Origin of the sequence: Stagnihabitans lacustris (genome assembly GCF_025950525.1) — a bacterium.
In the GTDB taxonomy this organism is placed as follows: domain Bacteria; phylum Pseudomonadota; class Alphaproteobacteria; order Rhodobacterales; family Rhodobacteraceae; genus Stagnihabitans.
In genome coordinates, this window is sequence record NZ_JAPDGS010000003.1 from 169,706 (window position 1) to 224,099 (window position 54,394).

Sequence of the window (54,394 nt, forward strand, 5' to 3'; positions counted from 1 at the left end):
TGGGCGTGCCTTTGGCCGCCTTTACCGCCACCGCAGACGCCGAAACCCGGGCCGAGATCGTCACGCGGCTGTTCGACGGCACGGCGCCCCGCACCTTTCTGCGCGGCTTTGACCGGCCCAACATCCGCCTGTGTTTCGCGGTCAAGGATGCGCCGCGCGAGCAGATCCTGTCCTATGTCAGGGTGCGCAAGGGCCAGTCCGGCATCGTCTATTGCGGCAGCCGGTCGAAATGTGAGGTGCTGGCCATGGCCCTGCGTGAGGCGGGCCATCCGGCGATCTATTACCACGCCGGCATGGACCCCGAAGAGCGCCGCCAGGCCGAGCTGCGCTTTCAGCAAGAGGACGGGCTGATCGTCGTGGCCACGGTCGCCTTCGGCATGGGGATCGACAAGCCCGATATCCGCTGGGTCGCCCATGCCGACCTGCCCAAGTCGATCGAGGGCTATTACCAGGAGATCGGCCGCGCCGGTCGCGATGGCAGCCCCGCCGACACGCTGACGCTGTATGGCCCCGAGGATATCCGCCTGCGCCGGTCCCAGATCGACGAGGGCGCCGCGCCGACCGAGCGCAAAGAGGCCGACCACGGCCGCCTGAACGCGCTTTTGGGTCTGGCCGAGGCGGTGGGCTGCCGCCGTCAGGTGCTGCTGGGCTATTTCGGCGAGGACTCCGGTCCTTGCAGCAATTGCGACCTGTGCGAGCGTCCGGCCAAGCTGTTTGACGCAACCGAGGCGGTGCGCAAGGCGCTGTCGGTCGTGCTGCGCACCGGGCAGATGTTCGGCGCGGGCTATCTGATCGACGTCCTGACCGGCAATGCCACGATGCGGGTCAAGGAAAAGGGCCATGACCAGCTTCCGACCTTTGCCGTCGGCCGTGACCTGTCCAAGGGCGCCTGGACCGCGGTTTTCCGTCAGATGATGGGCCGCGACCTCCTCCGTCCTGATCCGGAACAGAACGGCGGGCTTTACATGACCGAAGCCGCGCGCCCCGTGCTGCGCGGCGAAGTTCAGGTGACTTTGCGCGCCGATACGGTCGAAAAGGCCTCTGGTTACGTGACCAAAGCCGCGTCGCAGGTGGGCGAGGACGACTTGCCGCTTCTGTCGGCGCTAAAGGCGAAACGCCGCGCCCTGGCCGAGGCGCAGGGCGTGCCGGCCTATGTCATCTTTGCCGACCGCACCCTGATGGAACTGGCCGAGAAAAAGCCGCAGACCCTGGATGAGATGTTCGGCATCACCGGCATCGGCATGAAAAAGCTGGAAAGTTATGGCGAGGCGTTTTTGGCGGTGATCCTGGGGGGCGCGGCCGAGGCGCCCTCTCCGGCGCGGCGGAAACTGGTCGGGCGCGAGGCGGGGGCGATCTTTGACCGCCTGGCCGAGGCGCAGGTGGCGCTGTCGCGGGGCGAGGATGGGACGGGGAAATACCTGTCCTGCACGGATTCGACGCTGCGGCAAATTGCGGAACGGCGGCCGGGCAGCCTGGACGAGCTTTACCACGTGCAGGGCATGGGCGAGCAAAAGGTGGAACGGTTCGGCCCCGCCTTCCTGCAGGTCCTGCGCAACGCATGAGGCTCCGTGTCAAGCACGGAGCAGCTTTGCGCCCCGGATATGCTGCGCAGCATTAACCAAGCTCGCTGCGCAGCAAGACGTTGAAATTCATATAAAGCCGCCTTTGTCCCCCTCATCTGGTCATAAATATCCTTGGAGGGGTTCGGGGTGTCAGACGGCCCCCCTGACGCATCCAGCCGCGCCACGGCAATCGTTTTCCTTGAAACCCGATGCAAGGGGGGCTAGCTAATTGCGACAGCCAGGAGGAGCCCCCGATGTATCTTGCCAGCCCCGACCGTTACGACCAGATGCCCTATCGCCGCTGCGGGCGCTCGGGCCTTTTGCTGCCGGCGATCTCGCTGGGGCTGTGGCAGAATTTCGGCGGCACGGATGTTTTCGAGACCTACCGCGCCGTCCTGCGCCGCGCCTTTGACCGTGGCGTCACGCATTTCGACCTGGCGAACAACTACGGCCCGCCCTATGGGTCGGCCGAAGAGAATTTCGGCGTGATTTTCGCCAAGGATTTCAAGGCGCACCGCGACGAGCTGATCATTTCGTCCAAGGCGGGCTGGGACATGTGGCCGGGCCCCTATGGTCTGGGCGGGTCGCGCAAACATGTGCTGGCCTCGGCCGATCAAAGCCTGAAACGGATGGGGATCGACCACTTCGACATCTTTTATTCGCATCGGCCGACGCTGGACGTGCCCTTGGAGGAGACCATGTCGGCTCTGGTGCAGCTGCATCGGCAGGGCAAGGCGACCTATGTCGGCATCTCCTCCTATGGGCCGGAACGCACCAAGCAGGCCGAAGCGATCCTGCGCGCCGAGGGCGTGCCGCTGTTGATCCATCAGCCCAGCTATTCGCTGGTCAACCGCTGGATCGAATTCGGGCTGCTGGACACGTTGGAGTCCGTCGGCGCGGGCTGCATCGCCTTTTCGCCGCTGGGTCAGGGGATGCTGACGGGCAAATATCTGAACGGCGTGCCAGAGGATGCGCGGGCGGCGAAGGGCGGGTCCTTCAACATGAAACTTCTGACCGAGGAAAACCTCGGCCGCATCCGCGCGCTGAACGACATCGCGGCCAAGCGCGGGCAGTCTTTGGCGCAAATGGCGATCGCCTGGGTGCTGCGCGACCCGCGCGTGACCTCGGCGCTGGTGGGCGCGCGCAACGTGGCGCAGCTGGATGACTCGTTGAATTCGTTGAACAAACTTGACTTCACGGCCCAAGAACTGGCCGATATCAACCATCATGCCACCGAAGGCGGCATTGATCTGTGGCGGGGGCTCAGCGACTGATGCGTATCGTTTTCACCGGAGGCTCGGGCAAGGCCGGGCGCGACGTCATCCCCTATTTGCTGGCGCAGGGGCACCAGGTTCTGAATGTCGACCGGGTGGTGCTGAACCATCCCGGCGTCCATACTTTGCTGGCCGATCTGACCGATGGCGGCGAGACGATGAACGCGCTCTCTTGCCATTTCGGCTATGACGGTTACGCCGCGCCGGGCGGGCCTGCGCGCCCGGATGCGGTGGTGCATTTCGCCGCCGTGCCGCGCATCCTGATGCGGCCGGACAATGCGACCTTCATCGAAAACGTGACCTCGACCTATAATGTGATCGAGGCCGCGATGAAGCTGGGCATCCGCAAGGTCGTGATCGCCTCTTCGGAAACCACCTATGGGGTCTGCTTTGCCGAGGGCGACCGCGACTACAAGGAATTCCCGCTGACAGAGGACTATGACGTTGATCCGATGGACAGCTATGGCCTGTCCAAGGTCGTCGGCGAAAAGACCGCCCGCGCCTTTGCCGAACGATTTGGCGCCGATATCTACGCGCTGCGGATCGGCAATGTCCTGTCGGTCGAGGATTACGCGAACTTCCCCGAGTGGTTGGACAACCCCTTGATGCGAAAGCGCAACGCCTGGAGCCATATCGACGCCCGCGACCTGGGCCAGATCGTTGACCTTTGTGTCCGCAAGGACGGCCTGGGCTATCAGGTTTTCAACGCGGTGAATGACAACATCACCGCGCGAGAGCCCGCGCGGGAGTTTCTGGCCCGCGTGGCCCCGGGGACCCCGATCACCGGGGCTCTGGAAGGGTTTGACGCACCGCTGTCGAACGCCAAGATCCGCAAAGTCTTGGGATTCAAGCAAAACTACGACTGGCGCGACTTGGTCTGATCACTTGGCCAAACGCAGGGCTGCCGCCGCGATCCGCTCCAGCGGCAGTTCCTGTTCCACGGCCCCCAGCGCCATGGCCTCTTTCGGCATCCCATAAACGACGCAGCTGGTCTCGTTCTGCCCAATGGTCGAGGCGCCAAGGTCGCGCATTTCCTTCATGCCGCGCGCGCCATCGTCGCCCATGCCGGTCAGGATGATCCCCACGGCATTCGACCCGGCATAGCGCGCAACCGAGCGGAACATGACATCGACCGAGGGCCGGTGGCGCGAGACCATGGGGCCGTCGCGCACCTCAACATGATATTGCGCGCCGGATCTGGCCAGCAAAGTGTGACGGTTGCCCGGCGCAATCAGCGCATGGCCGCGCAAAAGCCGGTCGCCGTTGCGCGCCTCTGACACCGTGATCGCGCAGATCGAATCCAGCCGCTTTGCAAAGGCGGCGGTGAAGTTCTCTGGCATGTGCTGCACGATGATGATCGGCGGGCAATCCATCGGCATGCTTTCCAGCAGGACGCGCAAAGCCTCGGTCCCGCCGGTCGAGGCGCCGATGGCGATGATCTTCTCGGTCGTGCGCAGCATGGCCGAGCCCGACGCCTGGGCCTTGGGCGCCGCCAGCATCGCATCGGCCGAGAGTTTCGGTGCGACAAGGTTGGTCGAGTTGATCACCTTGACCTTCGCCCGGGCGGCGGCCAAGACGGCATCGCGGACCCGCTCTGCCGCCTCCTCCAGGAATTGCTTCACGCCCAGCTCTGGCTTGGCAATGATTTCCACCGCGCCAGAGGCGAGGGCCGCCAGCAGGGTTTCGGACTTTTCCGTGACCAGCGACGAGCAGATCACCACCGGAATCGGATGCTGCGCCATCAGTTTTTTCAGGAAGGTGACGCCGTCCATCCGGGGCATTTCGACGTCAAGGATGATGACATCGGGCCGGACCTGGCGCAGCTTTTCGGCCGCGGCAAAGGGGTCGCCGACCGCGGCGATGACTTCGAACCGCGGATCGGACGTCAGAATATCCGTCAGGGCGCGCCGCACCACAGCGCTGTCGTCGACGATGAAGACCCGGATGACGCGGGATTTCGGGTCAGAGGGTTGAAGTCGGCCAGGATGCTGGGACATGGCGCTAACCTTTACGGAAAATCGAGGGGCCACAGGCTGTCATTCCTGGTGGCAGGCCGTGATGGCTGTCAGAATGGCCCAGGATCAGATAGCCACCCTGGCGCAGACGGGCGGTGACATTGTTCAAACAGGCCTGGCGGTCATCGGGCGCGAAATAGATCAGGACGTTTCGCAAAAAAATGATGTCTGCCAGTGGGATATCGGGCAGTTCCTGCAGCAGGTTGCCTTGAGCAAAGCTTGCTCGGTTGCGCAGTTCGGGCGCGACGCGATACAGCCTTTGCCCATTGGCGATGGCCACACCGGGACGGGAGCGCAGGAAATACTGCCGCTTGCGCTCTTCATTGACGCCGGCGAGTTCGGTGGCGGTGAAAATCGCCCCCGCGGCCCGCCGCAAAACCCCGGCGGAGATATCAGAACCAACCATGCCCCAGCGCAGCCCGCCGGTGATCGTCTGCGAAAACCGATCCAGCACCATGCCGGCCGACCAAAGCTCTGGCCCGGTCGAACAAGCCGCGCTCCACACCGTCAGGGGATGCAAGCGGCCGGCGCCAGCCTCGTTCAAAGTGGGCAGGCCGGTCTTTTCCATCCAGTCGAAATGCGCGGGCTCACGGAAAAAGCTGGTCGTATGGGTGACCAGGCTTTCGACCAAGCGGGCGGTCTCGGCCTCGCCCGAGGGGCTTTCCAGAACCTCGAGATAGGCCTCATAGCTGTCAAGTCCCAGGGCTTGCAGGCGGCGATCCAGACGGAAAGTTAGGAACTGCTGGTTCTTGGGGTCGACGCGGATGCCGGCGACGGTCTTCAGCCGTTCGACGATGGCGGCGGCGACGCGTCGCGACATGCGGCCTTGCGGCGCGAAAGGATCGGGGGAAGGATGTGCGCCCATCATGTCAGTCGAAATCGAAGGGGCCTTTCAGACCCGACACATCCTTGGGAGCCATGCGCAACGCCTCGCGCAGGTCGATCAGGTAGACCAGGGCGCCATCCAGCCGCGTCACCCCCTTCATCGCGCCAGAATTCCAGCTGCCCGGAACCGACGGAACCGGGTCGATCACGCCAGCCGCAATCTCGACGACCGAGCGCACGCGGTCGGCTGCGATGGCCACGGTCGGCGCGGAATCGCCCGCGAAATCCAGCACGATCAGCCGCTCTTCGCTTTCGTCATGCGACAGGCGTTGCAGGCCAAGCGGCAGGCTCAGATCCATGACGGGAATACCCTGGCCACGGATGTCGATCATCCCGATCAGGTCGGACGAGGCATTGGGCAGGGCAGAGATGGCCTGGCTGTCCAGGATCTCGCGCACATTGGCGACATCAACGGCAAAAATCTGATCGCCCAGGTCAAAGGTGACAAAGGTCGAAGTGTCGGTCTCGACCTCTACCGTTGGGCCAAAGCGGCGGCGCAAACCGGGTCTTGTGCTGGGGGTTGTGTCAACTGCTGCCATGATATCCACCGGCTAAATTCTGGGTGGCGCGAGGCCCGCGCCACCCGAAAAGGGTTCAGAACCGCTCGAAGTCCGAGTCCTTCACGTCATCATCGGACAGGTCCAGCACCAGGCCGGTCGTCCCATCCATCACCTGGCGCTGCGCACCCTGACGCCATTGCGCCGCGGTGTTCGAGGCCGCAGGCCGAGAGGTCTTTTGCGGCGCACGACCCCGATCCCGGCTGCCATTCTCGTCCAGCTTGAAGAAGCTGATGATGCCATGCAGCTGTTCCGATTGCGCCGCCAGACCGTCGGAAACCGAGGCCGCTTCGGTCGAGGCCGAAGCATTGCGCTGGATCACCGTATCCAATTGGCGGATCGCCTGGTTGATCTGATCGGCGCCGGTGTTCTGCTCGCGCATCGCGGCGGAAATCTCTTGCACCAGATCCGCCGTGCGCTGGATCGAGGGCACGAGGGTCTGCAGCATCTCGCCGGCCTTGCGGCTGACATCGACGGTCCGGCCCGAGAGCTCATTGATTTCGCCCGCCGCCTGTTGGCTGCGTTCGGCCAGTTTGCGCACTTCCGAGGCGACCACGGCAAAGCCCTTGCCATGTTGCCCGGCCCGCGCCGCCTCGACCGCGGCGTTCAGCGCCAGAAGGTCGGTTTGCCGCGCGATTTCCTGGATGATGGTGATCTTGTCGGCAATCGTGCGCATTGCGGTCACGGCCTCGCCCACGGCCTCGCCGCTTTCCTTGGCCTGGGTCGCGGCATGGGTCGCGATCTTCTCGGTCTGCGCGGCATTGTCCGCCGACTGCCGGATGTTCGCCGACATCTCTTCCATCGCCGAAGAAGCCTGTTCCGCCGCCGCCGCCTGTTCGGTGGCGCCCGAGGACAGGTCCTCGGCCGTCGAGCTCATGGCATGGGCCGAGGTCGCCACGCTTTGCGACGAGATCGACATATTGCCCACGACATCGCGCAGCTTGGCCAGCATCCGTTCCAGGGCGATGCCCAGGGTGTCGGCCTCGGACCGGCGCTTGGTCGTCACCGTCAGATCGCCGCGCGAAATCGCCTCGGCGGTCGTGGTCATCACTTTCAACGACGAGGTCATGTCGCCCATCGCAATCATCAAATCGCCAAGCTCGTCCTTCGAGGTCGCATGGGTGTCGGCGTTCAGATCGCCTTCGGCCACTTTGCGGGCGGCCACCACGGCGCGGCCCAGGCCACGGGTGATCGACACAACCATCACCACGGCGCCAACAACGCCGATTGCGATGGCCAGAAGGGCAAAGGTCAGGATCAAGGAGCGGCTGGAGCTGTAGGCCGTTGCGGCCGCTTCGACCGTCTCTGCGGTTTCAGCCTTCACGTTCTTGATCACGTCGTCCAGCAAAACGGTGCGCCGATTCACCAGCTTGCCCAGTTCGCCGAACAGGATGGTTTGTGCCTTGTTCTCTGTATTGGCGACGACCAGCGCCAGAACCTGTTCGCCCGTCGACAACACAGATTTTGTCGCTTTTTCAAACGCTTCGTATTCCAGACGCACACGTCCGCCATTCATTTCGCCAAGGCGTTGCAGCGCGGCCTGGGTTTCTGCGATCTGCGCGCTCAGTTCAGTCGACAGCGTGGCAATCGTTTCGTCCTGCGTGTGGGAATCCAGGATCGACGTGTTCAGGTTGACCAGCAAGGCCAGGTCGCTGACCACGTCAATCTGGTTGATGAAAGGATCAACCCCCATCGCACCCGAGGCAACGATTGCGTCATTCAACGCAGACTCGCGGTTCCCGATCTCGTTGGCTTCTTTGGCCACATTCGCCACAATCAAAGCGGATGACGCGGCGCGGCTGCTTGCGCGCGACAGTTTCATCACTTCATCGCGCTGCGCAGCGATCAGGCCGCTGACCAGGGACAGTTCCTCCAGCGCCTTGGTGATTGACCCATCGTCCAGCTTGGTCAGTTCATCAATGTCTGCGTTTTGGGCCGTGCGAAGGTCCGTGATTTCTTCTTCGATTGCGGTCATGTCCTCTTCGGTGTTCGTCAGGATATGGCGCAGGGTCAAATAGTCCATCTTGGTCCAGTTTTGCCGCAGATTGCCAGCCAGTTCGACCTGACGGTTGTTGACCGTGGCCAGTCGGTCCGCCTGAGTGTTGACGCGTTCCAGCGCATCCAGTCCGATCCAGGAAATCGCCCCCAAAAGGACGAGGATCAGTCCGAAGATCGCGCCAAGCTTGGATTTTATGGTGAGTTTCATCGCTTACTCGTTCAGTGGAGGGGGGGCGAGCTGGGGTCCGGCTCGAACAGGGATTCGGTTTCGATAATCAGCACCAGGTCGCCATTGCGACGAACCGAGCCGCGGACATATTCGGCAGGCCAGGGCGCGCCGCGCAGGGGAAGGGCCTCGATCCGAGCGGGATCAATTTCCATCACCTCTTCGACGCCATCGGCCAAAAGCGCCAACCGGTGACTTTCATTGCCGCGCGGCAGGTCCAGGACGACGATCTGGCCGTCATCGCCGTCGTGCGGCGGCATACACAATCGTCGTCGCACATCAACCAGCGGCACCACAGCGCCGCGGACATTGATCAGCCAGGGGGCAAGCCCGCCGGCATTGGGCACCCGTGTGCGCGGGATTTCGTGAATGACTTCATGCACATGCCGAACCGGGATCGCGAAGGATTCGCCGTTCAGCCGGACGATCAGGGACATTTCAAGCCCCGTTTCGCCGTCGTCCAGATTTGAGTTTGATGACATCGGAACCTCAGGCGGCAAGGGCTTGCGTCTGGCCGTTCAACAGGCCGCGCAGCAGGGAAGTGATGTCCAGGATCAGCGCGACCGTGCCATCGCCCAGGATCGTCGATCCGGCGAAGTCGGACAGCGCGGCATGGAAGGGCGACATGGGTTTGATGACGGTCTGGTGTTGGCCAAGGATGTCATCGACGACCAGGCCCATCCGCTGCCCCTCAGCCCGGACAATGACGACGCGGCGGCGGGTCACGCCGTCGGTCGAGACGTTGAAGAGGTCGGCCAGATCGACGAAGGGCACCATTTCGTCCCGGATGGCCAGCATGGTCCGTCCGCTGTCGCGCCGCAGTTCGGTCAGGTCGAATTCGACACATTCATCGACGGCGATCAGCGGCATGACGAAGATATCGCCGCCCAGTTGCACCAAAAGCCCGTCGATGATGGCAAGCGTCAGCGGCAGGCGCAGCGAAATCAGCGTGCCTTCGCCCTTGCGCGACATGACCTCGACCGAGCCGCGCAGCGCGGTGATCGTGGTCATGACGGCATCCATCCCGACGCCGCGGCCCGACACGTTCGAGACCTTTTCCGCGGTCGAGAAACCGGGGGCAAAGATCAGCTCGGCCAGCTGGTTTTCGGTCGGCGTCGCGTCCGGTGACAGGATGCCACGTTCGATCGCCTTTTGCCGGATGCGTTCGTGGTCCAGGCCCTTGCCGTCATCCTCGATCGTGATGAGGATTTCGCCGGCATCCTGACAGGCCGAGAGCCGGACCAGTCCCTGCGCCGGCTTGCCCGCCGCGATGCGTTCGGCCTCGGACTCGATGCCGTGGTCGACGGAGTTGCGGATCATGTGGACCAGGGGTTCGGAGAGGCGATCGAGGACGTTCTTGTCGATCTCAGTCTCGCCACCTTCGGTTTCCAGGATCACGTCCTTGCCCAGTTCGACCGACAAGTCGCGGACAACGCGCCGGAATTTGCCAAAGACGGTTTCGATGGGAAGCATGCGGATGGCCAAGGTCGTGTCGCGAAGGCCGCCGATCAGACGCTGAAACTCTTCCACCAGACCATCCAGGGTCGAATCACCAAACCGGGCCGCGATTTGGTTCAGGCGGGCCTGGGCAATCACCAGCTCGCCCAATTGATCCAGGATCGCGTCAAGCTTTGGCGCCGGAACGCGGACGGTTTCGGGGCTGTTTTGCGGGGACTTGGCCGTTGGGCTGCGGGCCTGAGTCGGACCGGCCTGCTTTTCCTCGACCTCGGCTTCGGGCTCGATGACCTCTTCGATGGTCAGTTCGGCATCTTCGGCAAAGATGAAGACCGATTCGACCGCCGCGCGCCCCTGGGTCGTGTGCAGCGTCACATCCCAGCTCAGCAGGCTTTGTGTCGGGTCCAGGTCGGCGAGGCTTGGCAGCCCTTGGGCCTGGCAGTGGATCTCGACCGTCCCGAGGCTGGCCAATTCGTCCAGCAAGAGGTCGGGCCGCATGCCGTGCATCATCGCCTTGGCGGCGGGGCGGAAATGGATATGCCAGGTCCGATCCGTCGGAGGCGGTGGCATGGGCGAGGAATTGGCCGCAGCCGACAGATGCGCCAGGATCGACGCCGCCTCGGGCGACTTTGCCAGCGCGTCAGAGCGTTCGGGATCGCCCCCCGCCTCGAGCAGCGCGATGATGTGGTCGCGACCGGCGAGGGCCGCATCCAGAAGTGGCCGAGTCACCGCGATCTTGCCCATGCGGACCAGGTCGAAGGCGTCCTCGAAGTGATGCACAAAGGCCGACAATGCGGGAAAGCCGAACATGCCGCCGCCGCCCTTCAGCGTGTGCAGCGCGCGAAAAACGCTGTCCACCGATTCGGGCGTGGCGGACACTTCCAGGTCAAGAAGCATGGTCTCAAGCTGTGCGAGCAGGTCGCGGGCCTCGATCACATAGCTTTGGATGGCGGGGTTCACTTCCATCGGATCAACCTGCCAGCTTCCGGGTGACGGTAAGTAACATGTTGGCGTCGAAAGGTTTGTTCAGCCAACCGGTCGCCCCAAGCGCCTTGCCCTCGGCCTTGGCCTCGGGGCGGGATTCGGTGGTCAGCATCAGGATCGGGATGCCCGCGCCCTTGGCATCGGATCGCGCGTTCTTGATGAACTCGAACCCGTTCATCACCGGCATGTTCAAGTCGACAATCACCAAAGCCACGGGTTCCGAGCGCAGTTTCTGCAGGCCCTGAAGCCCATTCTCCGCCTCGATCACGCGGTAGCCGGCATTGCCCAGCGTAAAGGCGACCATGTCGCGGATCGCCTTGCTGTCGTCGATGGAAAGGACGGTTTTGGACATCTCACCTCACAGAAGTTTTTGGGCCGAAAGGAGGCGCCGCGCCTCCGGGCCATATTGGGGAGCAAGGCCGGCAGCGGTCAGTTGCGCGGCCGTGGCCAGGCACAATTGCAACGAGACCGCGGAAGGATGGGCGCAACCGTCGGATTCGGTGAATTCGATGGTGAAGGGGCGGGTTTCTGCGATCAGCCCCAGAAGCCGGGTGCGGTGGTCCTGCGCCTCGCCCACAGCCAAACGGGCCGGGATGTAAAGGGACTCGTCAGCAGACGCTTCAAGGGTCATTCGGGCGGCCTCCACACCAATTGCCGGGATAGCAGTAAGCACAGAAGGTGAACGGCTGCTTAATGCCCCACCTTCCGCGCAATTTTTTTTTCCCCCCGGAGCCATGCTGGGGTTAGGTTTCCGTTAGGGCTTTTCTGCCAGTCTCCGGCTCAAGATCAGGGAAGGACGGTTGGCATGGCGTGGGCGGCACGGGTTCGCGATATCAGGGCGGACATGATTGGTGGCATTGCGGCATTGTCCGATACCCTGGGCACGATGCAGCGGTCGATGGCCGATCTGGTGGTGCAGATGCGGCAGGTCATTGCCATTCAGGGGCTTCAGGGCGGCAAGATCGGCCGGTTCAACGTGCTTCTCAGCGAAATCGTCGCGGTGATGTCCGATTGGGAAAAGCGTCTGAATGACCCGTCGCGGCGGCTGTTGCTGGATGGAATCACGGGTGATCTGGCTGGGCTCAGCCGAATCCGGCTGTTTTTCCACTTCCTGGCCACGATCACCGCCATCCAGATCACGCGGGAAAAGTCCGTTGAACTTATGTCCTTCGTTGATGACCTGAAGTCGATGCCCGACAAGATCGAGGTCGAATTGGCCCGCGCCCAGTCCGGGGTCGAGAATTTCCGCAAGGCGCAGGAATCAATGGCTCGCGATGCCTCGTCCGGGGCGCAGGTTCTGGCGCGGGCGGAACAGAAACTGGCCTCGGTCGCCCAGTCGCTGGTCGAGGCGGAACGCTCTGCCGAAGTGGCCTCGGGCGGCGCCTCGCGCCTCGCGCAGCGCGCGATGGAAAGTGCGGAGGCGGCGGTGGTGCGGCTGGTCAAGGCCTTTCAATTCTCGGATTCCGCCGCGCAAAGGCTGGAACATGTCGAGGCGATCCTCGCGGCCGGCGCCCCGGGGTCTGCCCATGCCGCGTTGGGCGCCGCGCAGCTGCAGGCCCTGGCCGATGACCTGACCGATATCGTGCGCGAGTTGGACGACAGCCTGGGTGCGATCGGGCAGATCGGCCGCTCGGTTCTGGACGGTTTCGCACCCAGTCAGGAAGAGATGCGCAAGATGCTGGCTTCGCAGACCCAGATCCAGGGCCTGTTCACCGCAGCGACCGACACCGCCCGCCCCACGCTGGAGCGGATCAGCGCCCAATGCGAAAGCCTGGCCAGCGAGATCACCGAGGTTCTGGCCCGGCTGGAGGCTTTGGACGACATCGGCCAGGCGATCAGCCTTGCCGCGGTCAATGCGCGGGTCAAGGCGGCCCATGCGGCGCTGGCCAAGCAGGAATTGGGCTATATCGCCATGGCGGTGAATGAAAGCGCGGGTCAGGCGGTTTCGACCATCGCCGTCGCCGTAAAGGGGATGGAGCAGTTGCGCAGCCAACTGGATGCGCTGGATTATCCGGGCATGGCGGTCAAACTCTCCGAGTTGACCGAGGTCGTCGACGCGATCCAGACCACCCTTTCCGCCGCCGAATCGCGTGAGGCCGAGATGTCGGAGGTCGAGGTGCGGATCTCTGCCACGCTGGATGCGCTGGACGGGGTCACTGTCTCGGGCCAGCAGCGGCTGGCCGACCTGCCGCGCCTGGCCAAGGCCATGGCCGATGCTGCCGCCGAAATCCGGCGGGCGGGCATGGGCCGTGTCGATGCGGGGGCGCTCTCGGGTCTGATCCCGCTTTACACCATGGCGCGTGAACGCGAGGTCCATGCGATGTTCACGGGCCAACCGGTCGAGCAAGAGGCCTTGAACGAGGATCTCGATTCCATCCTCTTCTGACCTGTCGTGCCTAACCGTCCATTAACCTTGTTGCGTTTTGTTGTCGGCGGGCCCGGTCCGTGCTATCTGCCCGCCCATCACCGATTGAAGGAGAGACCGCATGGCTGCGGATTACATCGTCAAGGACATCGCTCTGGCCGGGTTCGGCCGCAAAGAGCTGGTCATCGCCGAGACTGAAATGCCCGGTCTCATGGCCTGCCGCGAAGAGTTTGGCGCCTCGCAACCCTTGAAGGGCGCACGCATCGCGGGCTCCTTGCACATGACGATCCAGACCGGCGTCCTGATCGAGACGCTGAAGGCGCTGGGCGCCGATGTGCGCTGGGCGTCCTGCAATATCTTCTCGACCCAGGATCACGCTGCCGCGGCCATTGCCGCCGCCGGCACCCCGGTTTTCGCCATCAAGGGCGAAACGCTGGAGGAATATTGGGAATATACCGACAAGATCTTCCAATTCGCCGAAGGCACCTGCAACATGATCCTCGACGACGGCGGGGATGCGACGCTGTATATCCTCTTGGGCGCGCGGGTCGAGGCCGGGGAAACCGACCTGATCGCCGTTCCGACCTCTGACGAGGAAGTCTGCCTGTTCAACCAGATCAAGAAGCGGCTGGCGGCAAGCCCCGGCTGGTTCACCGCCCAGCGCGCCGCGATCCAAGGCGTGTCCGAGGAAACCACCACCGGCGTCCATCGCCTGTATGAGCTGCACAAGAAGGGTCAACTGCCCTTCCCGACGATCAACGTGAACGATTCGGTCACCAAGTCGAAGTTCGACAACAAGTATGGCTGCAAGGAGTCGCTGGTCGACGGCATCCGCCGCGCCACCGACACGATGATGGCCGGCAAGGTCGCCGTCGTTTGCGGGTATGGCGACGTCGGCAAGGGCTCGGCCGCTTCGCTGCGTGGCGCGGGTGCCCGCGTCAAAGTCACCGAAGTCGACCCGATCTGCGCGCTGCAGGCCGCGATGGATGGCTATGAAGTGACGCTTCTGGAAGACGAGGTCGCCACCGCCGATATCTTCATCACCACGACCGGCAACAAGGACGTGATCCGGATCGAGCATATCCGCGCGATGAAGGACATGGCCATCGTCGGCAACATTGGCCACTTTGACAACGAAATCCAGGTGGCCGCGCTGCGCAACCACAAATGGACGAACATCAAGGAACAGGTCGACATGATCGAGATGCCCTCGGGCGCGCGCATCATCCTCCTGTCGGAAGGCCGGCTCTTGAACCTCGGCAATGCGACCGGCCACCCGTCCTTCGTGATGTCGGCCTCCTTCACCAACCAAGTGCTGGCCCAGATCGAGCTTTGGACCAAGGGCGCCGATTATGCGCCCGGCGTCTATATCCTGCCGAAAGCGCTGGATGAAAAGGTTGCCCGTCTGCATCTGAAGAAGATCGGCGTCAAACTGACCGAGCTGCGCAAAGACCAGGCCGATTATATCGGCGTCAAGGTCGAAGGCCCCTTCAAGGCCGAGCACTACCGTTACTAAGATCAAAAAGGCCCGCCCGGGGGACTCGGGCGGGCCTTTCCTGAACCCGAGACGGGTTCGTAAAAACAGCGATCAATCGTTCCTCACCATGGCGCCAGGTTATCCGCGGCAGCCCGGTCGCTCACGGGGAAAAATCCCTCAGAACTCCCCGGATTTCGCTTTCCCGCGCGCCGAGGTCTGCCTAAGTTATCCCCATGAAGCAGGAAGCCCATATCGCCCGCTATGCCGAGGCCCTGACCGCGGCCGGCATCGAGCCCGATTTCGACCTTCTCCACCGCGTCACCATGGCTTGCGGCCCGCTGATTTATGCGCCAGCGACCGAGGTCCTGACTCTGGCCGACCTGCCCGCCTTTCGCAAAAGCCTGATCCGCAAGTTCGGCCCGCTGCCCGCCTTTGACGAGGCGATCCAGGCCGCCTGGGAGACCTGCGCCGAACCCCGCTATCGGGCGGTGCTGTTCTACATCCTGACCCGGCATTTCGGCAAAGCCGCCAGCCTGGGCTGAAGGACCAAGTCGCCTCAAACTTTCGCTTCTTGCGCTTGGACAGGGGCCCGCTTTTCGGGTATTCCTTAGTCCAAGGGCATCATGTCCTGGACCTTTTATCAGACACGTGCGAGCTGGGAGCATGTGGGGTGGATGAGGGGTCCCTAGGGGTGGGGGCCCCTCATTTTATTTTGCCCCCCTTACAGGAACAGCGACAGGACCACGCCCATCAGCGTGCAGCCCGCAACGCTGTTGACCCCATCCAGCAGCGTCAGGCGAAACGGCCGCCCGGCAAAGGCGTAGTTCATCGCGACCCAGGGTGTGATCAAAAAGGCCCCGATGCCGAAGCCGCCCATCAGCCCCTCGGTCAGCGTATCCAGCCCGGACATCAGGAAGACATGCCGCATCATGCCGGCCACCAGCAGTTGCATCGCGCCGCCGATGACAAAGGCCAGCGGACTGCCGCCGCCTTGCGGTTTGCCCGCCACGATGGGAATCCCTGCCGCCTGCGCCCAGGGCAGGGACATCTTCGTATACCAGAAGGCCGCAAACCCATAGGCTGCGGCGGCTGCAAGCAGAACGGCTAGATATTGCATGAGACCCTCCCTTTGGGGGGAAGGTTAGCGCGCCCGTCCCGCTGCGCCAAGCGGTTCCCGCGCAGGCGGGACCCGCTGCGGCGCGGAAACCTCAGGCCTGAACCCCGCCCAGCGCGCACAGGATCTGCCACTCCGCGTCGCGCACCGGCTGCACCGACAGGCGCGAGTTGTTGATCAGCACCATCTGTTCCAGCCCCCGCGTGTGCTTGCATTCCTCCAGCCCGACGGGACGCAGGAACCGCGCCACGGGACGGAAATGGACGCAATCCCAGCGCGGATCATCGGTCCGCGAATCCGGCGCCGAGGGTCGCGTGACCTCGACGATGCCGACGATCTCTTTGCCGATGTTGGAGTGGTAGAAGAACCCGCGCTCGCCCACCTGCATCAGCCGCATGTTGTTGCGCGCCTGATAGTTGCGGATGCCGTGCCATTCCTCGTCGGCGGGCAGCTTGTCCCACAGGCTTTGGAACGAGATGACATTGGGTTCCGATTTGAACAGCCAAAAGCTCATCCGATCACCTTTTTCCATTCGCGGATGTCGACGCTGGCGAAAAGCCCGGCCTTGGCATAGGGGTCCGCCGCGGCCCAGGCCCGTGCCTCGTCCAGAGTTTCGACATTCAGCACCAGCATCGAGCCCACCATCGCCTCACCCTCCAAAAAGGGCCCGGCCAGTTCGACCGCAGCGGAGGCCTTCAGATAGTCGACATGGGCGGCGCGGTTGGCCAGGCGCAGGTCCAAAGACCCCGGTTTGTCGATGCAGATCAGGACGGCGCGCATTGTTCATTCCTCCTTCAGGGGGCGGGTCATCAAGAGGCGGATCGCCTCGGGCAAGTCCAAGTCGCGGGCGATCAGCCGCGCGACCATGGTGGAAATCGGCATTTCGACGCCGATCTGGGCGGAAAGCCGGGCGACGGCTTCGGCGGTGGAGGCGCCTTCGACCGTGACGGCGGGGTCAAAGACCTGACCGCGGCCAAGCGCCAGGCCAAAGCGCAGGTTGCGCGACCCGGTCGAATTGCAGGTCAGCACCAGGTCGCCCAGGCCCGACAGGCCCATCAGCGTCTCGGTCCGGGCGCCCAGGGCCTGCGCAAGCCTTTGCATCTCGGCGAAACCCCGCGTCACCAGCGCCGCCCGGGCGCTTTCGCCCAGGCCCGCGCCGATCACCACGCCCGCGGCAATGGCGATGACATTCTTCAGCGCGCCGCCCAGTTCTGCGCCCACCACATCCGTCGTCCGGTAAAGCCGCAGCGTTGGCGTCGACAAAAGCCGCTGCAAGTCGCCCTCGTCCGGACCTGCCAGCGTCAGCGCCGTTGGCAGGCCCGCTGCGATATCGGCGGCGAAACTTGGCCCGGTCAGGACATGGGCCCCCGGCCCGATCAGCGCCGAAGGGCCGCGCAGGGTCGCAAGGTCGATCCCCTTGCAGCAGGCGACCAACCTGCCGCCCAAGGGATGCACGGCCAGAAACCCCGCCAGAGCCTGCATCGGCAGGGCCAAAAGCACCGCCTCGGCCCCCGCCAGATCACCCAGATCGCCGGTCAGCCGCACGCCCTGGGGCAGGGCCACCCCCGGCAGGCGGCTTTGCGCCCCCGGATCGCGTGCCCACAGCGTCACACCGCGCGGGGCCAGCGCCACGGCCAGGGCGCGGCCAAAGGCGCCTGCTCCGACAATGCCGATCACGCTTTGGCCCCCTTCTTGCCCGACCCGATCATCGGAGCCGCCAGCGCGTCCAAAGGCCAGCGCGGCCGCGCGGTCAGGTCGGCCGGATCGACCAAGCCGGCCTGCAGCTTTTCGATCCCGGCCCAGGCGATCATCGCGGCGTTGTCGGTGCAAAGCCGCAGCGGCGGCGCGGTGAACCCCACCCCCGCCTTGTCACAGACCCCTTGCAGCGCGGTGCGGATCACCGTGTTGGCCGCGACCCCCCCCGCCACCGCCAGCACCGGAGCCCCGGACTCCGCCAGCGCCCGCCGGGTTTTCTCGGCCAGAACCGCCGCCACCGCCGCCTGAAAGCTGGCGCAAAGGTCGGCGCGGTCTTGGCGCCGCAACCCGCCATGTTCCGCGATCAGCGCATCCCGCATCCGCAGGACCGCCGTCTTCAGCCCGGAAAAGCTTAGGTCGCAGCCCGGGCGGTCCAGCAGGGGGCGCGGCAAGGGGAACCGCGGTTGACCGGTCAGGGCCTCGGCCTCTAGCGGAGGCCCCCCCGGCTGCGGCAGGGCCAGAAGCTTGGCCACCTTGTCAAAGGCCTCGCCCGGGGCATCGTCGATCGTGCCACCCAGACGGCGGAAACTTCCGGGACCCGACACCATCAGGAACTGGCAATGCCCGCCCGACACCAGCAGCATCAGATAGGGAAATTCCAACCCATCGGTCAGCCGCGGCGTCAGCGCGTGCCCCGCCAGGTGGTTCACCCCCACCAGCGGCAGCCCCGTCGCCGCCGCGATCCCCCGCGCCAGCATCACTCCGGACAGGACCCCGCCGATCAGCCCCGGCCCCGAGGTCACAGCCACCCCGTCCAGATCGCGCAGGCCAATCCCCGCCTCGGCCAGCGCACGTTCGACGCAGCCATCCAGCTTTTCCGCATGGGCGCGGGCGGCGATTTCCGGCACGACGCCGCCAAAGGGCGCATGAAGCGCCGCCTGCCCCTCGACCACCGAGGACAGGATGACCCGGTCCGACCGCACCACCGCGGCGGCGCTGTCATCGCAGCTGCTTTCGATGCCAAGAAGGGTCAGCGTCATCCGGCGTCCTTGTTTGAAACCCGCCCCCGGGGTAACACCGAAGCCATGAGCGCACAACCGCGACCCCTGATCCTTCTGACGCGGCCCGAGGCGCAGTCACAGCGGTTTGCCCGCGATCTGGGCCTTCCTTGCCTGATCTCTCCGCTGATTGCGCCGCGTTTTCTGCATCCGGAAATTCCGGCTCATCGGGCGCTGATCCTGACTTCGGAAACCGGGGCTTTGGCGGCGCGGGGCCTGCCGCCTTGCCGCGCCTATTGCGTCGGCGATCAGACGGCGGCCACGGCGCGGGCCTTGGGCTTTGACGCGGTGTCCGCCCAGGGCGACGCAAAGGCCTTGATTGCGCTGATCCTGACCGACCCCGTGGCGCCTCTGTTGCATCTGCGCGGCTGCGAGGCGCGGGGCGACATCGCGGCCCGCCTGACGGCTGCGGGCCTTCCCACGGCCGAGGCCCTGGCCTATGCGCAAGAGGAACGCCCCCTGACGGCCGAAGCCATCGCCGCCTTGCGGGGGACGGCCCCGGTGCTGGTGCCGCTGTTTTCGCCGCGCAGCGCCACGCTTTTGGCCGCCGAGCTTGCCCGCATCGGCGCAACCGCCCCCCTGCGCGTCGTCGCCATGTCGCAAGCCGTGGCCGAGGCCGCCCGCGCTTTGGACTCCCGCGCCTTGGACCCCGAACCTCGCATCGCCGCCCGCCCCGACGCGCTTTCCATGCGGGAAGCGACACGAAGCGCGCTGAACCTGCCGCCTTTGCCTTGAACCGTGCCCCCTTGGCGCATTACCTAAGGGGAATACAGGAGGACGACATGGCCGAATCCGAGACCCAAGACCCGCTGGTCATCGAGATCACGGAGACGCCCAAGCCCGAAACGCCCCAGCCTGAGACGCTCAAGGCCGAAGTCCCGCCTGCTCCGGTTCCGGCAAAGCCCGCGCGGCGTTCGGCTCTGTGGCCGGTGCTGGGCGGCGTGATCGCTGCGGGTCTGGGCTTTGGTCTGGCGCAGGTCGTGCCCCAGGGTTGGCCGACCCAAGCGACCCCCGATCCCGCGCAGGCTCAAGCCTTGGCCGATGCCGTGGCGCAGGTGGCGACGCTGACCGCCTCGGTCCAGGCCTTGCAGGCGCAATTGGCCGATGCCAGTGGCCTGGCCGACCGCATCGTCAAACTGGAAGCCGCGCCCGGGTTAGACACGCTGGAAACCCGGCTGACCGCGCTGGAGGCCAGGCCGACGGCCCAAGGCGCCTCCGCCGATCCCGCCGCACTGGCCGGCCTGCGTGCCGAGGTCGAGGCGATGAAGGCGCAAAGCGCTGGGGTCGTGTCCCCCGCCGTTCAGGCGCAACTGGATGCGCAGGTCAAGGCGACGGCGGACAAGCTGGCACAGATCGAGGCCCAGGCCCGCGAAACCGCCGCCGAGGGCATCCGTCAAGCCGCCCTGCGCCAGATTGCCGCCGCGCTGGATTCGGGCGCGCCCTATCTGCGCGCCGTGGTCGACCTGAACGACCTGCCCGCGGTGATCGCCGAACATGCGGCGACCGGGCTGCCCTCGCTGCCGTCGCTGCAGGCGGCTTTCCCCGATGCGGCCCGCGCGGCTTTGGAGGCCAGCCTCAAGGCCGATATGGGCGCCACCTGGTCGGACCGGGTCAAGAACTTCTTGCGCGCCACAACCGGGGCGCGGGCCTTGACGCCGCAAGAGGGCACCGACCCGGATGCCGTCCTGTCGCGGGCCGAGGCCGCCTTGGCCCGGGGCGACCTGACCGCCGCCCTGGCCGAGGTGTCGGCCCTGCCCGAGGCGGGTCAGGCGGCGATGGCCGATTGGCGGGCCCAGGCGCAACTTCGGCTGGATGCCGAAGCGGCGCTTGCCGCCCTGGGGGAGTAGGCCGATGCTCTGGTCGCTGTTGCGGATCGTCTTTTTCGTCCTGGCCGTCTTGGTCCTGGCCTTTGGCGCCGATTACCTGTTGCAAGCCGATGCGGTGATGCGGGTGTCCTTTGCGGGCTATGAAATCTCGTTGCGGCCCCTGCCTTTGGCCATCGCGGTGCTGCTGCTGACCCTGGCGGGCTGGCTGGTGATGAAGGCTCTGGGCCTGGCCGTCGCGGTGATCCGGTTTTTCTCGGGCGATGAGACCGCCATCAGCCGCTATCTGGACCGCGACCGCGAAAGGCGCGGGTTTCAGGCGCTGGGCGACGGGATGCTGGCCTTGGCCGCCGGTGAGGGTCGGCTTGCCCTGATCAAGGCGCAGCGCGCACAAAAATACCTGGACATGCCGGTGCTGACGCAGCTTTTGACCGCTCAGGCGGCGGAGGTTTCGGGCGACACCTCCCGCGCCGAGGCGGCTTACAAGGTGCTGTTGTCGGACCCGCGGACCCGTTTCGTCGGCATCCGCGGCCTGTTGAACCAGAAGCTGGCCGAGGGCGACAAGGACACCGCGCTGAAGCTGGCCGAAAAGGCCTTTGAACTGAAACCGCGGGATGCGAACCTGCAAGAGGTGCTGTTGAAGCTGCAATCCGGCGCTGCGGATTGGAAGGGCGCAAGGGCGACGCTTCAGGCTCAGGCCCGGGCGGGGGTGCTGCCGAAAGAGGTCTGGCGCCGGCGCGACGCGGTCATGGCCCTGCAAGAGGCCAAGGTGGTCGTCGACGAAACCGCCAGCATCGAGGCGCAAGAGGCGGCGATTGCGGCCAACAAGGCCTCGCCCGATCTGATCCCGGCGGCGGCGATGGCGGCGCGCAGCTATATCGCCAAGGGGGACAGGAAAAACGCCACGCGGGTGCTGAAAAAGGCCTGGGAGGCGCGGCCCCATCCTGACCTAGCCGCCGCCTTTGCCGAGATCGAGCCCGAGGAATCCCCCGAGGCGCGGGTGAAACGGTTCCGCGTCCTGACCGCGATCCAGCCGCAACACCCGGAAACGCAACAGCTTTTGGCCGAGCTTTCCATCGCGGCCGAAGATTTCCCCGCCGCACGCCGCGCGCTGGGCGATCTTGCGACCTCGCATCCGACCCAGCGGGCGCTGGCGATCATGGCCGCCATCGAACGCGGCGAGGGCGGCGACGAGGCCACGGTGCGCGCCTGGCTGTCGCGGGCCTTGACCGCGCCACGCGGCCCGCAATGGTGTTGCGACAAGTGCCAAGCCGTCCATTCCGCCTGGGGCCCGACCTGCGAGAATTGCGGCGGCTTTGACACCCTGTCCTGGCGCGAGCCGAACGAGACCCATGGCCCCTCGGCCACCGGGGCAGAGCTTTTGCCTGTCATCGTCAGCGGGCCCAAGTCCAGGGCCGATGTCCCATGACCGGGGGGCGGCGCACCGCGATTTACCTGCGGACCCACCTGTGGGACGAGGCGACCGACCTGTGCTATCGGCGGCTGTCGGCGGCGGCGGGGGGTGGGGTGACGGTCATGGCCGACATGACGCGGCCCTTCACCGTGCCCCCGGGCATCCAAGTGCTTGAACACCGCCTGTCCGATTTTCCTGCCCGCGGCCTGCCGCTGCGGCCCTCGCCGGAAAAGGCGTTGTGGCTGAACGGCGACTATGCCTTTTACCTGCTGGCCGAGGCCGATCCTGCCGACTTCTTCCTGATGCTGGACGGCGATTGCTGCGTAAATGGCCTGGACCTGGCCGGATTGATCGCCCGGCTGGAGGCTGAAAACGTCGATTTCTGCGCGCCTTATGTGTCGGAATGTGGTCCGGACGACTGGACCTATTGGGCGGGCCTGCAGCGCGCCTGGTTCGACGAAGAGCTTGGCCCCGGCCATGGCGCCAAGGTCGTCAAAAGCTTTTTCCCCATCGTTTTCATGTCACGTCGGGCGGTGTTGCACCTTTATGACCGCCGCCGCGAGATGGCGCGCGCCAAGGAAGCCGGGCTCAAGGCCCAGTGGCCGCAATGCGAATCCGTGGCCCCCTCTGAGGTGGCGCGGATGCCAAACCCCATCATCCGCAACCTTGGCGATCTGGCGGTGGGGCCGATGCACATGACCTACTACTATCCCTTGGGCGTCGAAGAGGCTTTGGAGTCGGACAAGCGGCTGATCCATCCGCTGTTGTCCGGCGCGCGGCTGGGCAAAAAGATCCTGGGCAGCGTGGCCGAGCGGCTGGCCAAGGATCGTCACGCCCAGGTGGCCGAACTGCGCAAGGCCCTGCTGCGCCCGCTGGAGGCCGATGCGCTGGATGTGCTTCAAGAGGGGCTTGAGGCGCTGATGGCCTAAGCCGTCTCGACCGAGGTTATGGTGGGCAGGTGGCGCGCCAGCTCTTCCCAGGTGTCGCCGGCGTCTTGTGACCCAAAGATCGAGCCCGAGTTGGTGCCGAAATAGATCCCGCCGTCGCGGTCGGTCGCCATGGCCTGCCGCAGCACGGTGAAAAAGCAGTTTTCCTGCGGCAGGCCGTTGGATTGCCGCGTCCAGGTGTCGCCGCCGTCGCGCGACGTCCAGACCGCCGCCGAGGCGCCGGGCGGAAAGCGGCCCGCGCTGTCGCCGTTCAAGGGCAGGGTCCAGATGCGCAAAGGGTCCTGGGGATGAACCGCGATGGGAAAGCCAAAGGTCGAGGGCAGGCCCGCGCTGATGTCCTGCCAGCTGCGCCCGCCGTCCTGGCTGCGAAAGACGCCGTGGTGGTTTTGCTGATACATCAGGTCCGGGGTCCCGGGCGCGCGGACCATGTTGTGAACGCAAGAGCCGATTTCCGACGGGTCATGGTCATGTCCATGATGGCTGGCGTTGGTGGCGCGGTTGCGCCGCTCCCAACTGGCGCCGCCGTCTTCGCTGGCAAAGACCCCTGCCGCCGAAATCCCGACCCACAGCTTTTCCGGCTTGGCGGGGTCGGCGACAATCGTGTGCAGCACCAACCCCGCCGCACCCGGAAACCAGTCCTCGCGGCCCTGAAACCCCGCCAAGGCCGGTTGCAGCGTCCAGCTTTCGCCATCGGTGCTTTCGAACAGGTTGGCCGGTTTCGCCCCGGCCAGCACCTTGCCGCCCACGAGGCCCAGCGACCAGAAACAGTCGATCTGCCCGGTGAAGGGCGCCTTGGGGGCCTCGGGGGCGAACCACTCATCCGCCTTGCCCGAGGCGAGTTTCGCCAGGCTCCAGCTTGTGCCGTCGTCGCTGTGCCAGATGCCGGCGCCGTGGAACTCTCCGCCGCCCGCCGCGTAAATCCGCCCGGTGGCGGGGTCGCCGATCACATGGTTGATCGGCCAGCCGTCGCAATGTGGGCCGCTGATTTTGCCGGCCTGCAAGATGAAGGCCCCTTTCGTCGTCCCGATCAGAATCCGTGTCATCGCGCCGCTCCCTTTGATATCAAGGTAACGGAGGCCTCGGTTTCAATCAAGCGTGTCCGACAGCCAATGTTGCATGATGAACTGGGCAATCGCCCCCTTGCGAGAGGGTTTGATCTTGGGATGGGTGCCAGCAAAGGCCGAAAGCAGGTCTTCGCGCGTGACCCACAGCGCCTCTTGCAGCTCGGCGGGGTCGATGGTGATCTCTTCGGTCAGCGCCTCGCCGCGGCAGCCCAGCATCAGGCTGGCGGGAAAGGGCCAGGGCTGCGAGGTCAGGTAATCGACCTTTCCCACCCGAACGCCGGATTCCTCAAACACCTCGCGGCGGACGGCGGCTTCGACCGTCTCGCCCGGTTCGATGAAACCGGCCAGCAGGGAATACATGCCTTCGGGCCAGTTTTCGTTGCGGCCCAGCAGAAGCCGGTTGTCGCGGGTGATCAGCATGATGACCACGGGATCGGTGCGCGGAAAGTGCTGCGCGCCGCAATCGGGGCAGGACCGCTGCCAACCGGCCAGGATCGCCACCGACTTCGCCCCGCAGCTGGCGCAGAACCCATGGATGCGGTGCCATTCGATCAGGGCGCGGGCGGTGGCGGCAAGCTCTGCCTCACGCGGGGTCAGGGCGGCCATGACGGCCCGCAGCTCGTGAAAGCCCCAATCAGCGGGCAAGGCGGGATGGGCCTGAACCTGGGTGTCCATGAAGCCGCCCGGCGCAATTTCGGCCTCGGGCACCCAGGACGAGATGTCTTGGGCGAAAACCGGCGTCTCGGGCTCGCCCAGAAAGATCGCGGTGGCCGCGGTCCCCGCCAGCGGGTGATCTGCGGCCAGCCGCACCAGCCGCCCGGCGCCGTCCAACAGCACGCGCCCCTTCCACAGCAGGATCACCCCGGCTTGCGGCCACAGGTCCCCCGCCGTTTCACGCAGATGCCCCGCCCGATCCAGCCCCGAACCGCCGAACGTCACCGTTTCGCCCAACCGCATCTGCACCTCCGTTTTCCCTGTCATGCCAGTTTTGCCCTTCCGGGGAAACCATGGAAATTGCGGCACTTTTGCCACCAGGGGTTGAAAAGTTGAATATTTGTTGTCCACACGGGTTGCGCGGGTAAAAGAGTTGGACTGTAACCGGCAGGCGGGGCCGCTTGGCAGCGGTGCCGTGGGACAGCGCGAAGGACATCAGCAGGACATGAACTACCGGAGGCGTTCTGGTGGGAGACTCTTGGTCGGAAGCTCAACCTATGGTTGTGTTTCATGATCCCGGACCCGAAGAACAGCGCAAATGTCGTGCTGCGCATCCTGGCCACGACGGATCTGCACGCCCATGTCATGCCATGGGATTACCACGCCAACCGGCCCAGCCCCTCGGCGGGATTGGCGCGAACCGCCAGCCTGATCCGCCGCGCGCGGGCAGAGCATCCGGGGGCGCTGCTGTTCGACAATGGCGACTTTTTGAACGGGTCGCCCATGGCCGAGGTGCCGCAGGGCGAAAACCCGGTGATCGCGGCGATGAACGCCCTGGGCTATGACGCGGCCACGCTGGGCAATCACGAATTCTCGCATGGGCTGCAGGCGCTGGGGCGGGCTTTGGCGGCGTGCCGCTTTCCGATCGTGTCGTCCAACATGCTGACCGCGCGGGGCGCCACTCCGGCCGAGGATCGCCACATCGCCGCCCCCCGGCTGATCCTGACGCGCCACCTGCCCGGCGCCCTGCATCCGATCCGCATCGGCCTGCTGGGCTTTGCTCCGCCCCAGGTCGTGCAATGGGACCGCGCGGCGCTTGGCGCGGCGATGGAGGTGCGCGACATCCTGGAGGCCGCGCGCCACCATGTCGCCTGCCTGCGCGCCGAGGGGGCCGATGTGGTGATCGCCCTGTCCCATTCCGGGATTGCGGGGTCAGAGCCTCTGCCGATGCTGGAGAATGCCACCGCCGCCCTGGCCCGCATCCCCGGCATCGACGCCCTGGTCGCAGGCCACACGCATCAGGCCTTTCCGGCGCCCGGCTATCCTGTGGCGCCGGGGATCGACCCGCAGGCCGGGACGGTCCATGGCAAGCCGGTGGTGATGCCGGGCTTTTTCGGCTCACATCTTGGGGTGATCGACCTGACCCTAAGGCATGAGGGCGGCTGGCAGGTCCAGGGCGCGACCGTGGCGCTGCGCCCCATCGCCCGGCGCGAGTCGGGGCTGCTGAAGGCGCTGACCCGGTCGGACCCGCAGATCCTGGCATTGGCCGCGCCGGCGCATCAGGCAACGCGGGATTGGGCGGCGCAAACCGTGGGGCGGACGCTGGCGCCGTTGCACTCGTATTTCGCCATGGTCGCGCCCTCGGCTTCGGTGCGGCTGATCGCGCAGGCCCAGGCCGATCATGTGCGCCACGCCCTGCAAGGCACCCCGCATGAGGGCTTGCCGGTCGTCTCGGTCGCGGCGCCTTTTCACGCCGGTGGTCGCGGCGGGCCCGAGAACTATGCCCATGTGCCCGCAGGTCGCCTGACGCGGCGCCATGTCTTTGACCTTTATCCCCATCCCAATGCCATCGCGGCGCTGTTGGTGACGGGCGCCGATCTGGCCGCCTGGCTGGAGCGGTCCTTCAGCCAGTTCAACCGGATAGACCCCGGCGCGCAGGATGCCTGGTTGGTCGATGCCGACTTCCCCAGCTTTAACTTCGACACGGTCGAGGGCCTGACCTGGGAGGTCGATCTTTCCGCCCCCGCCGCGCATGATGCCCGCGGCGGTGCGACGGGGCGCCCGCGGGGCCGCATCTGCGACCTGCGCTTCCAGGGCGCGCCGGTGGGCGCCGATCAGCGCTTTGTCCTGGCCACCAACACCTACCGGGCGACGGGCAGCGGTGGCTTTCCCGTGGGGGGTGCGGATCGCCTGGTGATCAAGGGGCCGACCGCCAGCCGCGACATCCTGACCGACCATATCGCACGGCTTGGGGTGCTGCCCCCTGCCACCCCGCCACCCTGGCGCTTTCGCGCCATGCCGGGAACCTCGGTGCTGTTTGACAGCGCGCCAGGGGCGGCGCGCTATCTGTCCGACCTCATGCCGCTGCACGCCGAGCCGCTGGAGATCACGCCCGAAGGCTTCCGCCGCTTTCGCCTGCATCTGGGATAAGGTAACAGGAGCCTGTAACCGGAGTATCCTGCCTGATGTCCGCCCTTTATGACGCCCTTCTGTTCGACCTTGACGGCACGCTGATCGACACCGAAAGCATCGCCATGGCCTCGGGGATGGCGGCATTTGCGGCCGTGGGCCATCCGGTCGAGATCGAGTTCCTGCACCAGTTGATCGGCCGCGATCAACCGAGTTCCGTGGGCATCATCCGGGGCCATCGTCCGGGCATCGACCTTGACGCGCTGAACCGCCTTTGGTCCGAGGGGTTCCAGGGCGGCATGGCCCAGGGCCTGACACTGAAGCCCGGGGTCTTCGAATTGCTTGAGGCCACGCCGGGCCATATCCACCGCGCCGTCGTGACCTCTTCGGGGCGCGAGGGCGCGCATCACAAGATCCGGCTTGCCGGTCTTGCGCCTGCCTTTGCCACCGTGGTGACGGTGGATGACGTGACCAAGGCCAAGCCCGACCCCGAACCCTATCTTCTGGCCGCCCGGATGTTGGGCGTCGATCCAGCGCGCTGTCTGGTCTTCGAGGACAGCGAAACCGGCGCCGAATCCGCCCATCGCGCGGGCTGCACCGTGGTGCAGGTCCCCGACATGCTGCCCTCGCAGCGCCGCTGGGCGCATCACGTCGCCGAAGATCTGGTCCTGGGCGCCCGGATGGCAGGCCTGCTGTAAGCTTGCCAAAAGGAGCGGCATACGCCGCAAGATTTTTTTCTCGCCTCTGAGCCTTTCGGCCCAACCGGCTCGGACTATGCCTCCGGCGGGGATATTTGGGAAAAGATGAAATCAAGGGGGCGGCCCGGCACATTGGCTGCACCTGTCTTTCACATTGATCCAAATACTCCCTTGCGACCTCTCCCCCTGCGCCGTTCAATTTGGCCCAAATATCCCCGCCGGAGGCTCTGACCGTTGCCCCCCGCGCCGTCTTGCGCAAGGTCCGCGCCCGCACTATATGACGAGTCGAGAGGTTGGCGCGGGCGAGTGCCTCGCCAACCCGGTCAGGTCCGGAAGGAAGCAGCCGTAACGAGCCCCACTTGGGTCGATGTCAGCCTCTCACCCCCCAACAAGGAGGATCACATGAGCGATGCAATCCTCCGGGCCGGGCGGGTCTGAGCCGGGTTTCACCTTGGCGCCGGGGTCCGGATGGGCTCTGATCTCTCACTGCAGGATCTGGGTTGGGATGAGGATTTCGCCGTCCAAGGCGGGTTGGGACGGCCTTTGCGCATCACCGCCGTCCACCGGGCGCGGATGCAGGCCCTGGGGCCTGAGGGCGCTGTAGAGCTGATCCCCCATTCCAGCCTGTCGACCGGGGATATCGCGGTCGGTGACTGGGTTCTGGCTGAAGGCGTTGTGGCTTTGACCGTGCTTGACCGGCGGTCGCTGGTCAGTCGCAAGGCCGCGGGCACTGGCATGGCGCGGCAGCTTATTGCGGCCAATCTGGATGTGGTCTTCGTCGTCTCGTCCTGCAATGCCGATTTCAACCCGGGGCGGATGGAGCGGTTTCTGGTCCTGGCCACTCAGGCCGGGGTTCTGCCGGTCGTGGTCCTGACCAAGGCTGACACCTGCGCAGAGCCCGAGGCGTTCCGGACCCAGGCCCAGGCGCTTGCCCGTGATCTGGCCGTCGTGGTGCTGGATGCCAAGCGCGGGGATGTGGGCGGGGCTTTGGCGCCCTGGATCGGGCTGGGGCGGACGGTTGCGCTTTTGGGCTCTTCGGGCGTCGGCAAGACGACGATTGCCAATGCTCTGACCGGAGGTGCTGCGGCGGTGCAGGAAATCCGCGACGATGACGCCAAGGGGCGGCATACGACGACGGGGCGTTACCTGGTGGCCATGAAGGACGGCGGTTGGCTGATCGACACGCCGGGGATGCGGGAAATCCAGCTGACCGATGCCGAAGAGGGCATCGCGGTGCTGTTTGGCGACCTCTCGGAACTGGCGACCAACTGCAAATTCTCGAACTGCCGGCATGCGACGGAGCCAGGCTGCGCGGTGCGGGCGGCTGTAGCGGGCGGAGAGGTCTCGGCTGACCGTGTGATGCGCTGGCAGAAGCTCTTGGAAGAAGAGCAGGCGAATTCGGTCAAGCTCGCCCGGTCGACAAAAATCGAACGGGCGAGACGCGCGCCGGGCAAGAAGCGTTAGACGCGTTCGACCGCGATGGCGATGCCTTGGCCGACGCCGATGCACATGGTGGCCACACCCTTTTCGCCGGGTTTCAGCTGCAGAGCGAGGGAGCCAGTGATCCGCGCGCCGGTCATGCCCAGAGGATGACCCAAGGCGATGGCGCCGCCGTTCGGGTTCACCCGCGGGTCATCATCCGCAATCCCCAGTTCCCGCAGCGTGGCAAGGCCCTGGGATGCGAAGGCCTCGTTCAACTCGATCACCGCAAGGTCGGCGACGGTCAGCCCCAGCCGCGCCAGCAGGCGGGCGGTTGCGGGGGCCGGGCCGATGCCCATCAGGCGCGGTTCGACGCCCGCCGTCGCGCCGCCCAGGATGCGGGCCAGCGGCCGCAGCCCGTGACGGCGTGCGCCCTCCTCTGACGCAATTACCAGCCCCGCCGCCCCGTCGTTCACGCCACTGGCATTGCCCGCCGTCACCGTGCCGCCCTTGCGGAAGGGGGTCGGCAGCCGCGCCAAAGCCTCGGCCGAGGTCGCGCGGGGGTGTTCGTCTTGCGCGACCACCAGCGGGTCGCCCTTGCGCTGGGGGATCGTGACCGGGGTGATCTCGGTCGCCAGCCGCCCGTTCGCCTGCGCCGCCAGGGCTTTTTCCTGCGAGCGAAGGGCGAAGGCGTCCTGATCGGCGCGGGTGACGCCATAGGCCTCGGCGACATTCTCGGCCGTCTCGGGCATGGAATCCGTGCCGTAAGCCTGCTGCATCAAGGGGTTGATGAACCGCCAGCCGATCGTCGTGTCATGGATCTCTGCCGCGCGCGAGAAGGCGCTTTCCGCCTTGGGCATGACGAAGGGGGCGCGGGACATGCTTTCCACGCCGCCCGCGATCAGCACATCGGCCTCACCCGCCGCGATCTGCCGTGCCGCGATCAGCACGGCATCCATGCCTGACCCACACAGCCGGTTGACCGTCGTCCCCGACACCGCCACCGGCAGGCCCGCCAGAAGCGCCGCCATGCGGGCCACGTTGCGGTTGTCCTCTCCGGCCTGGTTGGCGCAGCCCAGGATCACATCTTCTGCCGCCGCAATCCCCGGGTTGCGCGCCAGAAGCACCCGCAGCACATGGGCCGCCAGGTCATCGGGGCGGACTGGCGCCAGCAAGCCGCCGAAACGGCCAATCGGCGTGCGGATATAGTCGCAGATAAAGGCGTCCATGGCTTACCTCAGGATCGTGTGCAGGGCCTTGGCGAGGCGCGCGACGCCCGTGGCGGAGGTCATCACGCCGGGCGACAGGCGCAGGGTCTGGCTGCGGGCGTCCGTCGTGATGCCCTGGGCACGCAAGGAAGCGACCACGCCTTGCGCCGGATGGCTGTCGGGCAGGGCGACCATGACGGACCCGCCGCGCCGCGCCTCGTCCCGGGGGGTCACAAGCGGCAGGTGCAGCGTGTCGGCCAGGTCGATCAATTGCGCCGTCAGGGCGCGGTTGTGCGCCAGGATCGCCGCCTGGTCCTGTTCGGCGTGCCAGTCCAGCGCCGGCAAAGAGGCCAGCGCCGCCATGCAACCCGGCGTGCCATTGTCGAACCGCCGGATATCGGGGGCATAGCTGAAGCGCGAGATATCCCAGTTGAACGGGTTTTCCTGACTGAACCAACCGCGCAGTTCCGGTTGGCAATGGGGGATCAGGCGGGGCGAGAGATACAGAACCCCGGCCCCCGGCGTCCCGCACATCCATTTGAGCGAGGTCGAGACCGCGAAATCCACCTCGGGCGCGTTCACGTCAAAGGGCAAGAGGCCCGCGGCTTGGGTGATATCCACCCCCACAAGCGACCCCATCCGCCGGCCATGCGCCACCATGCGGGGAAGGTCGATCCGCGCCGAAGACGTCGACGACACCCAGGTCAAGAGCGCCAGCCCCACATCCGGGGTCCAGGCGTCCAGGAAGTCTTCTTCCTCGACATGGGCGGCGCCTTGGCGCAGGGCCACGGTCTTCAGCGTGAAGCCGTATTTCTCACCCATGCCCTGCAACAGGAAATGGTTCGACGGAAAGCAATCGGCGGCCACCAGCAGCTTTTTGCCGCGCAGATGGCCCGAGGGCAGGGCGATCAGCAGGGCGTGAAAGGCCTGGGTCACGCTTTCAAAGGTGGTCAGCGAGCCCGGGGCCGCGTTGATGATGGCGCTCCAGCGGTCGATGAAACGCTGCCTTTTGGGCAGGACCTCGGCCCATTGGCCATCATCGGCGGCGCCCCAACAGGTCGCAAACGCGCCCATGGCCGCGGCCAAATCGCGCGACTTGTTCGGATATTGGCCGATGGAATGATACAGGAAATAGGTCTCGCCGGTCATTTGGCACCTCCGGAGGATAGGGTTAGGGGGCTTGGGCGCAAGGTGCAAGCCTTGAGGTCTGCGCGGCCTTGCCCCATATCTAAAGCCGAAAGGGGAATCCCCATGCATGATCTGAATGACCTGACCGCCCGCCTTCTGGCCGAGGCCAAGAAGGCCGGGGCGCAATCGGCTGATGCCATCGCGGTCCATGGCCAAAGCCTGTCCATCGACATCCGCAAGGGGGCCCTGGAACAGGCCGAGCGCGCCGAGGGGATCGAGGTCGGGCTTCGCGTCCTGATCGGCGGGCGGCAGGCCTGTGTTTCGGCCTCGGATGTGTCGGGTGCGACCTTGGCGCGGCTGGCCGAACGTGCGGTCGCCATGGCGCGCGAGGCGCCCGAGGACCCGACCGCGGGTCTTGCCGATCCCGACCAACTGGCGCGCGACTGGGACGCCGCCGCTTTGGAGCTGTCGGACCCGGCCGAGGAACCCTCGGCGGCGGAACTGGAGGCGGGCGCGCGGGCGGTGGAGGCAGCCGCCATGGCGCCGGGCGTGGTGCAGGTCGAGGCCTCGGCCGGGTATTCGCGGCGTGCCATCCATCTGGCGATGTCGAACGGGTTTTCCGGCGGCTATGGGCGGACGTCCCATTCGCTGTCGGCGGTGGCTTTTGTCGGTGAAGGCACCGGGATGGAGCGCGATTGGGCCGCCGAGGGCCGCATCTTTGCCGCCGATATGCCCGGCGCCGAGGAGATCGGTGCAAGGGCTGCCGAACGCGCTTTGTCGCGGCTGGGGGCCAGCAAGCCGCCGACCGGGGCCTTTCCGGTGCTGTTCGATGAACGCGTCGCCTCGTCCTTGATCGGGCACCTGATCAATGCGGTGAATGGGTCGATGATCGTGCGCGGGACATCCTGGCTGCGCGACAAGCTGGGGGCACAGGTCCTGCCGCGCGGCATGTCGGTGATCGAGGACCCGCGGCGCGCGCGCATCCCGGGCTCTCGGCCCTTTGACGGTGAGGGGCTGGCGACCAAGCGGCGGCTGATCGTCGATGACGGGATGCTGACGGGCTGGACGCTGGACCTGGCCACCGGGCGCAAGCTGGGGATGGCATCGACTGGGAACGCCTCACGCGGGACGGGGGCGCCGCCCTCGCCTTCGACGACGAACATAGACCTGACGCCGGGGGCTTTCACGCGAGAAGACCTGTTGGCGCAGATGGGGACGGGGTTGCTTGTGACCTCGCTGATCGGGTCGACGATCAATCCGACGACGGGGGATTATTCCCGTGGCGCCAGTGGGTTCTGGGTGGAAAACGGCCAGATCATCCGTCCGGTCAACGAATGCACCATCGCGGGGAACCTGCATGAGATGCTGGCGGGGCTGATCGCTGCCAATGACGCCAAGGACCATCACGGCACGCGGGTGCCCTCGCTTTTGGTGCAGGGGCTGATGCTTGCCGGGGAGTGACCTGCCCCTGATCCTGGGTGCCGCCGAGGCCGCGGGGCAAATCGCCCTGCGCTTTTGGCGTGCCGCGCCCCAGGTCTGGGAAAAGCCCGACGGCCAAGGTCCTGTGACCGAGGCCGATCTTGCGGTGAACGCGCATCTGGAGCGCATCTTGCGTGCGGCGCGGCCCGACTACGGCTGGCTGTCGGAGGAAAGCACCGACAATGCCGACCGCCTGGGCAAGGATTCGGTCTTTGTGCTGGACCCGATCGACGGGACACGGTCTTTCATCGAAGGGGCCGAGAGCTTTTCGATCTCGCTGGCCGTCGTGACCCATGGCCGTCCGGTGGCGGCCGTGGTGCATCTGCCGGCGACGGGCGTGACCTATGCGGCCCATGCGGGCGGGCCTGCCACCCGGAACGGCGCGGTGATTGCGCCGCGTGTGACGCCTGACCTGCCGCAGGTGCTGACCAACCGGACGGCGCTGGATGCCGAGTTCTGGCCGGGCGGCGTGCCAGTGGTAAAGCGCAACTTCCGCGCCTCGCTGGCATGGCGGTTTTGTCTGGTGGCGGAGGGGGCTTTCGACGGCCTGATCTCGATGCGGCCGGCTTGGGAATGGGATACGGCGGCGGGGGCCTTGATCGCGGAGCGGGCGGGGGCAAGGGTGACAGACCCTTCGGGCGCGCCGCTGGTCTATAACGCAGCGCATCCGATGGCGCCGGGGTTGTTGGTGGCGCCGCCGGGGTTGCATGGGGAATGGATGGCGCGGCGGGCAGGGTGAACCCCGCCGCTTGGGGTCAATCGCGTTGCTTAGGGGTCAGCAGTTTGGCCGGGCGCAGGGCCTCGGCGGCTTTGAACAGGCCGAAGGTCTGGTTGACGTAATTCACCACCCCGCCGATCTGCTCCATGTATTTCGCCAGTTCCGGCGTGCGCTCGGCCTCGACGACCTGAACCGGCCGGTCCGGGCCCTCGGCCTCAAACTGGCAATAGAACAGCGGCTCGCCGCGTTTCAGGACGATGTCCTTTTCCGGCTCGTGCCATTCAAACGCCCACATCAAAGGGCGCGGCCAGGTGTTCAGCGGAAAGCGCCCGCCAAAGATCGTCCCCGGAAGCGGGCTGGGCCGATAATGCGCGAAAGTGCCGATCTGGCTGATATAAACCAGCTCGTCGGCGATAAAGCAGTAGGGCAGCGCCAGTTGCACCGTGGGGCGGTCGGGATAGCGCCACTCGGGCTCTGCCACCAGGGTCAACAGCTCGTTCAGTTTGTTGCCGCGGACCGGGCTGGCCGCGCCCAGACGGTTGATCAGATGCGGCTTGCCCTTGTCGTCGCGCCCAAAGCCGATGTGCAGGTCAAAGGGGCTTTTCACCACGAAATACCGGCTTTCCATCTGCACCACGGCTGGGCAGCGGCTGGCGGATTTCGCATGCGCCTTGTTGGTTTGGCGGAAGATCAACCGTTCGGGCGGGTCATACAGCACCGCCCCCTTGTCCGAGGTCAGGAACCAGCCCACCGTGACGGGACCGGACCGCGGCCCATCCTCGGGTCGGTCGAAGGTGACGGTGATGTCCATCGGGTTCTCCTTTTGCGCGAGATGACCGCCCCCGGCCTGCATTGTCAATTCCGGTCTACCAAGGCCTCTCCGGCGCGGCGGTCAAGGGTCAGGAAAAGCCCCGCCGACGATAGCGCCAAAACCGTTATCAATCCGAAAACGAAGGGGAAATTGCCAAGGTCGGTGGCGGCGGTGCCGTTCCACCAGCCCGCGGCCTCCAGCCCCATGGCGGCCAGCGTGATCCCAAGGCTGCCCGAAAGCTGCTGCAGCACCGAGGTGAAAGAGGTCGCCTGCGACAGCCTCTCTTTCGGGACATCGGCATAGGCGATGGCGTTCAGCGCGGTGAATTGGAGGCTGCGCGACAGGCCACCCATCAGCAGCAGCATCAGGATGACCAGGGTCGGCGTCAGGGGCGTGAACAGCGCGGGCGCCAGGCCCAGGGCGGCCGAGACGACGGCGTTGCCGATCAGCACCCCGCGAAAGCCGAACCGCCGCAGCAGGGGTTGGGCCGCAAACTTCATCGCCATGGCGCCAAGCCCCGAAGCAAAGGTCAGCGCGCCACTGGCAAAGGCCGTCAGGCCAAAGCCGAGCTGGAACATCAGCGGCAACAGAAAGGGCAGGGCGCCCATGCCCACCCGGAACAACGTCCCCGCCGTGACCGAGATGCGAAAGGTGGCCAAGCGCAACAGGCCAAGGTCGATCAGCGGATCGGGCGTGCGGCGGGCATGGGCGATGAAGGCGACCAAAAGCCCAAGGCCGCCGACCAGCAGCCCCGCCACCAAAGCCCCGGGCGCAAGGTTCAGGCCGGCCAAGGTCGCTCCGGTCAGGAAAAACGCCAGCCCCGGCCCGGCCATCAGGAACCCGGTCCAGTCAAAGCGGGTGCGGACCTCTTCGCGGATGTCGGGGATCAGCAGGGTGGCCAGCACCAGGCCCACCACGGACAGGGGAATGTTGATCCAGAAGATCCAGCGCCAGTTCCAATAGGTCGTGATCCAGCCGCCCAGAAGCGGACCGATCACCGGCCCCATCAGCGCGGGCACCGTCAGCCACGCCATCGCGCCCACAAGCCCCGCCTTGGGCACCGACCGCAGCACGATCAGCCGCCCCACCGGCACCATCATGGCGCCTCCGATGCCTTGCAGGGTGCGGGCCAGCACCAGCTCCCACAGGGTCGAGGACAAACCGCAAGCCACCGACCCCAGCGTAAAGACCACGATGGCCGCCCGGAACACATGGCGCGACCCGAACCGATCCGCCGCCCAGCCCGAGGCCGGGATAAAGACCGCCAGCGCCAGCAGATAGGACGTCAGCACCAGCTTCAGATGGATCGGATCGGTCGCAAGGTCCAAGGCCATGGCCGGCAAAGAGGTCGACAGGACAGAGCTGTCGATATTCTCCATCAACAGGGCCACCGCCACGATCAGCGGCACGACCCGTTTCATGGCACTGGGGCGCAGGGCGATTGTCATGGGCGGCAGTTTGGCCGAATGGGGCGCGGGGGCAAGGGGGCGCGTGATTTTCTGAAAGGGAACAGGCGGATACTGCGCAGACAGGGGCGCCGGCTTGCGCTAGCGTGTCGGAAAACGGGGGGGACCATGGACGCGGACGTGATCATCATAGGCTCTGGCATGGGCGGGGCGACTTTGGCGGCGGGGCTGGCGGCAACGGGCAAGCGTGTGCTGGTGCTGGAGCGCGGCGAGCGGCTGCCCGACAGTCCCGAAGCGCGCGACGCCGAGGCGATCTTTGGCCGCAGCCACTTCAAGTCGGACGAACATTGGTATGACCCCGAGGGCCGCAGCTTTCACCCCGGCAACTATTATATGGCCGGGGGGAACACCAAGTTCTACGGCGCGGTGGTGCTGCGCTATCGGGCCGAGGATTTCCGCCCGCTGAAGCATCTGGAGGGCACGACCCCCGGCTGGCCCTTTGGCTATGAAGAGCTGGAGCCGTGGTATGGTCGCGCCGAGGCCTTGTATGAGGTCCGCGGCGCGCTGCATCACGACCCGACCGAGCCGCCCCATTCAACGCCCTATCCCTTCCCGCCGGTGCCGGATGAGCCCTCGGTCTCGGATCTGGCGCGGCGGTTGCGGGCGCAGGGGCTGCGGGTCGGGCCGGTGCCTTTGGCCGTCGATATCGACAAATGGCTGGCCAGGGCGCCGACGACCTGGGACGCTTTCCCCGACACGACCGGGGCCAAGAAAGACGCCGAAGGCGTGCTGAACAAGGCGCTTCAGTCGCCGAATGTGACGCTGCGCACCGGGGCACGGGTGACGCGGCTTCTGGCCGAAAAGGGCCGGGTGACGGGGGTGGAACTGGGGTCGGAGGTCCTGCGGGCGCCCGTGGTCTGCCTGTGCGCCGGGGCGGTGCAATCGGCGGTTCTGCTGATGGAAAGCGGTCTTGCCAACTCCTCTGACCAGGTGGGTCGGAACTTCATGAACCACAATATCTCGGCCGTGATCGCCTATTCGCCGTTGCGCCGGAATACCTCCGTTTATGAAAAGACCATCGGCTTCAACGACTGGTATCTGACGGGCGGGCCGGGGGGCGCGCCTTTGGGGAATGTGCAGATGCTGGGCCGGATCACCGGGCCGATCATGGCGGCCGAAGCGGGTTTGCCGCGGTGGTTTGCCGGGCACTATGCCGATCACTCGATGCATATGATGACCATGTCCGAGGACCTGCCGATGGCCGAAAGCCGCGTCCTGTGGCAGAACGGGCGCATCGTGCTGCAGTGGAAGCGCAGCAACTTCAAGGCGCATCAGATCCTGACCGATCGTTTGAAAACCGTTTTGCGCAAGGCGGGCTGGCCGCTGGTTCTGTCGAAAACCTATGAGAAAAAGCTTCCGTCCCATCAGATGGGCACGGCCCGGATGGGACTGGATGCGCGGACCGCGGTCGTGACGCCTGACCTGAGGGCGCATGACCTGGAGAACCTCTATATCGTCGACGCCTCGGTCCTTCCGACCTCGGCGGCGGTGAACCCGTCCCTGACCATTGCGGCCCTGGCGTTGCGCGCCGCCGCCCATATCGGAGAGCTTTCATGATCCGCCACATCGTCCTGATCCGCTTTCGCGCGGATGTTACCGAAGATACGGTCGGAAACATCCTGCAAGCCCTGACCCCACTTTGCGCCCGACTGGGGGTCAGCTTTGTCGCGGGCCGGTCGGAAAGCCCCGAAAAGATCGAACGCGGCTTCCTGCATGGGTTCACCATCGACTTCCCGTCATGGGAGGCGCTGCAGACCTATGCCGACGACCCCGATCACAAGGCTTTCGGCGGTCAATTGGTCGCCCATGCCGAGGGCGGGATCGAGGGTATCCTGGTTTTCGACCTTCCGTTCTGAAATATGTGATCGAACATTCGGAAACCTGATGGTAGAGCCCGAAACCCTTCTCCGCGCGCTCTTTGCCCGCGCCGTTCAGGTGGCCGACCCGATGGCCTCGCTGGCCGCCCACCTGCCGCCGCGCCCTCCGGGGCGTGTGGTTGTGGTGGGCGCAGGCAAGGCCAGCGCAAGGATGGCCGAGGCGGTCGAGGCCGCCTGGGGCCCCTGCGAAGGCCTGGTCATCACGCGCTATGGCCATCAGCGCCCCTGCCAAGGCGTTGAAATCGTGCAGGCGGCGCATCCGGTGCCCGATGCAGCCGGGGTAAGGGCGACCGCGCGGATGCTGGACCTGGTCTCCAGCCTGACGCCGCAGGATTTCGTCCTGGCGCTGATCTCTGGCGGGGCCTCGGCGCTGCTGTGCGCGCCGGTGAGCATGACCCTGGCCGAGAAACAGGCGATTACCGCGGGGCTTCTGGCCAGCGGGGCGCCCATCGGTCAGATGAACATCGTCCGCAAACACCTGAGCCGCGTGAAGGGCGGCCAACTCGCTGCGGCCTGCAAAGCGCCGATGCTGGCGCTGATGATCTCGGATGTGCCGGGCAATGACATGGCGCTGATCGGATCGGGTCCGACGGTTGGCGATGCGACGACGGCCAAGGACGCCGCCGCGATCCTGACCCGCTGGGGCCTTGCGGTGCCCGAGGCGCTGTCGCGGTCGACCGTCATCCCCCCGGGCGATCCGCGCCTTTCCCGCGTGACGAACCGCATCTACGCCGCCCCCTCGCAATCACTTGCCGCAGCCAAGGCCCTGGCCGAGGCGCAGGGCATCCCCACCCGCATCCTCGGCGACGCGCTGGAGGGCGAGGCCCGCGACGTCGCCCGCCAGATGGCCGCCCTCGTGCGGCGGGAAACGGGCCCGCTCCTCCTCCTCTCCGGCGGAGAGCTGACCGTGACCAAGCGCGGCAACGGCATCGGCGGCCCCAATGCCGAATTCGCCCTGGCCCTGGCGATCCAGGGTCTGAACCTTCACGCCCTCGCCTGTGATACCGACGGCGTGGATGGCGCGGCCGAGGTGGCGGGCGCGGTCATCTCCCCCGTCACGCTGCCCCGCGCCCGCGCGCTTGGCCTGGACCCGCAAGCCTTCCTGGATCGCAACGACGCCCACAGCTTTTTCGCGGCCTTGGGCGATCAGGTGATCACCGGCCCGACCCTGACCAATGTGAACGACTTCCGCGCCATTCTGATCCCGGGGTGAGCGTGACACGGGCAGGAGCCTCCGGCGGGAGATATTTGGGTCAGTATGAAAGTGAGGGCCCTTTGTCCTTTCATACTGACCCAAATATCTCCGGGGGGTCTGGGGGGCTGGCCCCCCATGCGACATGTCAGCGAAAGCCGCCGTGGCAGAACCAGCCGCCCGGGATGTCACTGCCATGGGCGAAATACATCCAGAGCCTTTCGCCAGCGCCGACCTCGACGCGCCAATAATCGCGCGGGCCGGTGCGCCAATCGGGGTCGTCGAACCACCATTCCGGCGCGATGCGTTCGGGGCCGGCGGCCACCCGTGTCGCAAGGTCTCGGCGGCGCCAGCGGAACTGGGCGGGCGGGGTCGGGTCATCGGGAGCCCGGACCGGCTCGGGCGTCCAGAGCAGGATCGGGCGCGGGGCATGGCATTTCGGCCAAGGTTCGGGATGGGGCTCGGACCAGGCGGCGGCCAGGGTCTGGGCGGATTTCTCGGGGATATGGCTGTCGGAGGGATGCAGGCGGGTCACGGCCTCGGTTCCCAGCCTTGCGCCAAGCCGGCCGATCAGGTCGGCCAGCGCATGGGAGGGGGCGTTGCGGTCCTGGGCTGCCACATTGGCGGCCAGCTGTCCGCGGTGCTGAAGGGCGTGCAGGGGTTCGGTCTCCAGCGCCTCCAGTCGCAGGCAGTCGATGCCGAAGCCGGGGTCGATCTTGTCCAGCCGCAGCAGGATCAGTGGGCGGATCGCCTGGGCCTCGTCTGTCGGTCGTGCCAGGCCGATGTCCAGCCTTTCGACGCGGCCATCGGAGCGCCAGGCCTCCAGCCGCAGGCGGCGGGCGCCGCGGGCCTGGGCGCGGAGCTTCTCGCACAAAGGTGGCAGGATGCGGTCCAGGCCTTGGGTGATATCCTCGGTCAATCCGATCGGGTCGGGGAAGGTCAGGCGGGTGGCGAAATGCAAAGGCGCGCGGGCGGGGGCCACGGGTTCAGCCTCCAGCCCCAGGGCCTGATCCAGGCGGCGCAGGCTGTCGGCGCCGAATCTGCGGGCAAAGGCGGCGCGTGGCAGGTCCACCACGTCGCGCACCCGGCGCAGACCCAGGCGGTTGAGGCTTTCGACCACCTGCGGGGGCAATCGCAGCGCGGGCAAGGGCAGGTCGGCCAAGGCCCCGCGCATCTGGCCCGGGGGGGCGATGACGCCTTGCGCCACGGCGACCGCAGCGCCCTCGACCCGGCGTTTCGCCGCACGTGACCTTGTGGCGCGGGCTTCTTGGGCGATGGCGTCGCCGTTGCGATGGGGCCGCGCAAGTTCCCCGGCAAAGCGTGCCAGCGCCCAGGCCGCGCCCCGCGTATCGGCCACCGCCGCCCGCACCGTTAGCCCCAGGTCGGCGCAGTCTTGCTCGGCTTGGGCCAAAAGCGCGGCCTCTCCGCCGAACAGATGCGCGCAGCCGGTCAGGTCGATCACCAGCGCATCGGGCGCCTCTTCGGCGACCCAAGGGCTGAACTTGCCGGCCCAACGCCGCAGATGGGTCAGGAAATCGGCCTCGGCCAGGGGATCGGCCGCCCGCGTCAACAGCCCCGGCACCATGGCCGTCGCATCGCGCAGCGGCTGGCCTTGACGCAGGCCCGCGCCCTCGGCCAGGGCGCAAATCGACACCAGCACCTGCGCGCCGTTCTGATCGCCCACCACCGCAAAGGGCATCGGCAGCGTGGCGCGGCGCTGGCGCAAGACACGTTCAGCGGCCAGACGGGGAAACCAGAGGGAGAGGATTCGGCGGTGGGACATGGGCATATGTTCCCATTTTGTTCGCATCACTCCAAGCCCGAAGCGCCCAAACATGGCGCAATTCCTGTGGAAAACCCGAAATCCTGTGATGACAAACGCGTGAGTGCCCGGCTTTCAGACTAAAGTCCGTATCCACTGTCACGAAGGCCAAGCTACAGTGGTCCATCATTCTTCCAGGGAGCAAGACAATGAAATTTGCAGCCAAACTCATGGTGCTGGGCGCCATCATGGCCGGCGGGATCGCCTTTGCCGAAGGCGCCAACGACCCCGAAGTCAAAGCGCGCCAAGAGCTGATGGACAGCTTCGGTGGCGCCATGAAGACCCTGGGCGACATGGCCGGCGGCAAGGTCGCCTATGACGCCGCCGCTGCCGAAGCCGCCAAGAAGGCGCTGGTCGATGGCGCCGCTGGCATCGAAGCCGCCTTCAAGAACAATGCCACCGACCCGGCCGGCAAGGCCAAGCCGGAAGTTTGGACCGCCTGGGACGATTTCGTCGCCAAGGCTGGCGATCTGGGCACCGCTGCCGGGGCTCTTGATGTCTCCAGCACCGAGACCGTTGGCGCGGGCATGGGGGCCATCGGTGGCGCCTGCAAGGCTTGCCACACGGCCTACAAGGCTTCGTAAGCCGTTCTTAACAAGTGACAGGGCGCCCCGGGGAATTCCTGGGGCGTCTCTTTTTGCCCAAGCGGTGCCTCCGCGCCTTGACACACCTGTCGGGAAATCTGGCGCAAAGCGTCGGGAACGGCGTTGCTTTTCGCGGGCTTCTGCGGGATTTTGGCGCAAATCAATTGGAGGTCTTTCATGCGCACCCGTGCCGCCGTCGCCATCGCCGCCGGTCAACCCTTGCAGGTCATGGAGGTCAACCTTGACGACCCCAAGGAAGGCGAGGTCCTGATCGAGATCAAGGCCACCGGCATTTGCCACACCGACGAATTCACCCTGTCGGGCGCGGACCCGGAGGGGATTTTCCCCTCGATCCTGGGCCATGAGGGCGCGGGCGTGGTGATCAAATGCGGGCCGGGGGTGAAAAGCCTGAAGCCGGGCGACCATGTCATTCCGCTGTATACCCCGGAATGTCGCGAGTGCCCGTCCTGCCTGTCGCGCAAGACCAACCTTTGCACGGCGATCCGGGCGACCCAGGGTCAGGGCCTGATGCCGGACGGGACGACGCGGTTTTCGATGCTGGATGGCACGCCGATCTATCATTACATGGGCTGTTCGACCTTTGCGAACCACACGGTCCTGCCGGAAATCGCCCTGGCCAAGGTGCGTGAGGACGCGCCCTTCGACAAGATCTGCTATATCGGCTGCGGCGTGACCACCGGTGTGGGCGCCGTGCTGAACACTGCCAATGTCGAGCAGGGCGCCAAGGCCGTGGTCTTTGGCCTGGGCGGCATCGGGCTGAACGTCATTCAGGGGCTGAAGCTGGCCGGGGCCGACATGATCATCGGCGTCGACCTGAACGACGACAAGGAAGAATGGGGCCGCAAATTCGGCATGACCCATTTCGTGAACCCGAAGAAGCTTGAGGGTTCAGTGGTGCAAGCCATCGTCGACCTGACCAAGACGCCTTTCGACAAGATCGGCGGGGCGGATTACTCGTTTGACTGCACGGGGAATGTGAAGGTCATGCGCGACGCGCTGGAATGCACCCACCGCGGTTGGGGTCAGTCGATCATCATCGGCGTGGCGCCTGCGGGCGCGGTGATCGAAACGCGGCCCTTCCAGCTGGTCACGGGCCGGGTCTGGAAAGGCACCGCCTTTGGCGGCGCGCGCGGTCGGACCGATGTGCCCAAGATCGTCGATTGGTATATGGACGGCAAGATCGAGATCGACAGCATGATCACCCATATCCTGCCGCTGGAGCGCATCAACGAAGGGTTCGACCTGATGCACGCGGGGAAAAGCATCCGCGCGGTTGTGGTGTTCTGAGGAGGCCGGGGGGCTCATGCCACTTGTTTCTCGAACCAGTCGCGAAACAAATGGCATACCCCCGGACCCCCTACGCCAAAGGGACTCTTTGGAGGCCCCGTGGATTTTTGGGAACAGATGAACAGGAGGCCTCATGGCGGGGTTTGTCGAGGCCTATCGAAAGGCCGGTTACACTCTGGAAAACCGGATGAATTCCTGGTCTGCGGTCAAGGCCGATGACTCAGCGGTCGCATTGACGGTCTGGAAGGATGAGCTGCGTGGCAAGGACGGACAGCTTTACCTTGAACTCCGCGGCCATCCTCTTCTTTCGGATTGGCAGCCGCGACAGGGCAATCTTCGCCGTATCCGGCATGTCCAGCATGGCTTGGACAAATGCGGCGGCATCTTCGACATCATCCTTTGCGAGGCCGTCGATCTGAAGGCCTCGCCGCGCAAGGTCAGGGATGCTTGGCTGTGGAAAGGGATGAAGGGCCGCATCGACGCGGAGACTTTCGATCCCAACGACGGGACCTATTTGCTGACATTTTTCCGCGCGTGACTGTGGTGTGTCGCGTGGCTGATCTTGCTAGAGCGCAAGTTGGGGTAAGGAGGCGGGGTTGGCGTCAACCCAAGGTCTGAACATGCTGCAAACGGCGGGCGTGGCTTTCACGCTGCATCCCTACGACTACGACCCCAAGGCCGAGGCGGTGGGGTTGCAGGCGGCCGCCGCCCTCGGGATCGACCCCGGCCTGATGCTGAAAACCCTGATGGTCGAGGTCGATGGCAAGCCCTGCTGCTGTGTTATCCCCAGTGACCGGCAGTTATCCATGAAGAAGGTGGCAGCCGCCTTCAAGGGCAAGGCGGCCGAGATGATGGCCGTCCCCAAGGCCGAGAAACTGACGGGCTACAAGGTCGGCGGCATCTCTCCTTTTGGGCAAAAGCGGCCTGTTCCGACGGCTTTCGAGGTTTCGGCTTGCCAAGCGCCCCGGGTGTGGATCAATGCGGGTCAAAGGGGGCTTTTGCTGGGCATCGTGCCAGCCGATGCCCTGGGCGCGACCGGCGCCACGGCTTCGGCCCTCATCGCCTGAAGGAGAGACCCATGGCCGACCGCGCCCCCCGCCTTGCCCTGCTGATCGACGCCGACAACATCCCGGCGCGGCATATTGGCGCGATCCTCGAAGAGGTCGCGGCTTACGGCGAACCCACGGTGCGCCGCGTCTATGGCGATTGGTCCAGTCAGGCGCTGGGTCAGTGGAAGGAAAAGGCCCGCGATCTGGGCCTTGTGATGCATCAGCAATCGGCCAATACCAAGGGCAAGAATGCCTCCGACATCGGCCTGGTCATCGACGCCATGGACATCTTGCACCAGGGCAAGGTGGATGGGTTCGTGCTGGTGTCCTCGGACAGCGACTTTACCCGGCTGGCCAGTCGCATCCGCGAGGATGGGTTGCAGGTCATCGGCGTGGGGGAATCCAAGACACCGGATTCCTTGCGCAAAGTCTGCAACCGCTTCCTTTTGATCGAAAATTTCGAGGCCAACCAGCCCGCGGCCGACAAGGGCGAGGTCAAGGGCGAGGCCGCCCCCCGCACGGAGCGTCCCGAGAAACGCCCGGCGCTGGAGGCGCAGCCGCTGATCCTGGAGGCGATGCAAAAGATCGACCCGGATGGCGATTGGTATTCGCTGGGGGTGATCGGCAATTTCCTGAACCGGCTTTACCCCGACTTCGACCCGCGCAGCTTTGGCGCGCCCAAGCTGTCCGATCTTGTGCGGCGCCTGCCCCGGTTCGAGGTCGACACCCGCACGCCGGGCCATCTTTTCCTGCGCGACCGGTCTTGATTCTTGACGGGAAATAATCCGTGACCCCGGGGCTGGCCCGTGCCAAAAGTAAACATGGCCCTTGCTTGTCCAGATTTTGAAAAGCTATGCGAATTCGCGCTCGGGTTTCTGATGACGGGGCGCGGAGATGCGCGCCAACTTGCCGCCACTTTGGTGCAGGGCCATCCTGATCTTCCGGTGCTGGAGGTCGTCTTGGTCCTGTCGACCGCGGCTTCGGGGCTGGAAAGCAACTTTTCGAACCCCGATGCGCAGCACCAGGCGGTTGAGGCCTGGCGGATGGCGGCGCTTTTGGCGGTGGATGTGCATCTGGCGGGCGGGCCGGGGATGCGCTCACGCGAGATATTGGGGTTCTGGCAGGAAGAGGACGACTTCTTCTTGCGCGCGGGCTAGGGCGGCCGGTCACACCATCCGGATCACATCCTTACCCACTGACAGCGTATAGCCGCGCCGCGCCACGGTTTTCACCAGCAATTCCGCCACCAGTTGATTGCCCAAGGCATCGCGCAGCCGCTTGATCCGCGTGGCGCCCGCCGCCTCTTCGCAATCGGATTCGTGGCGGCCCGAGATCACCGCCTCGATCTGCGCGCCGGTCAGGACCTCGTCGTCAAGGCGCGCTTCGGCCAGGACGGCCAGGGTCTCTAGCGCCGCCTCGGTCAGTTGGTATTCGTGGTCGTTGATCGTGACCGCCCGGGCCTCGCGGTTGACGACCATCCGCGCCACCTGAATCCCCGACTTCTGGATCGCCGAAATCCGCCGGTTCAGCGTGACGATCGTGGCCAGAAACACCACCGAGGCCACCAGAAGCCCCGCCGAAAACGCCATCAGCACAAAGATTACAAAGCGGTAGGTCCGCAAGACTTCGGCAAACGTCGTGCCGGATTGGGCAAGGATCTCCAGCAGCTTGATTTCGCCGCCCGAGGTCAGGTCATTTTCGACGAACAGGCGCTCCACGCTTCGGTTAAAGGCCGTCGCATCGGGCAGGCCAAGGTAAAGCAGAACCGCCATGGCCAGAAGCACCGCCACAACGGCGGCAATGCCCACTGCCACGACCCGCTGACCGGCCTTCAGGCTGTCAGAAACGGAGGAAGAATTCACCGGCACGCGATTGCCTTTCGCCCAAGCCCTCGGGCCCGAAGGTGGACAGGATTTGCAGAAGAGTCCAGCCTTGGGCGTCCAACCGCCCCGCAAGCTCGGCGCCCGCCGCGCCGGTGTCGCCACAGGCCCCATCGCTGACCTGCGACACGCCATAGGCCAGCCGCAAGGGGTTGTCCTGCTTGGCCTTGAAGTCTGCGTAACATTCGGCCTGCACGGGCGTGGCCAGCATCAGTGCCAAAAAGATGATTCTGCTCATGTGCGTTCTCCGCTTCTTGGGCGAAAGATTGCGCAGCGGGCGGCTGTTATACAATAGCAAAGGGTTTTGCCTCCATCCTGCCACAATTCGGCCCCTGCTTGGCCCGGTGACGCGGGTTCAATCGGGTCATGGTCGAGATTCGGGCCAGGATGGTGCTGTGATGACGGATGTGTCTTTCAAAGAAACCGCGGTCGGCCATTGGCGGTCCGATATGGCCGACAACCTCATGGGCTTTGCCCAGGCCGCGCTGGACATGACCGCGCTGGTGCTGGTGGCGGCGCTGATCCTGGTGGGGCAGCCCGATACGGCGCCGGTTGCTGCGGTGCCGGTGGTTCCGGGGCCGATGGCCACCGCGGTGTGCCACGCCGATTGCATCGAGACCCTGCCGCTGAAGACGGGCACGCTGTCGGGCTCTTGACGAGGCCGTCGGCGGGCTCTTAATCGTCCGATGGAAAACCCTGATTTCTCATTCGAAACCGAGGCCCGGGCGAGCGGCTTCCTGCGTGTGGCGGGCGTGGATGAGGTGGGTCGCGGCCCCCTGGCTGGCCCGGTGACGGCCGCCGCGGTCATCCTGGACCCTATGCGCATCCCCGAGGGTCTGCGCGACAGCAAGACGATCTCCAAGGCCGCCCTGCCGCGCATCGCCGCGCAGATTCATGCGCTGGCCGAGGTGCGGATCGCCCATGCCAGCGTCGAGGAAATCGACCAGCTGAACATCCTGCAAGCAGCCCTTCTGGCCATGCGCCGCGCGGTCGATGCTCTGGGTGCCGACCATGTTCTGGTCGATGGCAAATTCGTCCCCAAGGGGCTTTCGGGCCTGGCCCTGGTCAAGGGCGACGCGCGGTCGCTGTCGATCGCCGCGGCCTCGATTGTTGCCAAAGTCGAACGTGATCGGATCATGGTGGATTTGGCGCAACAATACCCGGGATATGGCTGGGAGAAGAACGCAGGTTACCCCTCTCCGGCCCACAAACGGGCGCTTCTAGATTTGGGGGTCACCCCGTTTCATAGGCGTTCCTTCGCCCCCGTCCACAAGATGTTGTATCAAGAACATTCTGCAAGTGATTGATTTAAATAACATTTGACGATGATTCGCCCTTTCGGCAGAATCCTGCTCACAAGATCCGGGAAAAACCGGTCACGAATTGAGGGCGAGATGGCTGTAAAGATGAAACCGGCAGAGGCGCAAGCTCTGCCCCTGAATACGATTGTCGCGGGCGACTGCATCGAGGTGATGCGCGGCCTGCCGGCGGCCTCTGTCGATCTGATTTTTGCCGATCCGCCGTATAATCTTCAACTTAAGGGCGATCTGCACCGGCCGGACAATTCCCGCGTCGATGCGGTGGATGACCATTGGGACCAGTTTTCAAGCTTTGCGGCCTATGACACGTTTACCCGCGACTGGCTGGCCGCCGCGCGCCGTATCCTGAAGCCGAATGGCGCGATTTGGGTGATCGGGTCCTATCACAACGTCTTCCGCCTGGGAGCCGAGCTGCAGAACCAGGGCTTCTGGATCTTGAACGACGTGGTCTGGCGCAAGTCGAACCCGATGCCCAACTTCCGCGGCAAACGCCTGACCAATGCCCATGAAACCCTGATCTGGGCGGGCAAAGAGGAATCCTCCAAATACACCTTCAACTACGAAGCCTTGAAGGCAATGAATGACGGCGTGCAGATGCGGTCCGACTGGATGATCCCGCTTTGCACTGGTCACGAGCGGTTGAAGGATGAAAACGGCGACAAGGCCCATCCGACGCAAAAGCCCGAGGCTTTGCTCCATCGGATCATCCTCGCCACGACCAATGCCGGGGATGTGGTGCTGGACCCGTTCTTTGGCACCGGCACGACGGGCGCGGTGGCCAAGATGCTGGGCCGCGACTTCATCGGGATCGAGCGCGAAGAGGCCTATCGCAAGGTCGCCCAGGACCGTATCGACCGCACCCGCCGCCTGGACCCCTCCGCGCTGGAGGTCACGGGATCGAAGCGGTCAGAACCTCGCGTCCCCTTCGGCAATGTCGTCGAACGCGGCATGCTGCGGGCGGGCGAAGAGCTTTACTCGCTGGGCTCGCGCCACGTGGCCCGCGTGCGTCCCGATGGCACGCTGGTGGGCAATGACGTCAAGGGCTCGATCCACCAGGTCGGCGCCCATCTGGAGGGAGCGCCGTCCTGCAACGGCTGGACCTATTGGCACTTCAAGCGGGACGGACGGCTGATCCCGATCGACATCCTGCGCCAACAGATCCGCGCCGAGATCGAGGCCGACGAGCGCCCCGCGCATTGACCGGAGCGGCGGGGTGAACCCCGCCCTACGCGACCCCCAGCCTATGGGACCCCATGCCTGCTGCGCGGCCCGTCTGCGCGGCTGACTTCCCCGCCTTGGACAACAGGGCGGGGCTTTTCGGCTTTCATACTGACCCAAATACTCTCTTGGCTTGCCTCAGGGCGCGCCCTTGGGGCTGGGCGTGCGCCCCTCGTTATACTCCGTCCAATCCACCACATCGGGATAGAACTGCCGGCGCCACTCCCGCACGCGGCGGTTCATCACCGACCGCCACTTGCGCGGAAACAAGGCCATGACCCCCATGATCGGATAGCCATAGGGCAGCTGCGGCGCATCCTCGGGCCCATAGGTCTGCAGCAGGGGAAAGCGCCGATCCGGTTTGTAATGGTGATCCGAATGGCGCTGCAGGTTGATCAGCAACCAGTTCGAGGCCCGGTGATTGGCGTTCCAGCTGTGCTGCGGCAAGACATGTTCATAGCGCCCCTCGCCCAGATGCCGCCGCGTCAGGCCATAGTGTTCGATGTAATTGGTGATCTCCAGCTGCCAGATCGCCACCAGCGCCTGAAACACGAACAACCCCAGCCCCGCCCAGCCGCCGACCCACAGCGCAATCATCAGCATCCCGACTTGCAGCGCCCCATAAAGCCAAAAGGGATTGGCCGCCGACGTCATCGACTTGCCCTTGCGGCGCAGCATCGAGGCCTCGGCGCGCCAGGCCGAAATCGGGCTTTGCCGCAGCACCCGGGCAAAGAAGGCATGGAACCCCTCGCCATAGCGCGCCGTCACCGTATCGCGCGGCGTGCCGACATACAGGTGATGCACCCGCAGATGTTCCGACCGGAAGTGCGAATACAGCACCGTGGCCAGCAAAAGATCGGCCAACCACCGCTCCAGCCGGTTGGATTGGTGCATCAGCTCATGCGCATAGACGATGCCGATCGTGCCCGACATGATGCCTTGGCCCGCGAAAAGCGCCAGCTTCTCGGGCCAGGACAGGGCCGATTGCGGCACATACCACAGCATCACCAGCAGGATGGTGAACTGCACCGGGAACCAGATCAGGGTGACAAGGGTATACCAGAACAGCCCCTCTTCCGGGGTTTGCAGGTCGGCATTGTCGGGGTTCTCGCCAAAGACCAGGTCCAGAAAGCTGTAAAGCCCCCAGGTGTAAAGCGGCATCAGCCCCACGGCCCAACCGCCATGCGCCATGCCGAACAGCGCCACCGGCAAGGTGCCCAGCGACAGCCAGAACGGCGCCACCTGCTTCAGGCTGGCCATTTGCTCTGCAGAGATCACGGACATCTGGGCCCCCTTTTATCCATAGCTTAGCCGCGCTTGGCCCGGCTTCAAGCGCCCTTGATGCGCACCGCCGCGTCATGTTTCCTTATGCCGCAACGCTGCATCATGGGCCTTGCGCATCAGCGTAGGCAGGTCTTGCGGCGAAAATGCGTTCTGCCCGTGGAATTCTCCCCGCGTGGCCCCTGCGCCATGGCCGACCAGCACCCTCAGGTTCAGGTGGAAATGGGTGAAGGTATGCGTGACCACCCCCGCCTCTTCCCAAGGACCCTCGGCCGGAGGCCTGACCTCCGACCCGTCCCAGCCCGCCCCCGGAAAGCCCAGGGTGCCGCCCAAAAGCCCCCGGTCCGGCCGCCGCTCCAGCAAGACCGCGTCGCCGTTCCACAGGACCCAAACCACCCCCTCCCGCGTGGGCTTCGGGGCTTTCGCCAGCTTGCGCGGCAGGGTCGCCGCGATCTCGCGCCCCGCACAGCCCGCCATCCAAGGGCAAATCCCGCAGGCCGGAGACCGCGGCGTGCAGATCGTCGCGCCAAGGTCCATCACCGCCTGGGCATAATCCCCCGGCCGCAGCACAGGTGTCAGCCGCCCCGCCGCCGCGACCAGCGCGGGCTTGGCCGCGGGCAAGGGCGTTTCAATCGCAAAGACCCGCGCCATGACGCGTTCCACATTGCCATCCACCACGACCTCGGACCGGCCAAAGGCGATCGAGGCCACCGCCGCCGCCGTATAGGGCCCGACCCCCGGCAAAGCCCGCAACCCGTCAAGGTCCGACGGAAAGCCCCCCCGCGCCACCACCGCCCGCGCGCAGGCCAACAGGTTCCGGGCGCGCGCGTAATACCCCAAGCCCGCCCATTCCCGCATCACATCGGCATCTTCGGCGGCAGCCAGGTCCTGAACCGTCGGCCACAAGGCAGTAAACCGCGCGAAATAGGATTTCACCGCCGCCACCGTGGTCTGCTGCAACATCACCTCGGACAGCCAGACGCGGTAGGGGTCGGCATGTCTTTGAGTGTCGGGGCCTCCCTTCACCCGCCAAGGCAGCTCGCGGCCATGGACATCATACCAGGCCAAAAGGCTTTCCGCGCTCACGAGGTTATCACGCATGTTTCAGCCCCCTAACCTTCATTCCTCTGGCCCCCCGCCTGCCCTGCCGTTTACAATAGGTCAACACATGCGCAGGACCAGATGGCCCCGAAACCCGATTCCCCGCACAAGATCACCCGCCGGATGCGCGGGTTCGAGGCGGCTGGCCAGCTGCTGTCCTCCCGCATCCGCAGCGCAGGTGAAAGCCGCGGCTTTGCCGTCACGCGCCTGCTGACCGCCTGGGACGAGATTGCGGGCGACGTGGCCCGGATGACCAAGCCCGTCAAGGTGGGCTATGGCCGCGAGGGCCTGGGCGGGACGCTGACCCTTTTGGTGCAGACCGCCCATGCGCCGATGGTGCAAATGCAGATCCCCCGCCTGATCGAGCGGGTGAACGCCGCCTATGGCTATGCCGCGATTTCCCGCATCATGCTGACCCAGACCGCGGCCACAGGCTTTGCCGAGGGCCAGACCCCCTTTGACGCCCCCAAGCGTGCGCCTGATCCAGTCTTGGTCGCCGCCGCCCATGACCTCGCCGCCCCGGTTCAGAACGACGGCCTGCGGGCTGCGCTTGAACTTTTGGGGCAGAACATCTTAACTCGCCGCAAGTCTCAGAAAGGACCCACATGATCCTCAATCGCCGCGCCCTGATCGCCGCCACCGCCGCAAGCTTTGCCCTGCCTGCCTTCGCGCAAGACGCCCCGATCGAGATCAAGGACATGTCCATCGGGTCGCCCGACGCCAAGGTGGTCATCGACGAGTTCCTGTCCTTCACCTGCCCGCATTGCGCCAACTTTCACGGCGCGCATTATGCCAAGCTGAAGGCCGATTACATCGACACCGGCAAGGTGCGTCTGGTCTATCACGAGGTCTATTTCGATCAGCTTGGCCTGTTGGGTGCCATGATGGCGCGCTGCGGCGGAGAGATGAAGTATTTCGGCGTCACGGATATCCTGCTCGACAAGCAGCGCGATTGGGCCGGTGCCGAAAACCTGGATGCCGCCGTGGCCCAGATGAAAAAGATCGGTGTTGCCGCGGGCATGACCGAAGCCGATATCGACACATGCTTGCAGGATCAGGCCCAGGCCGAGGCCCTGGTGGCGCATTACCAGACCTCGGTGACAGAGAGCTTCCCGAATGACAGCTTCTCGGGCACGCCCTCTTTCCTGGTGAATGGTGTCGTGAACAAGGATATTTTCGAGGGCATGGACTATGAGGCGCTGAAGGCGATCATCGAGGCGGAATTGGCGAAGTGACGCCCCTGCACGGCATCAAGGTCATCGAACTGGCGCGGATTCTGGCAGGCCCCTGGGCGGGCCAGACCCTGTCCGACCTGGGTGCCGAGGTGATCAAGGTCGAGGCCCCCGAAGGCGATGACACGCGCCGCTGGGGGCCTCCTTTCATCACCCATGACGGGGAAACCTCGGCCGCCTATTTTCACGCGACCAACCGGGGGAAAAGGTCCGTCACCTGCGATTTCCGCACGCCAGAGGGGCAAGAGGCCGTGCGCCGGATGATCGCCGATGCCGATGTGGTGATCGAGAATTTCAAGGTTGGCGGTCTGGCGAAATACGGGCTGGACTATGACAGCCTGAAGGCCGTCAATCCGCGCCTGATATATTGTTCCATCACCGGGTTCGGCCAGACCGGGCCCTATGCGCATCGGGCGGGATACGACTTCATCATCCAGGGCATGGCAGGGCTGATGTCCGTCACAGGCGCCCAGGGTGGCCAGCCGCAAAAGGTCGGCGTCGCGGTGACGGATGTCTTCACCGGTGTCTATGCGGCGACGGCGATCCTTGCGGCGCTGGTGCAAAGGGCCACCACCGGGCAGGGCCAGCATATCGACATGGCGCTGATGGATGTGGCGACCAGTATCATGGCCAATCAGGCGATGAACTACCTGGCCACCGGAACCGCGCCGCGGATGATGGGCAATGCCCATCCGAACCTCGCGCCCTATGCGGTCTTTGATTGCGCCGATGGCTGGATCATCCTGGCCACCGGGAACGACGGGCAATACCGCAAACTTTGCGCGCTGCTGGGCCTGGCCGATCTGGCGGAACACCCCGATTACCTGACCAACGCGGACCGCGTGAAAAACCGCGAGACCCTGACGGCAAGCCTGACCGAGGCCACGACCCGGATGACCAAAGCCGCCCTCTTGGCCGCCTGCGAGGCGCAAGGCGTTCCCGCCGGCCCGATCAACGACCTGGCCGAGGTCTTCGCCGACCCGCAAGTGATCGCCCGCGGGTTGCAGATCGCGCCCGATGGCGTGCCGGGCGTGCGCACCCCCATCACCTTCTCGGGTGCCGATCTGGCGCTGGACCGCCCGGCCCCAAGGCTGGGCCAAGACGACTGAAGGTTGACGACTGATCGGAAAAGTCGCCTTGGCGGACAGGGCAGAGCCTCCGGCGGGAGATATTTGCGTCAGTATGAAAGGAACGCGTCTTTCCCTTTCATGCTGACACAAATACCTCCGGGAGGGTCCGGGAGGGCAGCGCCCTTCCGGGGGTTCCGCCAGAGTTACCCTTTCCGGGCTTGCAGCTGTTCGATATAGGCCTTCAGCCCTTCACTTTCGGCGCGGGCGTCGCGCAGGCCCTCCATGGCCGCGCGCAGTTCCGCATCGGTCGAGGACAGTTGACCCAGCAACTCGGCCTCGCGGGCCTCCAGATACAGGATCGCCTGGTCGCGGGCCTCTTCGGCCTCGTGCAGGCTTTGCGCCAGGTGGTCCATTTCCGACACATCGCCGCCCGCCACACGGGTAAAGCGCTGCAAGAGCCAATGCGCCAGCCAGCCAAGGCCAAAGGCCAGAAACAGGACGATCGCCGTCGCGAAGGTCAGTTGCATACGGTTCATTGCTTTATCCCTATTCCTGCGGACGGCGCTGCGGGCGCGGCACCGGCTTTTGCGGCGCCAGGGGATTGCCCTTGGCGTCGACCTCGTATTGCGGCGCCGCAGCCGCCAGGCCCGCAAGGGTCTGCGTCGCGCTGCCGTCCATCAAGCGGAACTCGATGCGGCGGTTGGCCAGCCGCCCCGCCTCGGAGCCGTTGTCGGCGACCGGCACGCCCTCGCCGTAGCCCACGGCCTGCATGCCCGAGACATCGACCAACCGACCCTGCAGCGCCACCAGCACCGCCTGAGCGCGCGCCTTGGACAGGGCCTGGTTGCCCTCGGCCGAGCCCTGCGCATCGGTATGGCCGCCGATTTCCATCTTGACCGGGCCGCAGTTCTTGAGCGCCTGGGCCAGCGCATCCATCATCGCGGCGGATTCCGCGGCGATCTCGGCTGAACCCGGGTCGAAGGCGATCTTGCGTTTCGCCATCACGGCATCGACGCGCTCCAGACACTCGGCCGGCGTGGGCAGGCCTGCCATCGGGTCCAGCGCCTTGTCATAATCCACATCGACCTTGAAGCTTTGCCCCTGGCCCAGTTTGCGTGACAGCAACTGGCTGATCCGGTCCGAAGCGGTTTTCAGCCCCGAAACCCCGGTGACTTCGACCGAATCCGCCTTGACCATCAGCATCCCGCTGTCCAGCACGGCCAGCGCGTCCAGCCCGGCAAAGACCCGCGCTGTCCAGCCTTCGGGGACCGACCCGTCCAGCACGGTCGCGACATGGACCTTGGCCCCGCCGAAATGTGCCTTGGCGGCGGCACCCACGGCCGAGGTCATGCGTTCATCCGCCAGGGGGCCGCGCAGGTCGACCTTGTGGCTTTTCGCCTCGAGTGTCGCGGTAAAGATCAGCGGCACGGCATCGGCCACGGCCTTGACCGGCATCCGGGCGGTCAGGGAAAACACCGGCGGCAGATTGGCGCGCAGATCGCCAAGGGCGGTGTCGAAGGCGGCCTGGGTCACGGTCTCGCCGGCCTCCAGCGTGATA

General features: G+C 65.5%; 56 protein-coding genes and 1 other RNA gene (2 of these 57 cut by a window edge). 31 read left to right on the forward strand and 26 right to left on the reverse strand.

Features of this window, described 5'->3' with window-relative positions:
• From recQ to NX862_RS09300, 3 genes are all read left to right on the forward strand, one after another.
• A protein-coding gene (recQ, locus tag NX862_RS09290) for a DNA helicase RecQ (RefSeq protein WP_264493627.1) crosses the window boundary here: on the forward strand, window positions 1–1,562 show its 3' portion. Its footprint begins 487 nt before the window's first position; 1,562 of the gene's 2,049 nt are visible here — the last part of the coding sequence; its start codon lies beyond the left edge, outside the window; it ends in the stop codon at window positions 1,560–1,562.
• A 254-nt stretch (window positions 1,563–1,816) separates the two neighbouring features.
• Window positions 1,817–2,836, forward strand: coding sequence for an L-glyceraldehyde 3-phosphate reductase (gene mgrA, locus NX862_RS09295; RefSeq protein ID WP_264493628.1), 1,020 nt, complete (start codon window positions 1,817–1,819; stop codon window positions 2,834–2,836).
• Window positions 2,836–3,717, forward strand: coding sequence for an NAD-dependent epimerase/dehydratase family protein (locus NX862_RS09300; protein ID WP_264493629.1), 882 nt, complete (start codon window positions 2,836–2,838; stop codon window positions 3,715–3,717). The genes mgrA and NX862_RS09300 overlap by 1 nt, the downstream gene beginning before the upstream one ends.
• Here the strand turns inward: NX862_RS09300 and NX862_RS09305 are convergent, their stop codons facing one another.
• From NX862_RS09305 to NX862_RS09340, 8 genes are read right to left on the reverse strand one after another with little or no spacing between them, the layout of a single operon-like run.
• Window positions 3,718–4,833 carry a protein-glutamate methylesterase/protein-glutamine glutaminase gene (locus NX862_RS09305; RefSeq protein WP_264493630.1) on the reverse strand — a complete coding sequence of 372 codons (1,116 nt, stop codon included), beginning with the start codon at window positions 4,831–4,833 and terminating at the stop codon, window positions 3,718–3,720.
• Window positions 4,834–4,837: 4 nt separating this feature from the next.
• Window positions 4,838–5,671, reverse strand: a complete 834-nt coding sequence (locus NX862_RS09310) for a CheR family methyltransferase (RefSeq protein WP_264493631.1) — start codon at window positions 5,669–5,671, stop codon at window positions 4,838–4,840.
• A 49-nt stretch (window positions 5,672–5,720) separates the two neighbouring features.
• Window positions 5,721–6,275: a chemotaxis protein CheW gene (locus tag NX862_RS09315; protein WP_264493632.1), complete on the reverse strand. Its 555-nt coding sequence runs from the start codon at window positions 6,273–6,275 to the stop codon at window positions 5,721–5,723.
• A 55-nt stretch (window positions 6,276–6,330) separates the two neighbouring features.
• On the reverse strand, window positions 6,331–8,499 hold the full coding sequence (locus NX862_RS09320; protein ID WP_264493633.1) for a HAMP domain-containing methyl-accepting chemotaxis protein: 2,169 nt from the start codon (window positions 8,497–8,499) through the stop codon (window positions 6,331–6,333).
• 11 nt (window positions 8,500–8,510) lie between these two features.
• Window positions 8,511–8,954 (reverse strand): chemotaxis protein CheW, encoded by a 444-nt coding sequence (locus NX862_RS09325; RefSeq protein ID WP_264493634.1) that lies wholly within the window; start codon window positions 8,952–8,954, stop codon window positions 8,511–8,513.
• Window positions 8,955–9,006: 52 nt separating this feature from the next.
• Entirely contained in the window at window positions 9,007–10,938 is a 1,932-nt protein-coding gene (locus tag NX862_RS09330) for a chemotaxis protein CheA (protein ID WP_264493635.1), read from the reverse strand.
• Between the two features lie 4 nt (window positions 10,939–10,942).
• Window positions 10,943–11,308 carry a response regulator gene (locus NX862_RS09335; protein ID WP_264493636.1) on the reverse strand — a complete coding sequence of 122 codons (366 nt, stop codon included), beginning with the start codon at window positions 11,306–11,308 and terminating at the stop codon, window positions 10,943–10,945.
• Window positions 11,309–11,314: 6 nt separating this feature from the next.
• The gene (locus tag NX862_RS09340; protein WP_264493637.1) at window positions 11,315–11,587 is read right to left on the reverse strand and encodes a hypothetical protein; all 273 of its coding nucleotides are present in this window, start codon (window positions 11,585–11,587) and stop codon (window positions 11,315–11,317) included.
• A 174-nt stretch (window positions 11,588–11,761) separates the two neighbouring features.
• On the opposite strand from NX862_RS09340, the gene NX862_RS09345 reads away from it, so the two are divergent.
• The 3 genes from NX862_RS09345 to NX862_RS09355 all read left to right on the forward strand — a co-directional run bounded on the left by NX862_RS09345 (window position 11,762) and on the right by NX862_RS09355 (window position 15,340).
• Entirely contained in the window at window positions 11,762–13,342 is a 1,581-nt protein-coding gene (locus NX862_RS09345) for a hypothetical protein (RefSeq protein WP_264493638.1), read from the forward strand.
• Window positions 13,343–13,442: 100 nt separating this feature from the next.
• Window positions 13,443–14,837, forward strand: a complete 1,395-nt coding sequence (ahcY, locus tag NX862_RS09350) for an adenosylhomocysteinase (RefSeq protein ID WP_264493639.1) — start codon at window positions 13,443–13,445, stop codon at window positions 14,835–14,837.
• A 194-nt stretch (window positions 14,838–15,031) separates the two neighbouring features.
• Window positions 15,032–15,340: a DUF2853 family protein gene (locus NX862_RS09355; RefSeq protein WP_264493640.1), complete on the forward strand. Its 309-nt coding sequence runs from the start codon at window positions 15,032–15,034 to the stop codon at window positions 15,338–15,340.
• Between the two features lie 179 nt (window positions 15,341–15,519).
• Here NX862_RS09355 and NX862_RS09360 read toward each other — a convergent pair whose 3' ends face one another.
• The 5 genes from NX862_RS09360 to tsaD form a co-directional block, all read right to left on the reverse strand.
• Complete coding sequence (locus NX862_RS09360) at window positions 15,520–15,915, reverse strand: DUF1761 domain-containing protein (protein WP_264493641.1); 396 nt, start codon at window positions 15,913–15,915, stop codon at window positions 15,520–15,522.
• 91 nt (window positions 15,916–16,006) lie between these two features.
• A complete protein-coding gene (locus tag NX862_RS09365) occupies window positions 16,007–16,426 on the reverse strand; it encodes an EVE domain-containing protein (protein ID WP_264493642.1) in 420 nt (139 codons plus the stop codon).
• The gene (locus NX862_RS09370) at window positions 16,423–16,692 is read right to left on the reverse strand and encodes a YciI family protein (protein WP_264493643.1); all 270 of its coding nucleotides are present in this window, start codon (window positions 16,690–16,692) and stop codon (window positions 16,423–16,425) included. Before NX862_RS09370 ends, NX862_RS09365 begins: the two co-directional genes overlap by 4 nt.
• A 3-nt stretch (window positions 16,693–16,695) precedes the next feature.
• On the reverse strand, window positions 16,696–17,589 hold the full coding sequence (locus NX862_RS09375; RefSeq protein WP_264493644.1) for an NAD(P)H-dependent glycerol-3-phosphate dehydrogenase: 894 nt from the start codon (window positions 17,587–17,589) through the stop codon (window positions 16,696–16,698).
• Window positions 17,586–18,647 (reverse strand): tRNA (adenosine(37)-N6)-threonylcarbamoyltransferase complex transferase subunit TsaD, encoded by a 1,062-nt coding sequence (gene tsaD / locus NX862_RS09380; RefSeq protein ID WP_264493645.1) that lies wholly within the window; start codon window positions 18,645–18,647, stop codon window positions 17,586–17,588. The genes NX862_RS09375 and tsaD overlap by 4 nt, the downstream gene beginning before the upstream one ends.
• Before the next feature lie 45 nt (window positions 18,648–18,692).
• Between tsaD and NX862_RS09385 the strand changes: the two genes are divergently transcribed.
• Genes NX862_RS09385 through NX862_RS09400 form a run of 4 tightly spaced genes read left to right on the forward strand, consistent with a single transcriptional unit; the run spans window position 18,693 to window position 22,831 of the window.
• Window positions 18,693–19,400, forward strand: coding sequence for a uroporphyrinogen-III synthase (locus NX862_RS09385; RefSeq protein WP_264493646.1), 708 nt, complete (start codon window positions 18,693–18,695; stop codon window positions 19,398–19,400).
• A 47-nt stretch (window positions 19,401–19,447) separates the two neighbouring features.
• Window positions 19,448–20,512, forward strand: a complete 1,065-nt coding sequence (locus NX862_RS09390) for a COG4223 family protein (protein WP_264493647.1) — start codon at window positions 19,448–19,450, stop codon at window positions 20,510–20,512.
• A 4-nt stretch (window positions 20,513–20,516) separates the two neighbouring features.
• On the forward strand, window positions 20,517–21,917 hold the full coding sequence (locus NX862_RS09395; protein WP_264493648.1) for a heme biosynthesis protein HemY: 1,401 nt from the start codon (window positions 20,517–20,519) through the stop codon (window positions 21,915–21,917).
• Window positions 21,914–22,831 (forward strand): hypothetical protein, encoded by a 918-nt coding sequence (locus NX862_RS09400; RefSeq protein WP_264493649.1) that lies wholly within the window; start codon window positions 21,914–21,916, stop codon window positions 22,829–22,831. Before NX862_RS09395 ends, NX862_RS09400 begins: the two co-directional genes overlap by 4 nt.
• Here NX862_RS09400 and NX862_RS09405 read toward each other — a convergent pair.
• Together NX862_RS09405 and nudC are read right to left on the reverse strand one after the other, a co-directional pair.
• Window positions 22,828–23,892, reverse strand: coding sequence for a WD40/YVTN/BNR-like repeat-containing protein (locus NX862_RS09405; RefSeq protein ID WP_264493650.1), 1,065 nt, complete (start codon window positions 23,890–23,892; stop codon window positions 22,828–22,830). The two genes, NX862_RS09400 and NX862_RS09405, sit on opposite strands and share 4 nt — an antisense overlap.
• A gap of 42 nt (window positions 23,893–23,934) precedes the next feature.
• Window positions 23,935–24,870, reverse strand: a complete 936-nt coding sequence (gene nudC / locus NX862_RS09410; RefSeq protein ID WP_264493954.1) for an NAD(+) diphosphatase — start codon at window positions 24,868–24,870, stop codon at window positions 23,935–23,937.
• A 267-nt stretch (window positions 24,871–25,137) separates the two neighbouring features.
• On the opposite strand from nudC, the gene NX862_RS09415 reads away from it, so the two are divergent.
• From NX862_RS09415 to rsgA, 4 genes are all read left to right on the forward strand, one after another.
• Complete coding sequence (locus NX862_RS09415; RefSeq protein ID WP_264493651.1) at window positions 25,138–26,997, forward strand: bifunctional 2',3'-cyclic-nucleotide 2'-phosphodiesterase/3'-nucleotidase; 1,860 nt, start codon at window positions 25,138–25,140, stop codon at window positions 26,995–26,997.
• Window positions 26,998–27,032: 35 nt separating this feature from the next.
• Window positions 27,033–27,674, forward strand: coding sequence for an HAD family hydrolase (locus tag NX862_RS09420; RefSeq protein WP_264493652.1), 642 nt, complete (start codon window positions 27,033–27,035; stop codon window positions 27,672–27,674).
• Between the two features lie 287 nt (window positions 27,675–27,961).
• Window positions 27,962–28,057, forward strand: an RNA gene (ffs, locus tag NX862_RS09425) — signal recognition particle sRNA small type.
• 85 nt (window positions 28,058–28,142) lie between these two features.
• A complete protein-coding gene (gene rsgA / locus NX862_RS09430; RefSeq protein WP_264493653.1) occupies window positions 28,143–29,138 on the forward strand; it encodes a ribosome small subunit-dependent GTPase A in 996 nt (331 codons plus the stop codon).
• Here the strand turns inward: rsgA and pcaF are convergent.
• Complete coding sequence (pcaF, locus tag NX862_RS09435) at window positions 29,135–30,322, reverse strand: 3-oxoadipyl-CoA thiolase (RefSeq protein WP_264493654.1); 1,188 nt, start codon at window positions 30,320–30,322, stop codon at window positions 29,135–29,137. The genes rsgA and pcaF overlap by 4 nt on opposite strands.
• 3 nt (window positions 30,323–30,325) lie before the next feature.
• Window positions 30,326–31,450, reverse strand: a complete 1,125-nt coding sequence (locus NX862_RS09440; RefSeq protein WP_264493655.1) for an aminotransferase class V-fold PLP-dependent enzyme — start codon at window positions 31,448–31,450, stop codon at window positions 30,326–30,328.
• A 102-nt stretch (window positions 31,451–31,552) separates the two neighbouring features.
• Between NX862_RS09440 and NX862_RS09445 the strand changes: the two genes are divergently transcribed.
• Together NX862_RS09445 and NX862_RS09450 are read left to right on the forward strand one after the other, a co-directional pair.
• Complete coding sequence (locus tag NX862_RS09445; protein WP_264493656.1) at window positions 31,553–32,890, forward strand: TldD/PmbA family protein; 1,338 nt, start codon at window positions 31,553–31,555, stop codon at window positions 32,888–32,890.
• On the forward strand, window positions 32,877–33,647 hold the full coding sequence (locus NX862_RS09450) for a 3'(2'),5'-bisphosphate nucleotidase CysQ (protein ID WP_264493657.1): 771 nt from the start codon (window positions 32,877–32,879) through the stop codon (window positions 33,645–33,647). Before NX862_RS09445 ends, NX862_RS09450 begins: the two co-directional genes overlap by 14 nt.
• A gap of 16 nt (window positions 33,648–33,663) precedes the next feature.
• On the opposite strand, the gene NX862_RS09455 is transcribed toward NX862_RS09450, so the two are convergent.
• Complete coding sequence (locus NX862_RS09455; protein WP_264493658.1) at window positions 33,664–34,437, reverse strand: hypothetical protein; 774 nt, start codon at window positions 34,435–34,437, stop codon at window positions 33,664–33,666.
• 44 nt (window positions 34,438–34,481) lie between these two features.
• On the reverse strand, window positions 34,482–35,885 hold the full coding sequence (locus NX862_RS09460) for a DHA2 family efflux MFS transporter permease subunit (protein WP_264493659.1): 1,404 nt from the start codon (window positions 35,883–35,885) through the stop codon (window positions 34,482–34,484).
• 126 nt (window positions 35,886–36,011) lie between these two features.
• On the opposite strand from NX862_RS09460, the gene NX862_RS09465 reads away from it, so the two are divergent.
• From NX862_RS09465 to NX862_RS09475, 3 genes are read left to right on the forward strand one after another with little or no spacing between them, the layout of a single operon-like run.
• Complete coding sequence (locus tag NX862_RS09465) at window positions 36,012–37,460, forward strand: FAD-dependent oxidoreductase (RefSeq protein WP_264493660.1); 1,449 nt, start codon at window positions 36,012–36,014, stop codon at window positions 37,458–37,460.
• Window positions 37,457–37,759 carry a Dabb family protein gene (locus tag NX862_RS09470; RefSeq protein WP_264493661.1) on the forward strand — a complete coding sequence of 101 codons (303 nt, stop codon included), beginning with the start codon at window positions 37,457–37,459 and terminating at the stop codon, window positions 37,757–37,759. The genes NX862_RS09465 and NX862_RS09470 overlap by 4 nt, the downstream gene beginning before the upstream one ends.
• Before the next feature lie 28 nt (window positions 37,760–37,787).
• The gene (locus tag NX862_RS09475) at window positions 37,788–38,993 is read left to right on the forward strand and encodes a glycerate kinase type-2 family protein (protein WP_264493662.1); all 1,206 of its coding nucleotides are present in this window, start codon (window positions 37,788–37,790) and stop codon (window positions 38,991–38,993) included.
• A gap of 127 nt (window positions 38,994–39,120) precedes the next feature.
• Here the strand turns inward: NX862_RS09475 and NX862_RS09480 are convergent, their stop codons facing one another.
• A complete protein-coding gene (locus NX862_RS09480) occupies window positions 39,121–40,755 on the reverse strand; it encodes a Y-family DNA polymerase (RefSeq protein ID WP_264493663.1) in 1,635 nt (544 codons plus the stop codon).
• A 188-nt stretch (window positions 40,756–40,943) separates the two neighbouring features.
• Between NX862_RS09480 and NX862_RS09485 the strand changes: the two genes are divergently transcribed.
• The 6 genes from NX862_RS09485 to NX862_RS09510 all read left to right on the forward strand — a co-directional run bounded on the left by NX862_RS09485 (window position 40,944) and on the right by NX862_RS09510 (window position 44,892).
• Complete coding sequence (locus tag NX862_RS09485; protein WP_264493664.1) at window positions 40,944–41,378, forward strand: c-type cytochrome; 435 nt, start codon at window positions 40,944–40,946, stop codon at window positions 41,376–41,378.
• A gap of 177 nt (window positions 41,379–41,555) precedes the next feature.
• On the forward strand, window positions 41,556–42,686 hold the full coding sequence (locus NX862_RS09490) for an S-(hydroxymethyl)glutathione dehydrogenase/class III alcohol dehydrogenase (RefSeq protein ID WP_264493665.1): 1,131 nt from the start codon (window positions 41,556–41,558) through the stop codon (window positions 42,684–42,686).
• A gap of 133 nt (window positions 42,687–42,819) precedes the next feature.
• Window positions 42,820–43,224 (forward strand): hypothetical protein, encoded by a 405-nt coding sequence (locus NX862_RS09495; protein WP_264493666.1) that lies wholly within the window; start codon window positions 42,820–42,822, stop codon window positions 43,222–43,224.
• 58 nt (window positions 43,225–43,282) lie between these two features.
• A complete protein-coding gene (gene ybaK / locus NX862_RS09500; protein WP_264493667.1) occupies window positions 43,283–43,753 on the forward strand; it encodes a Cys-tRNA(Pro) deacylase in 471 nt (156 codons plus the stop codon).
• Between the two features lie 11 nt (window positions 43,754–43,764).
• A complete protein-coding gene (locus tag NX862_RS09505) occupies window positions 43,765–44,502 on the forward strand; it encodes an NYN domain-containing protein (RefSeq protein WP_264493668.1) in 738 nt (245 codons plus the stop codon).
• A 111-nt stretch (window positions 44,503–44,613) separates the two neighbouring features.
• Window positions 44,614–44,892 (forward strand): hypothetical protein, encoded by a 279-nt coding sequence (locus NX862_RS09510; protein ID WP_264493669.1) that lies wholly within the window; start codon window positions 44,614–44,616, stop codon window positions 44,890–44,892.
• A 9-nt stretch (window positions 44,893–44,901) separates the two neighbouring features.
• On the opposite strand, the gene NX862_RS09515 is transcribed toward NX862_RS09510, so the two are convergent.
• Both NX862_RS09515 and NX862_RS09520 read right to left on the reverse strand, forming a co-directional pair.
• A complete protein-coding gene (locus NX862_RS09515) occupies window positions 44,902–45,603 on the reverse strand; it encodes a winged helix-turn-helix domain-containing protein (protein WP_264493670.1) in 702 nt (233 codons plus the stop codon).
• The gene (locus NX862_RS09520; RefSeq protein WP_264493671.1) at window positions 45,575–45,853 is read right to left on the reverse strand and encodes a hypothetical protein; all 279 of its coding nucleotides are present in this window, start codon (window positions 45,851–45,853) and stop codon (window positions 45,575–45,577) included. The genes NX862_RS09515 and NX862_RS09520 overlap by 29 nt, the downstream gene beginning before the upstream one ends.
• 160 nt (window positions 45,854–46,013) lie before the next feature.
• Between NX862_RS09520 and NX862_RS09525 the strand changes: the two genes are divergently transcribed.
• From NX862_RS09525 to NX862_RS09535, 3 genes are all read left to right on the forward strand, one after another.
• A complete protein-coding gene (locus NX862_RS09525; RefSeq protein ID WP_264493672.1) occupies window positions 46,014–46,271 on the forward strand; it encodes a hypothetical protein in 258 nt (85 codons plus the stop codon).
• 30 nt (window positions 46,272–46,301) lie between these two features.
• Complete coding sequence (rnhB, locus tag NX862_RS09530; protein WP_264493673.1) at window positions 46,302–46,922, forward strand: ribonuclease HII; 621 nt, start codon at window positions 46,302–46,304, stop codon at window positions 46,920–46,922.
• Window positions 46,923–47,009: 87 nt separating this feature from the next.
• Entirely contained in the window at window positions 47,010–48,134 is a 1,125-nt protein-coding gene (locus NX862_RS09535) for a site-specific DNA-methyltransferase (RefSeq protein WP_264493674.1), read from the forward strand.
• A 156-nt stretch (window positions 48,135–48,290) separates the two neighbouring features.
• On the opposite strand, the gene NX862_RS09540 is transcribed toward NX862_RS09535, so the two are convergent.
• Window positions 48,291–49,436, reverse strand: a complete 1,146-nt coding sequence (locus NX862_RS09540) for an alkane 1-monooxygenase (RefSeq protein WP_264493675.1) — start codon at window positions 49,434–49,436, stop codon at window positions 48,291–48,293.
• Window positions 49,437–49,508: 72 nt separating this feature from the next.
• Window positions 49,509–50,534, reverse strand: coding sequence for an A/G-specific adenine glycosylase (locus NX862_RS09545; protein ID WP_264493676.1), 1,026 nt, complete (start codon window positions 50,532–50,534; stop codon window positions 49,509–49,511).
• Between the two features lie 81 nt (window positions 50,535–50,615).
• Here NX862_RS09545 and NX862_RS09550 point away from each other — a divergent pair, with 81 nt between their 5' ends.
• From NX862_RS09550 to NX862_RS09560, 3 genes are read left to right on the forward strand one after another with little or no spacing between them, the layout of a single operon-like run.
• Window positions 50,616–51,143 (forward strand): DUF721 domain-containing protein, encoded by a 528-nt coding sequence (locus NX862_RS09550; protein WP_264493677.1) that lies wholly within the window; start codon window positions 50,616–50,618, stop codon window positions 51,141–51,143.
• Window positions 51,140–51,769 (forward strand): DsbA family protein, encoded by a 630-nt coding sequence (locus NX862_RS09555; RefSeq protein WP_264493678.1) that lies wholly within the window; start codon window positions 51,140–51,142, stop codon window positions 51,767–51,769. Before NX862_RS09550 ends, NX862_RS09555 begins: the two co-directional genes overlap by 4 nt.
• Window positions 51,766–52,875 carry a CaiB/BaiF CoA transferase family protein gene (locus NX862_RS09560; protein ID WP_264493679.1) on the forward strand — a complete coding sequence of 370 codons (1,110 nt, stop codon included), beginning with the start codon at window positions 51,766–51,768 and terminating at the stop codon, window positions 52,873–52,875. Before NX862_RS09555 ends, NX862_RS09560 begins: the two co-directional genes overlap by 4 nt.
• A 164-nt stretch (window positions 52,876–53,039) precedes the next feature.
• Here NX862_RS09560 and NX862_RS09565 read toward each other — a convergent pair whose 3' ends face one another.
• On the reverse strand, window positions 53,040–53,372 hold the full coding sequence (locus NX862_RS09565; protein ID WP_264493680.1) for a hypothetical protein: 333 nt from the start codon (window positions 53,370–53,372) through the stop codon (window positions 53,040–53,042).
• Between the two features lie 10 nt (window positions 53,373–53,382).
• Window positions 53,383–54,394, reverse strand: partial view of an OmpA family protein gene (locus tag NX862_RS09570; RefSeq protein WP_264493681.1) — the 3' portion only. It continues 920 nt past the right edge of the window; the window shows 1,012 of its 1,932 coding nt (coding positions 921–1,932); the start codon falls outside the window, past its right edge — the gene reads right to left on this strand; the stop codon is at window positions 53,383–53,385.

What these genes read in the sequence shown, in the direction of transcription:
- NX862_RS09545 (WP_264493676.1), bottom strand. Translation starts at nt 50,534, where the DNA reads ATGCGTGATAACCTCGTGAGCGCGGAAAGCCTTTTGGCCTGGTATGAT.
- nudC (WP_264493954.1), bottom strand. Translation starts at nt 24,870, where the DNA reads ATGCGGTTGGGCGAAACGGTGACGTTCGGCGGTTCGGGGCTGGATCGG.
- NX862_RS09300 (WP_264493629.1), top strand. Translation starts at nt 2,836, where the DNA reads ATGCGTATCGTTTTCACCGGAGGCTCGGGCAAGGCCGGGCGCGACGTC.
- NX862_RS09400 (WP_264493649.1), top strand. Translation starts at nt 21,914, where the DNA reads ATGACCGGGGGGCGGCGCACCGCGATTTACCTGCGGACCCACCTGTGG.
- NX862_RS09460 (WP_264493659.1), bottom strand. Translation starts at nt 35,885, where the DNA reads ATGACAATCGCCCTGCGCCCCAGTGCCATGAAACGGGTCGTGCCGCTG.
- NX862_RS09330 (WP_264493635.1), bottom strand. Translation starts at nt 10,938, where the DNA reads ATGGAAGTGAACCCCGCCATCCAAAGCTATGTGATCGAGGCCCGCGAC.
- NX862_RS09365 (WP_264493642.1), bottom strand. Translation starts at nt 16,426, where the DNA reads ATGAGCTTTTGGCTGTTCAAATCGGAACCCAATGTCATCTCGTTCCAA.
- NX862_RS09565 (WP_264493680.1), bottom strand. Translation starts at nt 53,372, where the DNA reads ATGAACCGTATGCAACTGACCTTCGCGACGGCGATCGTCCTGTTTCTG.
- NX862_RS09510 (WP_264493669.1), top strand. Translation starts at nt 44,614, where the DNA reads ATGACGGGGCGCGGAGATGCGCGCCAACTTGCCGCCACTTTGGTGCAG.
- rnhB (WP_264493673.1), top strand. Translation starts at nt 46,302, where the DNA reads ATGGAAAACCCTGATTTCTCATTCGAAACCGAGGCCCGGGCGAGCGGC.
- NX862_RS09325 (WP_264493634.1), bottom strand. Translation starts at nt 8,954, where the DNA reads ATGTCCCTGATCGTCCGGCTGAACGGCGAATCCTTCGCGATCCCGGTT.
- NX862_RS09480 (WP_264493663.1), bottom strand. Translation starts at nt 40,755, where the DNA reads ATGTCCCACCGCCGAATCCTCTCCCTCTGGTTTCCCCGTCTGGCCGCT.
- NX862_RS09390 (WP_264493647.1), top strand. Translation starts at nt 19,448, where the DNA reads ATGGCCGAATCCGAGACCCAAGACCCGCTGGTCATCGAGATCACGGAG.
- NX862_RS09320 (WP_264493633.1), bottom strand. Translation starts at nt 8,499, where the DNA reads ATGAAACTCACCATAAAATCCAAGCTTGGCGCGATCTTCGGACTGATC.
- NX862_RS09340 (WP_264493637.1), bottom strand. Translation starts at nt 11,587, where the DNA reads ATGACCCTTGAAGCGTCTGCTGACGAGTCCCTTTACATCCCGGCCCGT.
- rsgA (WP_264493653.1), top strand. Translation starts at nt 28,143, where the DNA reads ATGGGCTCTGATCTCTCACTGCAGGATCTGGGTTGGGATGAGGATTTC.
- NX862_RS09355 (WP_264493640.1), top strand. Translation starts at nt 15,032, where the DNA reads ATGAAGCAGGAAGCCCATATCGCCCGCTATGCCGAGGCCCTGACCGCG.
- NX862_RS09335 (WP_264493636.1), bottom strand. Translation starts at nt 11,308, where the DNA reads ATGTCCAAAACCGTCCTTTCCATCGACGACAGCAAGGCGATCCGCGAC.
- NX862_RS09305 (WP_264493630.1), bottom strand. Translation starts at nt 4,833, where the DNA reads ATGTCCCAGCATCCTGGCCGACTTCAACCCTCTGACCCGAAATCCCGC.
- NX862_RS09505 (WP_264493668.1), top strand. Translation starts at nt 43,765, where the DNA reads ATGGCCGACCGCGCCCCCCGCCTTGCCCTGCTGATCGACGCCGACAAC.
- mgrA (WP_264493628.1), top strand. Translation starts at nt 1,817, where the DNA reads ATGTATCTTGCCAGCCCCGACCGTTACGACCAGATGCCCTATCGCCGC.
- NX862_RS09385 (WP_264493646.1), top strand. Translation starts at nt 18,693, where the DNA reads ATGAGCGCACAACCGCGACCCCTGATCCTTCTGACGCGGCCCGAGGCG.
- NX862_RS09395 (WP_264493648.1), top strand. Translation starts at nt 20,517, where the DNA reads ATGCTCTGGTCGCTGTTGCGGATCGTCTTTTTCGTCCTGGCCGTCTTG.
- NX862_RS09535 (WP_264493674.1), top strand. Translation starts at nt 47,010, where the DNA reads ATGGCTGTAAAGATGAAACCGGCAGAGGCGCAAGCTCTGCCCCTGAAT.
- NX862_RS09520 (WP_264493671.1), bottom strand. Translation starts at nt 45,853, where the DNA reads ATGAGCAGAATCATCTTTTTGGCACTGATGCTGGCCACGCCCGTGCAG.
- ahcY (WP_264493639.1), top strand. Translation starts at nt 13,443, where the DNA reads ATGGCTGCGGATTACATCGTCAAGGACATCGCTCTGGCCGGGTTCGGC.
- NX862_RS09465 (WP_264493660.1), top strand. Translation starts at nt 36,012, where the DNA reads ATGGACGCGGACGTGATCATCATAGGCTCTGGCATGGGCGGGGCGACT.
- NX862_RS09415 (WP_264493651.1), top strand. Translation starts at nt 25,138, where the DNA reads ATGATCCCGGACCCGAAGAACAGCGCAAATGTCGTGCTGCGCATCCTG.
- NX862_RS09310 (WP_264493631.1), bottom strand. Translation starts at nt 5,671, where the DNA reads ATGTCGCGACGCGTCGCCGCCGCCATCGTCGAACGGCTGAAGACCGTC.
- NX862_RS09360 (WP_264493641.1), bottom strand. Translation starts at nt 15,915, where the DNA reads ATGCAATATCTAGCCGTTCTGCTTGCAGCCGCCGCAGCCTATGGGTTT.
- NX862_RS09470 (WP_264493661.1), top strand. Translation starts at nt 37,457, where the DNA reads ATGATCCGCCACATCGTCCTGATCCGCTTTCGCGCGGATGTTACCGAA.
- NX862_RS09315 (WP_264493632.1), bottom strand. Translation starts at nt 6,275, where the DNA reads ATGGCAGCAGTTGACACAACCCCCAGCACAAGACCCGGTTTGCGCCGC.
- NX862_RS09490 (WP_264493665.1), top strand. Translation starts at nt 41,556, where the DNA reads ATGCGCACCCGTGCCGCCGTCGCCATCGCCGCCGGTCAACCCTTGCAG.
- NX862_RS09495 (WP_264493666.1), top strand. Translation starts at nt 42,820, where the DNA reads ATGGCGGGGTTTGTCGAGGCCTATCGAAAGGCCGGTTACACTCTGGAA.
- NX862_RS09555 (WP_264493678.1), top strand. Translation starts at nt 51,140, where the DNA reads ATGATCCTCAATCGCCGCGCCCTGATCGCCGCCACCGCCGCAAGCTTT.
- NX862_RS09550 (WP_264493677.1), top strand. Translation starts at nt 50,616, where the DNA reads ATGGCCCCGAAACCCGATTCCCCGCACAAGATCACCCGCCGGATGCGC.
- NX862_RS09445 (WP_264493656.1), top strand. Translation starts at nt 31,553, where the DNA reads ATGCATGATCTGAATGACCTGACCGCCCGCCTTCTGGCCGAGGCCAAG.
- NX862_RS09525 (WP_264493672.1), top strand. Translation starts at nt 46,014, where the DNA reads ATGACGGATGTGTCTTTCAAAGAAACCGCGGTCGGCCATTGGCGGTCC.
- NX862_RS09455 (WP_264493658.1), bottom strand. Translation starts at nt 34,437, where the DNA reads ATGGACATCACCGTCACCTTCGACCGACCCGAGGATGGGCCGCGGTCC.
- NX862_RS09420 (WP_264493652.1), top strand. Translation starts at nt 27,033, where the DNA reads ATGTCCGCCCTTTATGACGCCCTTCTGTTCGACCTTGACGGCACGCTG.
- NX862_RS09540 (WP_264493675.1), bottom strand. Translation starts at nt 49,436, where the DNA reads ATGTCCGTGATCTCTGCAGAGCAAATGGCCAGCCTGAAGCAGGTGGCG.
- tsaD (WP_264493645.1), bottom strand. Translation starts at nt 18,647, where the DNA reads ATGACGCTGACCCTTCTTGGCATCGAAAGCAGCTGCGATGACAGCGCC.
- NX862_RS09370 (WP_264493643.1), bottom strand. Translation starts at nt 16,692, where the DNA reads ATGCGCGCCGTCCTGATCTGCATCGACAAACCGGGGTCTTTGGACCTG.
- NX862_RS09440 (WP_264493655.1), bottom strand. Translation starts at nt 31,450, where the DNA reads ATGACCGGCGAGACCTATTTCCTGTATCATTCCATCGGCCAATATCCG.
- NX862_RS09485 (WP_264493664.1), top strand. Translation starts at nt 40,944, where the DNA reads ATGAAATTTGCAGCCAAACTCATGGTGCTGGGCGCCATCATGGCCGGC.
- NX862_RS09345 (WP_264493638.1), top strand. Translation starts at nt 11,762, where the DNA reads ATGGCGTGGGCGGCACGGGTTCGCGATATCAGGGCGGACATGATTGGT.
- NX862_RS09405 (WP_264493650.1), bottom strand. Translation starts at nt 23,892, where the DNA reads ATGACACGGATTCTGATCGGGACGACGAAAGGGGCCTTCATCTTGCAG.
- NX862_RS09475 (WP_264493662.1), top strand. Translation starts at nt 37,788, where the DNA reads ATGGTAGAGCCCGAAACCCTTCTCCGCGCGCTCTTTGCCCGCGCCGTT.
- pcaF (WP_264493654.1), bottom strand. Translation starts at nt 30,322, where the DNA reads ATGGACGCCTTTATCTGCGACTATATCCGCACGCCGATTGGCCGTTTC.